66 protein-coding genes, 1 pseudogene and 1 other annotated feature (2 of these 68 only partly in view) are annotated in these 55,451 nt (G+C 36.3%); of the genes and pseudogenes, 21 read left to right on the forward strand and 46 right to left on the reverse strand.

The window, feature by feature from the left end; all coding sequences use genetic code 11:
- Positions 1-40, forward strand: the end of a protein-coding gene (locus M1D73_RS23640; RefSeq protein WP_000941475.1) for a DUF2785 domain-containing protein. Its footprint begins 788 nt before the window's first position; 40 of the gene's 828 nt are visible here — the last part of the coding sequence; its start codon lies beyond the left edge, outside the window; it ends in the stop codon at positions 38-40.
- A gap of 14 nt (positions 41-54) precedes the next feature.
- On the opposite strand, the gene M1D73_RS23645 is transcribed toward M1D73_RS23640, so the two are convergent.
- The 9 genes and pseudogenes from M1D73_RS23645 to M1D73_RS23685 form a co-directional block, all read right to left on the reverse strand.
- A complete protein-coding gene (locus tag M1D73_RS23645) occupies positions 55-261 on the reverse strand; it encodes a hypothetical protein (RefSeq protein ID WP_001248908.1) in 207 nt (68 codons plus the stop codon).
- Positions 262-324: 63 nt separating this feature from the next.
- Positions 325-486 (reverse strand): annotated as a pseudogene (locus tag M1D73_RS23650) (anti sigma factor C-terminal domain-containing protein); the annotation flags it as partial.
- Between the two features lie 167 nt (positions 487-653).
- Positions 654-1,109, reverse strand: a complete 456-nt coding sequence (locus tag M1D73_RS23655) for a GNAT family N-acetyltransferase (RefSeq protein ID WP_001222930.1) — start codon at positions 1,107-1,109, stop codon at positions 654-656.
- Positions 1,110-1,181: 72 nt separating this feature from the next.
- On the reverse strand, positions 1,182-1,526 hold the full coding sequence (locus tag M1D73_RS23660) for a DUF6176 family protein (RefSeq protein WP_481157968.1): 345 nt from the start codon (positions 1,524-1,526) through the stop codon (positions 1,182-1,184).
- The gene (locus tag M1D73_RS23665) at positions 1,523-2,317 is read right to left on the reverse strand and encodes a GNAT family N-acetyltransferase (RefSeq protein ID WP_000736743.1); all 795 of its coding nucleotides are present in this window, start codon (positions 2,315-2,317) and stop codon (positions 1,523-1,525) included. The genes M1D73_RS23660 and M1D73_RS23665 overlap by 4 nt, the downstream gene beginning before the upstream one ends.
- Positions 2,314-2,646, reverse strand: a complete 333-nt coding sequence (locus tag M1D73_RS23670) for a cupin domain-containing protein (protein ID WP_000450925.1) — start codon at positions 2,644-2,646, stop codon at positions 2,314-2,316. The genes M1D73_RS23665 and M1D73_RS23670 overlap by 4 nt, the downstream gene beginning before the upstream one ends.
- Before the next feature lie 44 nt (positions 2,647-2,690).
- On the reverse strand, positions 2,691-3,113 hold the full coding sequence (locus M1D73_RS23675; protein ID WP_000534945.1) for a hypothetical protein: 423 nt from the start codon (positions 3,111-3,113) through the stop codon (positions 2,691-2,693).
- 142 nt (positions 3,114-3,255) lie between these two features.
- Complete coding sequence (ald, locus tag M1D73_RS23680; RefSeq protein WP_001219403.1) at positions 3,256-4,389, reverse strand: alanine dehydrogenase; 1,134 nt, start codon at positions 4,387-4,389, stop codon at positions 3,256-3,258.
- A gap of 214 nt (positions 4,390-4,603) precedes the next feature.
- The gene (locus M1D73_RS23685; protein WP_002024902.1) at positions 4,604-5,395 is read right to left on the reverse strand and encodes an SDR family oxidoreductase; all 792 of its coding nucleotides are present in this window, start codon (positions 5,393-5,395) and stop codon (positions 4,604-4,606) included.
- Between the two features lie 147 nt (positions 5,396-5,542).
- On the opposite strand from M1D73_RS23685, the gene M1D73_RS23690 reads away from it, so the two are divergent.
- The gene (locus M1D73_RS23690) at positions 5,543-6,001 is read left to right on the forward strand and encodes a universal stress protein (RefSeq protein WP_001066673.1); all 459 of its coding nucleotides are present in this window, start codon (positions 5,543-5,545) and stop codon (positions 5,999-6,001) included.
- A gap of 41 nt (positions 6,002-6,042) precedes the next feature.
- On the opposite strand, the gene M1D73_RS23695 is transcribed toward M1D73_RS23690, so the two are convergent.
- Positions 6,043-6,738 (reverse strand): hypothetical protein, encoded by a 696-nt coding sequence (locus M1D73_RS23695; RefSeq protein WP_001252878.1) that lies wholly within the window; start codon positions 6,736-6,738, stop codon positions 6,043-6,045.
- A 95-nt stretch (positions 6,739-6,833) separates the two neighbouring features.
- Here M1D73_RS23695 and M1D73_RS23700 point away from each other — a divergent pair, with 95 nt between their 5' ends.
- Positions 6,834-7,013, forward strand: coding sequence for a hypothetical protein (locus M1D73_RS23700; protein WP_000342760.1), 180 nt, complete (start codon positions 6,834-6,836; stop codon positions 7,011-7,013).
- A gap of 43 nt (positions 7,014-7,056) precedes the next feature.
- Here the strand turns inward: M1D73_RS23700 and M1D73_RS23705 are convergent, their stop codons facing one another.
- The 3 genes from M1D73_RS23705 to M1D73_RS23715 all read right to left on the reverse strand — a co-directional run bounded on the left by M1D73_RS23705 (position 7,057) and on the right by M1D73_RS23715 (position 10,099).
- Positions 7,057-7,410 (reverse strand): DUF3139 domain-containing protein, encoded by a 354-nt coding sequence (locus tag M1D73_RS23705; protein ID WP_000725032.1) that lies wholly within the window; start codon positions 7,408-7,410, stop codon positions 7,057-7,059.
- A gap of 98 nt (positions 7,411-7,508) precedes the next feature.
- Positions 7,509-8,897 carry an argininosuccinate lyase gene (argH, locus tag M1D73_RS23710; protein WP_481157969.1) on the reverse strand — a complete coding sequence of 463 codons (1,389 nt, stop codon included), beginning with the start codon at positions 8,895-8,897 and terminating at the stop codon, positions 7,509-7,511.
- Entirely contained in the window at positions 8,894-10,099 is a 1,206-nt protein-coding gene (locus M1D73_RS23715) for an argininosuccinate synthase (protein ID WP_000412315.1), read from the reverse strand. Before M1D73_RS23715 ends, argH begins: the two co-directional genes overlap by 4 nt.
- 165 nt (positions 10,100-10,264) lie before the next feature.
- On the opposite strand from M1D73_RS23715, the gene M1D73_RS23720 reads away from it, so the two are divergent.
- Positions 10,265-10,582, forward strand: a complete 318-nt coding sequence (locus tag M1D73_RS23720) for a hypothetical protein (protein WP_000417206.1) — start codon at positions 10,265-10,267, stop codon at positions 10,580-10,582.
- A gap of 14 nt (positions 10,583-10,596) precedes the next feature.
- On the opposite strand, the gene M1D73_RS23725 is transcribed toward M1D73_RS23720, so the two are convergent.
- Complete coding sequence (locus M1D73_RS23725) at positions 10,597-10,806, reverse strand: hypothetical protein (RefSeq protein WP_000910274.1); 210 nt, start codon at positions 10,804-10,806, stop codon at positions 10,597-10,599.
- A gap of 853 nt (positions 10,807-11,659) precedes the next feature.
- On the opposite strand from M1D73_RS23725, the gene M1D73_RS23730 reads away from it, so the two are divergent.
- Entirely contained in the window at positions 11,660-12,322 is a 663-nt protein-coding gene (locus tag M1D73_RS23730; protein ID WP_001244515.1) for a YitT family protein, read from the forward strand.
- A 31-nt stretch (positions 12,323-12,353) separates the two neighbouring features.
- On the opposite strand, the gene M1D73_RS23735 is transcribed toward M1D73_RS23730, so the two are convergent.
- Positions 12,354-13,187, reverse strand: a complete 834-nt coding sequence (locus tag M1D73_RS23735; RefSeq protein ID WP_001256850.1) for an EcsC family protein — start codon at positions 13,185-13,187, stop codon at positions 12,354-12,356.
- Positions 13,188-13,324: 137 nt separating this feature from the next.
- On the opposite strand from M1D73_RS23735, the gene M1D73_RS23740 reads away from it, so the two are divergent.
- Positions 13,325-13,960, forward strand: a complete 636-nt coding sequence (locus M1D73_RS23740) for a DUF1796 family putative cysteine peptidase (protein WP_001053729.1) — start codon at positions 13,325-13,327, stop codon at positions 13,958-13,960.
- 70 nt (positions 13,961-14,030) lie between these two features.
- The gene (locus tag M1D73_RS23745; protein WP_000283500.1) at positions 14,031-14,465 is read left to right on the forward strand and encodes an NUDIX hydrolase; all 435 of its coding nucleotides are present in this window, start codon (positions 14,031-14,033) and stop codon (positions 14,463-14,465) included.
- 23 nt (positions 14,466-14,488) lie between these two features.
- Here the strand turns inward: M1D73_RS23745 and ackA are convergent, their stop codons facing one another.
- The 5 genes from ackA to M1D73_RS23770 all read right to left on the reverse strand — a co-directional run bounded on the left by ackA (position 14,489) and on the right by M1D73_RS23770 (position 18,848).
- Positions 14,489-15,682 carry an acetate kinase gene (gene ackA / locus M1D73_RS23750; protein ID WP_000034574.1) on the reverse strand — a complete coding sequence of 398 codons (1,194 nt, stop codon included), beginning with the start codon at positions 15,680-15,682 and terminating at the stop codon, positions 14,489-14,491.
- A 299-nt stretch (positions 15,683-15,981) separates the two neighbouring features.
- Positions 15,982-16,968, reverse strand: a complete 987-nt coding sequence (locus M1D73_RS23755) for a class I SAM-dependent methyltransferase (protein WP_000084367.1) — start codon at positions 16,966-16,968, stop codon at positions 15,982-15,984.
- 198 nt (positions 16,969-17,166) lie between these two features.
- Positions 17,167-17,667, reverse strand: a complete 501-nt coding sequence (tpx, locus tag M1D73_RS23760) for a thiol peroxidase (protein ID WP_000024526.1) — start codon at positions 17,665-17,667, stop codon at positions 17,167-17,169.
- A 134-nt stretch (positions 17,668-17,801) separates the two neighbouring features.
- On the reverse strand, positions 17,802-18,197 hold the full coding sequence (ytfJ, locus tag M1D73_RS23765) for a GerW family sporulation protein (RefSeq protein ID WP_000350003.1): 396 nt from the start codon (positions 18,195-18,197) through the stop codon (positions 17,802-17,804).
- 12 nt (positions 18,198-18,209) lie between these two features.
- Positions 18,210-18,848 carry a DUF2953 domain-containing protein gene (locus M1D73_RS23770; protein WP_002164419.1) on the reverse strand — a complete coding sequence of 213 codons (639 nt, stop codon included), beginning with the start codon at positions 18,846-18,848 and terminating at the stop codon, positions 18,210-18,212.
- A 205-nt stretch (positions 18,849-19,053) separates the two neighbouring features.
- Between M1D73_RS23770 and M1D73_RS23775 the strand changes: the two genes are divergently transcribed.
- Positions 19,054-19,857, forward strand: coding sequence for an NAD kinase (locus tag M1D73_RS23775; protein ID WP_000785177.1), 804 nt, complete (start codon positions 19,054-19,056; stop codon positions 19,855-19,857).
- Positions 19,858-20,009: 152 nt separating this feature from the next.
- Here the strand turns inward: M1D73_RS23775 and M1D73_RS23780 are convergent, their stop codons facing one another.
- The 8 genes from M1D73_RS23780 to M1D73_RS23815 all read right to left on the reverse strand — a co-directional run bounded on the left by M1D73_RS23780 (position 20,010) and on the right by M1D73_RS23815 (position 29,750).
- Positions 20,010-21,578 (reverse strand): amidohydrolase, encoded by a 1,569-nt coding sequence (locus M1D73_RS23780; RefSeq protein ID WP_121868106.1) that lies wholly within the window; start codon positions 21,576-21,578, stop codon positions 20,010-20,012.
- Positions 21,579-21,649: 71 nt separating this feature from the next.
- Entirely contained in the window at positions 21,650-22,081 is a 432-nt protein-coding gene (locus M1D73_RS23785) for a VOC family protein (RefSeq protein WP_000600350.1), read from the reverse strand.
- A gap of 102 nt (positions 22,082-22,183) precedes the next feature.
- Positions 22,184-23,770, reverse strand: coding sequence for an acyl-CoA synthetase MbcS (gene mbcS / locus M1D73_RS23790; protein ID WP_000817774.1), 1,587 nt, complete (start codon positions 23,768-23,770; stop codon positions 22,184-22,186).
- 196 nt (positions 23,771-23,966) lie between these two features.
- On the reverse strand, positions 23,967-24,164 hold the full coding sequence (locus M1D73_RS23795; protein ID WP_000091640.1) for an alpha/beta-type small acid-soluble spore protein: 198 nt from the start codon (positions 24,162-24,164) through the stop codon (positions 23,967-23,969).
- A gap of 80 nt (positions 24,165-24,244) precedes the next feature.
- On the reverse strand, positions 24,245-25,459 hold the full coding sequence (gene thiI, locus M1D73_RS23800; RefSeq protein WP_000922337.1) for a tRNA uracil 4-sulfurtransferase ThiI: 1,215 nt from the start codon (positions 25,457-25,459) through the stop codon (positions 24,245-24,247).
- 7 nt (positions 25,460-25,466) lie between these two features.
- Positions 25,467-26,609 carry a cysteine desulfurase family protein gene (locus M1D73_RS23805; protein ID WP_000638992.1) on the reverse strand — a complete coding sequence of 381 codons (1,143 nt, stop codon included), beginning with the start codon at positions 26,607-26,609 and terminating at the stop codon, positions 25,467-25,469.
- A gap of 378 nt (positions 26,610-26,987) precedes the next feature.
- Positions 26,988-28,700 carry a septation ring formation regulator EzrA gene (ezrA, locus tag M1D73_RS23810; RefSeq protein WP_000377303.1) on the reverse strand — a complete coding sequence of 571 codons (1,713 nt, stop codon included), beginning with the start codon at positions 28,698-28,700 and terminating at the stop codon, positions 26,988-26,990.
- A gap of 207 nt (positions 28,701-28,907) precedes the next feature.
- Positions 28,908-29,750 carry a LysR family transcriptional regulator gene (locus tag M1D73_RS23815; protein WP_071740844.1) on the reverse strand — a complete coding sequence of 281 codons (843 nt, stop codon included), beginning with the start codon at positions 29,748-29,750 and terminating at the stop codon, positions 28,908-28,910.
- Positions 29,751-29,874: 124 nt separating this feature from the next.
- Here M1D73_RS23815 and M1D73_RS23820 point away from each other — a divergent pair, with 124 nt between their 5' ends.
- Positions 29,875-30,819, forward strand: a complete 945-nt coding sequence (locus M1D73_RS23820; RefSeq protein WP_061457762.1) for a DMT family transporter — start codon at positions 29,875-29,877, stop codon at positions 30,817-30,819.
- A gap of 11 nt (positions 30,820-30,830) precedes the next feature.
- Here M1D73_RS23820 and refZ read toward each other — a convergent pair whose 3' ends face one another.
- Entirely contained in the window at positions 30,831-31,469 is a 639-nt protein-coding gene (gene refZ / locus M1D73_RS23825; protein ID WP_121868107.1) for a forespore capture DNA-binding protein RefZ, read from the reverse strand.
- A gap of 147 nt (positions 31,470-31,616) precedes the next feature.
- Here refZ and M1D73_RS23830 point away from each other — a divergent pair, with 147 nt between their 5' ends.
- Positions 31,617-32,096, forward strand: coding sequence for a GAF domain-containing protein (locus M1D73_RS23830; RefSeq protein WP_121868108.1), 480 nt, complete (start codon positions 31,617-31,619; stop codon positions 32,094-32,096).
- 62 nt (positions 32,097-32,158) lie between these two features.
- Here M1D73_RS23830 and megL read toward each other — a convergent pair whose 3' ends face one another.
- The gene (gene megL, locus M1D73_RS23835) at positions 32,159-33,334 is read right to left on the reverse strand and encodes a methionine gamma-lyase (RefSeq protein WP_000726616.1); all 1,176 of its coding nucleotides are present in this window, start codon (positions 33,332-33,334) and stop codon (positions 32,159-32,161) included.
- Between the two features lie 399 nt (positions 33,335-33,733).
- Between megL and rpsD the strand changes: the two genes are divergently transcribed.
- Complete coding sequence (rpsD, locus tag M1D73_RS23840; RefSeq protein WP_000135315.1) at positions 33,734-34,336, forward strand: 30S ribosomal protein S4; 603 nt, start codon at positions 33,734-33,736, stop codon at positions 34,334-34,336.
- 54 nt (positions 34,337-34,390) lie between these two features.
- On the opposite strand, the gene M1D73_RS23845 is transcribed toward rpsD, so the two are convergent.
- Entirely contained in the window at positions 34,391-34,519 is a 129-nt protein-coding gene (locus tag M1D73_RS23845) for a hypothetical protein (RefSeq protein WP_000050944.1), read from the reverse strand.
- 165 nt (positions 34,520-34,684) lie between these two features.
- Between M1D73_RS23845 and M1D73_RS23850 the strand changes: the two genes are divergently transcribed.
- Complete coding sequence (locus tag M1D73_RS23850) at positions 34,685-34,972, forward strand: YjdJ family protein (protein WP_002198228.1); 288 nt, start codon at positions 34,685-34,687, stop codon at positions 34,970-34,972.
- Positions 34,973-35,050: 78 nt separating this feature from the next.
- Here M1D73_RS23850 and tyrS read toward each other — a convergent pair whose 3' ends face one another.
- The 6 genes from tyrS to acsA all read right to left on the reverse strand — a co-directional run bounded on the left by tyrS (position 35,051) and on the right by acsA (position 40,321).
- Entirely contained in the window at positions 35,051-36,307 is a 1,257-nt protein-coding gene (gene tyrS / locus M1D73_RS23855; RefSeq protein WP_000512080.1) for a tyrosine--tRNA ligase, read from the reverse strand.
- A gap of 70 nt (positions 36,308-36,377) precedes the next feature.
- Positions 36,378-36,606 (reverse strand) — a binding site (T-box leader).
- A gap of 77 nt (positions 36,607-36,683) precedes the next feature.
- A complete protein-coding gene (locus tag M1D73_RS23860) occupies positions 36,684-36,929 on the reverse strand; it encodes a hypothetical protein (RefSeq protein WP_001293787.1) in 246 nt (81 codons plus the stop codon).
- Positions 36,910-37,455, reverse strand: a complete 546-nt coding sequence (locus tag M1D73_RS23865; RefSeq protein WP_481157970.1) for an RNA polymerase sigma factor — start codon at positions 37,453-37,455, stop codon at positions 36,910-36,912. Before M1D73_RS23865 ends, M1D73_RS23860 begins: the two co-directional genes overlap by 20 nt.
- Complete coding sequence (locus M1D73_RS23870; protein WP_078186239.1) at positions 37,436-37,891, reverse strand: hypothetical protein; 456 nt, start codon at positions 37,889-37,891, stop codon at positions 37,436-37,438. Before M1D73_RS23870 ends, M1D73_RS23865 begins: the two co-directional genes overlap by 20 nt.
- A gap of 66 nt (positions 37,892-37,957) precedes the next feature.
- Complete coding sequence (locus M1D73_RS23875; RefSeq protein WP_002026426.1) at positions 37,958-38,518, reverse strand: maltose acetyltransferase domain-containing protein; 561 nt, start codon at positions 38,516-38,518, stop codon at positions 37,958-37,960.
- Between the two features lie 84 nt (positions 38,519-38,602).
- Positions 38,603-40,321 (reverse strand): acetate--CoA ligase, encoded by a 1,719-nt coding sequence (gene acsA, locus M1D73_RS23880; protein ID WP_000862049.1) that lies wholly within the window; start codon positions 40,319-40,321, stop codon positions 38,603-38,605.
- 176 nt (positions 40,322-40,497) lie between these two features.
- Here acsA and acuA point away from each other — a divergent pair, with 176 nt between their 5' ends.
- The 4 genes from acuA (at position 40,498) to M1D73_RS23900 (ending at position 43,985) form a co-directional block, all read left to right on the forward strand.
- A complete protein-coding gene (acuA, locus tag M1D73_RS23885) occupies positions 40,498-41,130 on the forward strand; it encodes an acetoin utilization protein acetyltransferase AcuA (protein ID WP_000581388.1) in 633 nt (210 codons plus the stop codon).
- 17 nt (positions 41,131-41,147) lie between these two features.
- Complete coding sequence (locus M1D73_RS23890) at positions 41,148-41,792, forward strand: acetoin utilization AcuB family protein (RefSeq protein ID WP_000634583.1); 645 nt, start codon at positions 41,148-41,150, stop codon at positions 41,790-41,792.
- A complete protein-coding gene (gene acuC / locus M1D73_RS23895; protein WP_000092830.1) occupies positions 41,789-42,955 on the forward strand; it encodes an acetoin utilization protein AcuC in 1,167 nt (388 codons plus the stop codon). Before M1D73_RS23890 ends, acuC begins: the two co-directional genes overlap by 4 nt.
- Before the next feature lie 142 nt (positions 42,956-43,097).
- Positions 43,098-43,985 (forward strand): alpha/beta fold hydrolase, encoded by an 888-nt coding sequence (locus M1D73_RS23900; protein ID WP_002041890.1) that lies wholly within the window; start codon positions 43,098-43,100, stop codon positions 43,983-43,985.
- Between the two features lie 38 nt (positions 43,986-44,023).
- Here M1D73_RS23900 and M1D73_RS23905 read toward each other — a convergent pair whose 3' ends face one another.
- From M1D73_RS23905 to M1D73_RS23915, 3 genes are all read right to left on the reverse strand, one after another.
- The gene (locus tag M1D73_RS23905) at positions 44,024-44,314 is read right to left on the reverse strand and encodes a hypothetical protein (RefSeq protein ID WP_000900162.1); all 291 of its coding nucleotides are present in this window, start codon (positions 44,312-44,314) and stop codon (positions 44,024-44,026) included.
- A 120-nt stretch (positions 44,315-44,434) separates the two neighbouring features.
- The gene (locus tag M1D73_RS23910; RefSeq protein ID WP_002195828.1) at positions 44,435-45,124 is read right to left on the reverse strand and encodes a response regulator transcription factor; all 690 of its coding nucleotides are present in this window, start codon (positions 45,122-45,124) and stop codon (positions 44,435-44,437) included.
- Position 45,125: 1 nt separating this feature from the next.
- On the reverse strand, positions 45,126-46,580 hold the full coding sequence (locus M1D73_RS23915; RefSeq protein ID WP_000023865.1) for a sensor histidine kinase: 1,455 nt from the start codon (positions 46,578-46,580) through the stop codon (positions 45,126-45,128).
- A 149-nt stretch (positions 46,581-46,729) separates the two neighbouring features.
- Here M1D73_RS23915 and M1D73_RS23920 point away from each other — a divergent pair, with 149 nt between their 5' ends.
- The 3 genes from M1D73_RS23920 to mscL all read left to right on the forward strand — a co-directional run bounded on the left by M1D73_RS23920 (position 46,730) and on the right by mscL (position 48,943).
- Complete coding sequence (locus M1D73_RS23920) at positions 46,730-47,410, forward strand: ankyrin repeat domain-containing protein (protein ID WP_098212505.1); 681 nt, start codon at positions 46,730-46,732, stop codon at positions 47,408-47,410.
- Positions 47,411-47,489: 79 nt separating this feature from the next.
- The gene (locus M1D73_RS23925; protein WP_001039693.1) at positions 47,490-48,416 is read left to right on the forward strand and encodes a Gfo/Idh/MocA family protein; all 927 of its coding nucleotides are present in this window, start codon (positions 47,490-47,492) and stop codon (positions 48,414-48,416) included.
- 128 nt (positions 48,417-48,544) lie between these two features.
- Positions 48,545-48,943: a large conductance mechanosensitive channel protein MscL gene (mscL, locus tag M1D73_RS23930; RefSeq protein ID WP_000267011.1), complete on the forward strand. Its 399-nt coding sequence runs from the start codon at positions 48,545-48,547 to the stop codon at positions 48,941-48,943.
- A 49-nt stretch (positions 48,944-48,992) separates the two neighbouring features.
- Here mscL and M1D73_RS23935 read toward each other — a convergent pair whose 3' ends face one another.
- Positions 48,993-49,265 (reverse strand): DUF3917 domain-containing protein, encoded by a 273-nt coding sequence (locus M1D73_RS23935; protein ID WP_000636587.1) that lies wholly within the window; start codon positions 49,263-49,265, stop codon positions 48,993-48,995.
- Positions 49,266-49,417: 152 nt separating this feature from the next.
- On the opposite strand from M1D73_RS23935, the gene M1D73_RS23940 reads away from it, so the two are divergent.
- On the forward strand, positions 49,418-49,615 hold the full coding sequence (locus M1D73_RS23940; protein WP_002195827.1) for a hypothetical protein: 198 nt from the start codon (positions 49,418-49,420) through the stop codon (positions 49,613-49,615).
- Positions 49,616-49,649: 34 nt separating this feature from the next.
- Here the strand turns inward: M1D73_RS23940 and ccpA are convergent, their stop codons facing one another.
- The 5 genes from ccpA to M1D73_RS23965 form a co-directional block, all read right to left on the reverse strand.
- Positions 49,650-50,648, reverse strand: a complete 999-nt coding sequence (gene ccpA, locus M1D73_RS23945) for a catabolite control protein A (protein WP_001103297.1) — start codon at positions 50,646-50,648, stop codon at positions 49,650-49,652.
- Positions 50,649-51,140: 492 nt separating this feature from the next.
- Positions 51,141-52,214, reverse strand: coding sequence for a bifunctional 3-deoxy-7-phosphoheptulonate synthase/chorismate mutase (locus M1D73_RS23950; RefSeq protein WP_000168209.1), 1,074 nt, complete (start codon positions 52,212-52,214; stop codon positions 51,141-51,143).
- Positions 52,215-52,380: 166 nt separating this feature from the next.
- Positions 52,381-53,403: a CamS family sex pheromone protein gene (locus tag M1D73_RS23955; protein ID WP_000738025.1), complete on the reverse strand. Its 1,023-nt coding sequence runs from the start codon at positions 53,401-53,403 to the stop codon at positions 52,381-52,383.
- A gap of 118 nt (positions 53,404-53,521) precedes the next feature.
- Entirely contained in the window at positions 53,522-53,848 is a 327-nt protein-coding gene (gene ytxJ, locus M1D73_RS23960; RefSeq protein WP_001057469.1) for a bacillithiol system redox-active protein YtxJ, read from the reverse strand.
- Positions 53,848-54,360, reverse strand: a complete 513-nt coding sequence (locus M1D73_RS23965; RefSeq protein WP_098212503.1) for a DUF948 domain-containing protein — start codon at positions 54,358-54,360, stop codon at positions 53,848-53,850. The genes ytxJ and M1D73_RS23965 overlap by 1 nt, the downstream gene beginning before the upstream one ends.
- Positions 54,361-54,547: 187 nt before the next feature.
- Here M1D73_RS23965 and M1D73_RS23970 point away from each other — a divergent pair, with 187 nt between their 5' ends.
- On the forward strand, positions 54,548-55,451 hold the 5' portion of the coding sequence (locus M1D73_RS23970; RefSeq protein WP_000654729.1) for an aminopeptidase. It continues 212 nt past the right edge of the window; the window shows 904 of its 1,116 coding nt (coding positions 1-904); its start codon is at positions 54,548-54,550; its stop codon lies off the right edge, out of view.

Consider the following 55,451-nt stretch of genomic DNA (forward strand, 5'->3'; position numbering starts at 1 on the left):
AATTGAAAAATTGCTACAAGAACTTCCAAAATATTATTAAAAAAAGAAGGCCACTCAAAAAGTGCCTTCTTCTATTTCACTAATATTTAATTGAAATTTCACGATCCAAACTGAGAAAAGGTGGACAAGAAGCGCAAACGCCATACATGCTCCGCTTAAAAAAGTTAGTATAGGATGCGAATACACGTGCCCCAATCCATAGGATACCGCCACGAAAAACATTGTTATGTAAATATAAATTGCTCCATGTATTTGCCTCATATAAACCTCCTTTTCCCATATTATAACATAAATTTTCTGATTATTCACATTAATTGCTTGTAATCAATATTTCTCAACTGTTACACCTCTTACAGCAGCCTTAATATATGGTGCTCCTTGTAAACTTTGTAAATCCTCTGTTTTGCCTGTTACGACTACACCGTATATTGGTAGGTCTTTTGGTTTGGTGTTTTTTATTTCTTTATAGTTTGTCCTAAAAGATTCTTAATATCCCTTTTATTTTTACTTAAAGATATCCAAATACAGCTGTTCTACATTTTTATCATAATAAAAAGCACATCTATTTTGATGCGCCCTTCACATATATTTTATTAACATATAAATCACTTTTTTGAAACAAAAACTCTCACTCATCTCTCTCCATACTATCGTTATGACTTAGTTTCCATAATAATTGAACGAGGATAAAACCCCAGCTTTTCATAAAACGATACAGCTTCATTTCCGTACACTACTGTTAATTCAATTTCATCTATCTTCTTCGCTTTAAACCATTCCACTGCACTATTCATTAATTTCAAACCAAATCCGTTTCTTCGGTATCTTTCATCAACGAATAAAACTTCAATCTTTCCGTTTACACTTTTGCTATACGCTATACAACATCCTAATATATTATCTGTTTCCGCCTCAACTAATAATTCAATTCTATACTCTCCATACTTTGAATTTTGTTTATAAATTTCAATACGTTCCTCAAATGTCATTCTTGGATAGTCACCAGAAAAATGCCTTGATGTATTATTATGATATTCATGCAATTTATTTAAAGGTTCTCTTATTACTTCTATTTCATCGAGAGTGATATATTTATTACTAATTCTCATCCTACAGCATCTCCAATAATATATATTCCAACCAAAAAGATGACCATTTTACGGTTATAAAATACCAATCTATTATTTCATCGCGTCCTTCACAACATCTTGAATCATAACGACTTCTGTTTTCATATCAACAGAGGGTGCTTCTTCATCAATACACTCATACCAAAATTCCAAGTGCTTTTTATCAATTTCATAATGAGAATTTTCGACAAGAGCCCCACCTTCTCCTTGCACAGAATACCAATATAAGTACTCTTCTCCATCTCTTATTTGCCGGAAAATTGTCTCAACGTACATCTTTTCGTCGTTTAATGTCAAAAGTACTTCTTTCATATTGTCATTCAGAAGCTGCATCCATTCATTTACTCGATGACTCTTACCAGGCTTAACTTTAAATCTCGTTAATTCTACATTCATTTTTCTTCCCCCGTTTTCTTACGTACAAACAAACTGTATTCTATTGGATGATAAAAACTTAATTTACTAGCTAATTTTCGCGAAGGAATATTGTCTACATAACAATCCCAGCTCGGTATAATATCATTTTGCATGCAATGTTCAATGAACCGTGTTGCAACAGCTTGAGCTAATCCTTTCCCTTGATGCGCTTCATGTGTTGCAATATCTATTTCAGCATAACCATTCCCGCTAAATATCGAGACACATTCAGCTACAATTATCCCATCTTGTTCTATACAAAATCCAAAACCACTATTCAAAAACGTTTCTTTTGATCCCCAATATTCTTTGTAGTACTCCTCTTTAAATTCACTGCTTCGCTCTATATCTCTTCTATCAATACGCTTCACTTCATATGTATTTTTGTTAAAATCTCGTTTTCTCTCCTCAAAGGTTACTCTTTGAAATTTCATTCGCGGGATGTTCCGAAGTGTATTACTAAAACGCTCTTCTAACATCATTTCCCAATCTTCACTTGAAGTAAAGAGTGTAAATCTCTTCTCTGTTTTCTCAATAGCTGTTTTTAAATATGAAAATAACTCTTCGTTATAATTTTGATCATCAGTATCACCAAATAAATAATAGATACCGTTAGCTGTAATAATTAATCCTGCTGTTAATTTCTCGTTTGCAAAAACCTCACCATCTATCACTTGATCACATACCGCATAAGCAAACGTCGTCGTTTTTGTATGACTTTCTAAAATCGGAAGGATTTTTCTATACTCGGCTACGGATAATTTTTTCATAATTGCTCCACTTTAATCGTATCCGCCTCTATATGTTCAAAACAAAGATTTACAGTTCTCTTTAATGCTCTCGTTCTATGAATCTTACATGCTGGAATTAAGATTGAATCATTTGGCTTTAAAACCGCTGTTTCTCCATCTTCAAAATCAATAAGTAATTCTCCCTCTAACACAATAAATAATTCATCCGAATTAGAATGATAGTGCCAATCATATTCACCAGTAAATACAGCGATTCGTAAGCAATGACTGTTTATATTTGAAACGACGAAGTTTTTATGTTGATCTTTAATATCCTTTGTTAATTCTATTAAGTTCACAGTCTCCATCTTTCGTCCCATCCTTTCATTAGTCGTTCTTCTAAAAAACTAACTTAATCTCCACCACCTCCGCAATCTCCTCCACCATCACTTGAGCTACTACAGTCATTGCTACTGTAGTCACCGAATCCACTTGATGAGCTTGAAGCGTATGAAGATTTTTTGCTTCTTTTTCTATCTTTTTTACTTTCATGACTAGGCCATACTGTAGCAAAGAGTATAACGAATAAGGCTAATTCTATTACAACAAGTATAAATTCTAGAATGCTCTCAATAATATTGGGAGTTATCCCAAAACTGTAAAACACTCCAAATGAATACATACACAAAATTACATACAGAGCCATACAAATATACCGAAATGTTTTCTCTATCGTAATGACTACTTTTTGTGAAAAAGGTATGTTCTGTTCCTTTTTGTTCTTTATATACCTTTGTCTCTTTGCCTGTTTTTTCTTCCTCTTTTTGCTCCCCATCGAATCCCCTCTTTTTATTATATAATTCTAAATTATCATAATAAAAATCGATTTACACCAATAAATAACAATTATTCACATGTTATTTCTCCATATAAAAAAGACCCTCCTCACGAAAAGGAAGGTCTCAAATGTATTTCTATTATGATAAAGCAGGAGCTTTTTCAAGAAGCTCTTTTGCATCAGCGTATTGTAAGCCGTGAGCTTCCGCAACTGCTTCGAATGTTACATAACCATCTAATGTGTTAATACCTTTTAATAATGCAGTGTTGCCTAAGCAAGCTTCTTTGTAGCCCTTGTTAGCAATTTGTACTGCATATGGTACTGTTACGTTTGTTAACGCAAGAGTTGACGTACGTGGAACTGCACCTGGCATATTAGCAACTGCATAATGAACAACGCCATGTTTTTCGTAAGTTGGGTTGTCATGAGTTGTAATACGATCAGTTGTTTCAAAAATACCACCTTGGTCAATCGCGATATCTACAACGACAGAACCTGGTTCCATTGATTGAATCATTTCTTCAGTTACAAGTTTTGGCGCTTTTGCACCCGGAATTAATACTGCTCCAATAACAAGGTCAGATTCTTTAACAGCTTCTGCAATGTTGTATGGATTAGACATTAATGTTTTTACTTGGTTACCGAAAATATCATCTAATTGACGAAGACGTTCTGCACTTAAGTCAATGATTGTTACATCTGCACCTAAACCTACTGCAATCTTAGCTGCGTTTGTACCAGCTTGACCACCGCCGATGATTGTTACTTTGCCGCGTTTTACCCCTGGAACGCCTGCAAGTAAAATACCTTTACCGCCTTTGTTTTTCTCAAGGAATTGTGCACCGATTTGTGCAGACATACGACCAGCCACTTCACTCATAGGTGCAAGTAATGGTAAAGAACGATTGTCTAATTGTACTGTTTCGTATGCGATTGATGCAACTTTGTTATCGATTAATGCTTTCGTTAATTCTGGTTCTGGAGCTAAGTGTAAGTATGTGAATAAGATTAAGCCTTCACGGAAATAGCCGTATTCACTTGCTACTGGCTCTTTTACCTTCATAACCATATCTTGATTCCATGCTTCTTCAGCAGTTTCTACAAGTTTCGCACCAGCTTGTACGTATTCTTCATCTGTAAAGCCAGATCCTAAACCTGCTCCTTTTTGAACAAAAACTTCGTGACCATTTTGTACTAAATGTACTGCTCCCGCTGGCGTCATTGCCACACGGTTTTCATTGTTTTTAATTTCTGTTGGAATACCGATACGCATGATTAGTTCCCCCTTGAGTTATGAAATGACCCCTGAATCATTTTTTAAAGCGCTTTCTACGCTCTTATATTTTAACATAATATCTCAATATTTGACAAAAAAATAACACGAGTTTTCCGATAGATTTAATTTTATATTAAAGGACAGTATTATCCGCACCTCTCAGCACAATGGATAAACTGTCCAATTATTCGAAACTTCATCTTATTTTATTCTATCGATGTCTATGAATAACATCCACTGCACCAGTCACTTCAATAATTGTACCGGTAATCATATCGGAATCGTCCTCACATAAAAACGAAATGGTTCTTGCAATATCTTCACCTGTTCCAGATCTACCAATCGGTGTGTTATGCTCTTTCAGCTGACGTGCTTCTTGAATAGTTGCCTCTTTCATATCGCCAATAATATCACCAGGACATACCATGTTCGCAGTGATACCATACTCCGCTTCTTCATAAGCAACTGTTTTCGTTAATGAAACAAGTCCTACTTTCGCTGCGGCAAAAGCTGAACGATAAATCCATCCCGGTGCACTATCCGCCCCTTGAAATCCGTAATTAATAATACGGCCAAAGTTCTGTTTTCTCATGACCGGAACGACAAGTTTTAATAAATGAAATACCGCTGTTAAATTTCCCTGAATCATTTCATTCCATTCATCTTCTTCATAATCAACTAACTTTTTTCGTTCAAATACATATGGACCAGCATTATTAATTAAAAAGTCAATTTTGCCAAAACGGCTCATCGCTTCTTCTACTATTTTATGTAAATCTTCCTTTTTCGTGACATCCGCTTGCACGAATTGTAGACGCTCTTCCACATCTTTATATGTTTCTTTCATCGTTTCCATAGCCGTGATATCGCTATGGTACGTTACTGTTACTGAATAGCCTTTAGCCAATAACTTTTCTGTTACTTGCTTTCCTAAACCTTTCGTACCGGCTGTAATGAGCGCATGTCTCACAAAACTGCCCCCTTTTAAATTGCTATACTTCATATGTAACAAGTTCTCGCTCCAATTACAACTAAAATGAATTGAAACAGAGTTTTCAAAATTCTGTAACGTTTCTGGCAAGCACGTTACCAAAATTTGTTTTATAATTAAGTTGTAAACAGTTATAAAACAGATTGGGAGGAATTTACTATGAATAATACATATACAAATATTTTAATCGCGGTGGATGGTTCTAAAGAAGCAGAAAAAGCCTTTAAAAAAGCAATTCAAGTCGCAAAGCGCAACAATGCAACATTAACAATTGCTCATATCGTTGATGTAAAAGCATACTCAGCAGTAGAAGCTTATAGCCGTGCAATTGCGGAACGTGCAAATCTATTTGCAGAAGACCTATTAGAAGACTACAAAAAAACTGCGCTTGAAGCTGGTCTTGAAAAAATTGAAACTGTATTAGAATTCGGTAATCCTAAATCAAAAATTTCAAAAGAAATCGCTCCAAACCATAAAGTAGATTTAATTATGTGTGGTGCGACTGGTTTAAATGCTGTTGAGCGTTTCCTAATTGGTAGCGTCTCTGAACATATTATTCGCTATGCGAAATGCGATGTCCTTGTTGTTCGTGGTGATGAAGAGCAAGGTGAGCTTTAATTTATAGATAAAACACCAAGTCCACATAGGCTTGGTGTTTTTCATTTTATAAACTTCACTATAAACAAAAGACATGCTACGACAACAACGGTAATTGCCAACACATAAGGCGGAAGAAACTTCAAAGACCATAATGCCATCATAATCGTCGCAACCGTTAAGTACGTTCGCCTTGCACCTTCTGTCATTTTTTTACGAAATAAGAAAACATACAAATAACCAATTGGCGGCGTAATAAAGCAAAGAACGTATATGATTTTTGATTTTAAATACCACTTTTGTTCTCCAAGTTTCTTTATATCCCCTTCTATTCTCTTATGCTCTTGTTCTTTCTCTTCTTCTACAAGCGGATTTTCCTCTTCTCCTCGCTTTTCTTTCATATAAGGAAGAAAGTGCATAAAAAAATAGTATGCGAATACGAATGCTCCAAATCCAATATTTACTCTTTCTAATGGAATATGTTCACTAAAAAAAGCAGCAGTAAGCACTAAAGACAAACAGTATGTCATCATCCAAAAGGAACGTTTTCTCTTTTTCCGTTCCATTTCTTTTTTGCCTTGTATATCTTTTCTTTTCGAAAGCCATATAGAAATAAAGCAATCTACTACAAATAGAGCAAAAATAAATATCGCAACGTGTACTGTTTCTAAATCCTCAAATGAAAAGATATTTGGGAATGCAACATGTAATACAATGAATGTGTACAAAATTAGCCCTATAAAATAAATACGTCTCATTTTCCATCCCTTTCTTATTTCCTAACATTACGTTAACATACATTTTTTAGAAATAGACGGACAAAATATATATGTGTAAAAAAGGAGGATGCTATATGGATGATTCTGAACGCATTATTTTAGATGTGAACGGCAAAGAAATTGAAATGCTAGATACGATTCGCACTCATTTTAAAGAGAAGCACGGCGTTGAACTAAGTAATGGTGCATTACTTCGTGATTTGATGGATATTGAGTATATTCGAATTACGGAAGATCGACATAAGTATGATTAAAAGAAAACGACTGCAGGCGAATGCCATCAGTCGTTTTCTTTCTTTATTTAAGCTCTTGATGTTTCCCGCCCATACCACCAGACTCATTGCTATCTTGGTGTACAGTTAGTTTATTTGTTTTCGCATCTTTTAAAACTCTATATGTATATGATTCATTTGGTTCATCTTTAAACTGTACATTCATACCATAAGAATCCATTTTGCTATAAAAGGCCGGTTTTATATATAAAATATCACTTTCTTTATATCCTTTATCTTGTAAATGCCACATCGTTGCGATAACCGCTTCTTCTCGCTTTTCTTTTTCACCAACATACATATATTTGTCCAAAAGAAACACTTTAGCATTTGCAATTAAGCTAATTAACAGTACAATGATCAACACTATTTTTTTCATAGACTTCCCCTAAATTGTTATTTTTTACTACATTGTAACTTAAATGCTAGTAAAAAATAAAGTACGCCAGACTTTACTAGACTGGCGTACTTCCCAACTCAATTCTTAATAACTTCTTTCGTTAACCCCTTCGCCTTCTCCAAAGCGTTTTTGATTTGTTCAAACCCAGTCCCGCCAACACTGTTACGACGCTTTACAGCTGCATATGGTGACAGCACTTCATACAAATCTTCTTCAAATAAGGAGCTCATTTCTTTATATGTTTCAAGAGAGACATCTAATAAATAAATTCCTTTTTGTGTGCAATATAGCACTAACTTTCCAACAATTTCATGAGCTTGACGGAATGGTAGTCCTTTGTTCGCTAAATAGTCAGCAATTTCTGTTGCGTTGGAGAAATCTTGCGTCACAGCTTGCCCCATTTTTTCTTTGTTTACAGTCATCGTTTCAAGCATGCCCGCCATAATATGAAGGCATCCTTCTACTGTTTTAACTGTATCAAACATTCCTTCTTTATCTTCTTGTAAGTCTTTATTGTAAGCGAGCGGTAATCCTTTCATTACTGTGAGTAAACTGAATAAATTACCGTATACTCTGCCTGTTTTACCACGGATTAGTTCCGCCATATCCGGGTTTTTCTTTTGCGGCATAATGCTGCTTCCCGTTGCATATTGATCGCTCATTTCAATAAATTGAAACTCTTGGCTACTCCATAAAATAAGTTCTTCGCAAAAGCGTGATAAGTGCATCATAAGCATAGAGGAGTTACTTAGGAACTCCAGTATGAAATCACGATCGCTTACTGCATCTAAACTATTTTCATAGATTCCATTAAATCCAAGAAGCTCCGCACTATACTCTCGGTCAATGGGGAATGTCGTTCCAGCTAACGCTCCTGCTCCTAATGGCGAAATGTTAATACGTTTTAACGAATCTTCATAACGATTCACATCACGCTCTAACATCCAAAAGTAAGCGAGAATATGATGAGCAAATGAAATCGGCTGGGCACGCTGCAAGTGCGTATAGCCCGGCATAATGGTTTCAATATTATTTTCTGCTTGTTGAACAAGAACAGTTTGCAATTGCTTTGTAGCTTTTATAATATGTTCTACCTTTTCTTTTAAATACAAATGCATATCTGTCGCTACTTGATCATTACGACTTCGGCCAGTGTGAAGTTTTCCTCCTACTTCGCCAATTTGTTCAATTAACATTTTTTCGATGTTTAAATGAATATCTTCTGCTTCTACTGAAAATTGTAGCTTATTCTCTTTTGCTTCTTTCAATAAATATTGAAGACCTATCTTTATTTTCTCTGCTTCTTCTTGCGTAACGATGCCTTGCTTTGCTAGCATCGTTACGTGTGCCATACTCCCATTTATATCTTGATTTACTAATTGTTGATCGAAGGAGATGGATGCTCCGAACTCTTCAACCCATGCTTCCGCTTCTTCTGTAAAACGTCCGCCCCAAAGTTTGCTCACGCTTCCACCTTCTTTTGATTCACTTGGCTGTATACTTTCGTCGGTAAACCGAATAATGAAATGAATCCAACTGCTGCATCATGATTAAATTCGTCCTGAGCAGTATATGTTGCTAATTTTTCATCGTATAAAGAGTATTCAGATTTACGTCCTTCTACAATCGCATGACCTTTAAATAATTTCACACGCACTGTACCTGTTACATTCTTTTGCGTTTCTTGTAAAAATGCATGAAGCGCTTGTTTTAAAGGCGAGAACCATAAACCATTATAAATAAGTTCTGTTATTTTCTGTTCAATCACTGGTTTAAAATGTGCTACTTCTTTTACGTGTGTTAAATCTTCCAACTCTTTATGCGCAGTGATTAACGTCATTGCTGCTGGGCATTCGTATACTTCACGAGATTTAATACCGACAAGACGATTTTCTACGTGATCAATACGTCCAACGCCGTGTTTTCCAGCAAGCGCATTTAACGTTTTAATTAATTCTGCAAGTGAATATGCAGTGCCATTTAAAGTAGTCGGTACGCCTGCTTCAAATCCGATTTCTACAAACTCTGGTTTATTCGGTGTATCTTCTAATGCCAATGTCATCTCATATGCATCTTCTGGCGGCGCTGCCCATGGATCTTCTAAAATTCCACATTCGTTGCTGCGTCCCCATAAGTTTTGATCGATTGAAAACGGGCTATCTAAATTAATCGGAATTGGTACATCGTTTTCTTTTGCATAGGCAATTTCTTCTTCACGTGACCACTTCCATTCACGTACAGGTGCAATCACTTCTAAGTAAGGATTTAATGCTTGGATAGAAACTTCAAAACGAACTTGGTCATTTCCTTTCCCTGTACATCCGTGTGCAACTGCAGTTGCGCCTTCTTGTTCTGCGATTTCTACTAATTTCTTCGCAATAAGCGGACGAGATAATGCAGAGACAAGAGGGTATTTCCCTTCGTATAATGTGTGTGCTTGCATCGCCATCAATGCATATTCATTCGCGAATTCTTCTTGAACATCAATCATATATGATTTAATTGCACCTACTGAAAGTGCCTTTTCTTTTACAAATGCTAAGTCTTTACCTTCCCCTAAGTCTAAACAAAGCGCGATAATATCATAATTCTTCTCTTGTAACCATTTAATTGCAACGGAAGTATCAAGACCTCCGGAATATGCTAATACAACTTTTTTCTTCTCCATTTTGCATCCCCCTAAGAATAAATATTCATTTTCTTTTATAATAATTCACACTTTACCACCTTTCACAAAATGTATCAAGAGTCATTTTCAAATTTTTTCAAACAATTTCGTCGAACTTCTTTCTGTTTTTCTGTACAATATAAGCAGGACAACGGGGGTGAACTTATGGAAAAGTATTTCTTATACGATGATCATCTAGGAATTGAAATTCCTCATTTACAAGAAGATTGGGAAGATATCCCCGAAAAAATGCAGCATGCTATTTTACTAAAATGGGAACAAGTTCGCGGGAAAATTCCTGATCGTATAAAAGAACTTGAGCACTATATTAATACAAAACAACATTATTTAAATAACGAAGAAGACTTCGAAGTTTCTTGTAAACTAAATTCAGAAATTGCCGATCTTGCTTCAATCATTAATGACCTTTGGCTTTGGTATCGACTCACTCAAAATGTATCTGAGGGGAAAGCACACCAATGAAAAAAGCATGCCCCTCAATAACTTTGGGTCATGCTTTTTTTGTCATAACATGATTTACAATATATTTCTTGTGCTGTTTTCGCCAAACATACATCGAATGGACCAACTAATATACTTCTTTCTTTCGGCAACTTTACAAAAGCAACAAGCTCTTCTTCATATTGAATTTTTTTCTGACATGAAATGCATATTAATTCTTTTCTTTTGAACATGTCTTTTAGCATACCTTCACTCTCCCCTTCATCTATCTATATTAATATACTCTCATAATAGTTAAGACTTGTAAAAAAATGACACATTCTGAATCGAATGATTCATATACTATGTACAAAAGGAGGTTTAAAAATTATGCGTGCTTTCGTTATTATCACTTTAACTTTTTTAAGTGTGATTAGTTGGGATGCGTTTTTTAAAGATAAAAGTGATGAAAAGAACACAACGGAATAAAACCCTTTTTTCTTACTTATTGGACAAACCGTTATAAACTGGCCAATCCTCCGAAATAACTTAGGCTTTTCTACAAAAATATTTAAACATAACATTTTTTGTAGATTCCCTCCGTTTATTGTCGGTTTCCATCCGCATACATTTTTTAAAAGTATGATATAATAGTATAAATCTTGAAGGAAGGGATTTTGATATCATGATCGCTCGAAGGAGCATGTGGCATCGTATTGACGAATCATACACGTAGCGTATTTTTTAGCTCAGATACTTTAGTCTAGCGAAAAAAATACGAGAGTGGGGAAATTATGATTGCCCGAAGGATAATTTGGCAAAAAAAAGACTCTTCTTACACATAGCGTTTTGTTTAGGACTTAATTGTTACTAACTAAACAAAACAAAGAAGAGCAGGATTGCTAAATGACGAATCCTACTCCACGTTTTGTTTAGTCGTTTTAAGACTTAAACTAAAACGAAGGTAGGGAGAATTGATGGACGAGAGGATTATTCGTTATTTCTTCAGCGACATATAGCGTAGTTAGTTTTTTCGTAAACTAACTGAAAGCTACATGTGAGCTCGTAGTTAGTTTACAACACAAAAAGGACTACTAACTACGGAAAGAAGGAATAACGATGAGGAACATCCAAAGTCGGCAAATTATTAAAGAAATTTTTATGGTTTTAATCGGTTCATTTATTTTAGCAGCAGCGCTATATCACATTCACTTCCAAAACCACTTAACAGAAGGTGGATTTGTAGGAATTGCACTATTCATTCAAAACTTTTATGATATTTCACCATCTATTTCAACTGTATTAATGGATATCCCAATTATTTTACTGTGCGCTTCATTTTTAGGTAGAAAAATGGTTGGTTATTCATTCCTAGGTTCAATTTCATTCGGAGTATTTTATTCCTTTATGGAAAATTATTCTCCATTTACGGTAGATTTATCAAATAACTTATTTATAGCTGCAGTAGTTGGCGGTGCGTTAGCTGGTATTGGACTCGGTTTTATATTACGATTTGGCGGTGCAACCGGTGGAGACGATATTTTAACAATTGTATTAAGTAAACGAACTCGTTTTACAATTGGGCAAATTTTCTTCGTCTTTGACGCGATTGTTCTTGCGCTTTCATTATATTATTTAAATTGGACAGAAATTGCTTTTACTATTCTTTCGATTGCCGTACAGGCAAAAACATTGGATTTAATTTATTATCCAAAAACAGAAAAAACAGCAGAAAAGCAGCCAGTATCTGTTCCAATGTCCAAAAAACATGCAACGAATTAAAAAAGCGAAAGGCTTCGGCCTCTCGCTTTTTTTATGCTCTTTTTTCTTTCTCGACTATATGGCGCACTTGATAAAATCTATTTGCAAATTCAGTAACGTTTCTTGTTAAACGATAATTCACTGTAGATCCAATTGCCATTCCAATTACCGGTATACCTTGGAATAATTTACGACGAAGAGCATAAATCGAAAATGTCTTCAAAATTTGTTTTAACACAACCTCAGTAGAAGCTGTTTGTAGCACTGCTTCGTCTCCTTCGTAAAAGAACGAATCTTCTTGCTCCAGCTCTTGCAATAAATTGTACCATGCATATTGCTGAAGTCTTCCTGGTAGTAATGACGCATGAAACACCTTTAACGCAAGCATCATTTCATACGGCTTGTTCACATCATGTCCAAATGATGTTGCAATAAGTTGGACTGCCTTCACATTTAACGCGATCATAACCGGAAAATCCGCCGTTAATAATAATAAACCTCCAGCACCTGTTGCCCCACCTTGTACAAATGAATATAGACGATGACGTGCTGTTTGCTGCTCTGCTATGTATGTTAATTGATCAATAGATAATGCTTTCAAATCTTCAAGCTGTTCAATCGATTCATCAAATAACCTTGATGTTCCTAAAATCCGATTACGTGCATCTAACTGTGCTTGTGAACTTTGAATAAATGCATGCAAATGAAAGAGCCATCCATCTGCTTTCGTGAAGAATTCTTTTCGCTTTTTCTCAGGTAATTTCGCAACTGTAGCATGTAACCATTTATCAAACACTTTTTGAAAATCGGTCGCTTCTTGCTCAACTAATTGCGCTTCCCATTCTTTTATATTGTCTAAAATGGCTTGTTCTCGCTTCGATCGCATCGTAACAACCACCTCGTTCGATTTTTTTCTATTGTAACATATTTCTGCTTATTCTTTGCAAATATGCTTGTCTATCTTTATTCACATACCATTTTTGAATGGCATAAAATATTAACAAAAAGGATGAGATAAATCACATGAATCTATCCGATATAAAAAAAGAATATAATGCGGTATTCAGCTTAGGACAAAACTGCTGGCCCGCTTGGGCATTATATCAATTAGAATTATCACCATTTTTTGGCGTTATTGATTTTATGCTAAGTCCCTCATTAGAAAAAGTGAATGTATTATTACAAAATCGATTTGACCGCTTTTTAAATTTCGAAAATTTATCCTTCATCTCATTTTGGGATGATGATGCAAAATTAAGATTAAGGGACAACCTTTATGAAATTGACTCCTGTCATGACTTTAAAACAGATGTAAACACACCAACTTCTTGGCCTTCTTATACAGAAATTAAGTTAAACTATGAACATCGTATTAATCGTTTTCTAGCTACAATTGAAACGGCAGAATCCATATTATTTATTCGAACTGGAGGAACATATGAAGAAGCATGTTCCCTAGAACAAATTTTATCTCAAATCGTTACACATACATTCTCTGTCCTGTTACTAATTCCTGCCGATATACCAACTATCACCCAAGAAGATTGGGGATTACAACGTATTTGCGTTATGAAATGTCCTATTATGGATGTATACCAATACAATGAAGCATTTTGGAAAGACTTATTTGATGGAATTACAGTTAGACCGCACACTTAAATACACGATACTTTTATCACACCATACATTATAATCGTCCTTATACAAAACAAATAAGGAGTGATTCTATATGTATCCACGTGCAAAAGCTTTCGGTCTTGCTGTACATCAAGATCGCCTTCTCGTACAAGAATATTATACAGAAGGCGAAATATATTATCGTCCTCTTGGCGGTTCAATTGAACTTGGCGAAAAATCAGCACATACTGTTATTCGGGAGTTTAAAGAAGAGCTTCATACGGAGATAGAAATCACCAATTATTTAGGGTGTTTAGAAAATGTCTTTCATCTCGATGGAGACATTGGTCATGAAATCATTCAACTATATTCTTTGCGTTTATTAGACACGTCACTATATGAAATGAAAATATTAAATATACAAGATGAAGAAACAGTAGCGTATGCGAAATGGATTCCTATTACGGCATTCATTCAGAAAGAAAAAATATTATATCCAGATGGAGTTTTAAAATACATCCAAAAGAAAAAAGACGAAATCCTATAGGATCTCGTCTTTCTTTTCATATATTAACCAATATCTCCAAGACGTAGTACGTCACGAGCAATCATAACTTCTTCGTCAGTTGGAATTACGATAATTTTTACTGGAGAGTGTGGGAAGTTGATGAATGCTTCTTCACCGAATACGTTATTACGTTTTGCATCGAAGTATACGCCCATGTACTCAAGGCCTTCTAATACGCGCTCACGAATAATCGCACTGTTTTCACCTACACCAGCTGTGAAGATGATTGCGTCTACACCTTTCATACGAGCAGTGTAAGAACCGATGTATTTGTGGATACGGCTTACGAATACATCAAGTGCTACTTTCGCACGGTGGTCGCCTTCTTCTTCTTTCGCAATGATGTCACGTAGGTCACTAGAGTAACCAGTAAGACCTAACATACCACTCTTCTTGTTTAATACGTTAACTACTTCTTCTACTGTTTGGCCTGTTTTTTCCATGATGTATGGAATTAACGCAGGGTCAAGGTTACCAGAACGTGTACCCATTGTTACACCAGCAAGTGGTGTGAAGCCCATAGAAGTATCGATAGATTTACCGCCTTCTACTGCTGCGATACTTGCACCGTTACCTAAGTGACAAGAAAGTAAGCTTAAGCTTTCAATTGGACGACCTAATAATTCAGCCGCACGCTCAGTTACATATTTATGAGAAGTTCCGTGGAAACCGTATTTACGGATGCCGAATTTTTCATAGTACTCATATGGTAAGCTGTATAGGAATGCAGATTCCGGCATTGTTTGGTGGAATGCTGTATCGAATACTGCTACCGCTGGTACGTTTGGTAATACTTCTTGGAATGCTTTAATACCAACAACGTTTGCTGGGTTATGAAGTGGTGCTAAATCGCTTAATTCTTCGATATCAGCTAATACTTCATCAGTAATTAAAACAGAGTCAGCAAATTTTTCGCCGCCGTGAACAACACGGTGACCGATACCGCCAATCTCATCTAGAGATTTAACGATTCCGTTTTCAGTTAACTTTTTAAGAAGCATATTAACTGCTACTGCGTGATCTGGAATGTTTGTAATTTCTTTTTGTTTTTCGCCATCTACAGTAATAGTGAAGATACTATCTTCTAAACCGATACGTTCTACTAAACCTTTTGTTAATACTGTTTCACTTGGCATTTCAAATAATTGGAATTTTAAGGAAGAGCTTCCTGCGTTAATCGCGATGATTTTTGACATCTAGTCTTTCGCCCCTTTTTCTCTTGGTAGTTGTGTGGATGTTTCCACAAACCGCTCGATTTTATCTGATCAAATTCACCAAATATGAAAACGTTTCATCATTAGCAAATTTTATACTCACGATTTTAATTTAAACATCGTCCGACATATATTTCAAGTGAAAAAATTGTAACACCAAGAAAAAATATATATTACAGATTTCAAAAAAATTCAGTTAAATCTTGTATATATTTAAAAATATGACATATTATATAAAACTGTACTACATGAATCACTAATGCTGTTACATATACCCAGCTTTATTTATGTGTTGCAAACCAAGTATTTAATTGATCCATAATGTCTTCCATCGCCTTCATGTTAGAGAATTTAGGCAACTCCACTAATAATGCCTGTTTTGGCATTGTTACATTAGCGCCTTTCTTTTGGAGAACAAATATACTTTTTGCATTTTTCTCGTTTTTAAACATGGAAACAGGAAGCTGTAATAACCCTTGAATAAAGCATGTTTCTTTAATAAATGCATGTAATTTTGGTGCCTGGTCACTTTCAAAAATGAAGTTTGGTACTAAGAAGAATAAGTAACCGCCCTCTTTCGTATGTTTCACACTTTGTTCAATAAATAAGTGATGGGCATACGACATTCCTTCATCTGCTTTTAATTTATATTCACTTGCACCGATTTCGTTTGGATAATAACCAACCGGTAAGTCTGAAACGACTGCATCAACTGGATCGATATAAAGTGGTGCTAGTCCATCTTGATGGAAGAATTCGATTGCATGCTTTTGTAAATTTGCATTTACTAAAGCAAGTTTAATTAGCACTTCATCCACTTCTACACCAAATCCACTCATTGTTAGTCCTTCTTTGGCGCTATTAAACACTGTAGTCATTAAATTACCTGTTCCAATTGCAGGATCTAAAACTGTGATCTCGTTTTGACCTTGCATAAATTTATGGAATAAGTAACTCATGAACATTCCAACTGCATCAGGCGTCATTTCATGATTCGCTTGTACGCCTTCTTTCATTCCTTTTAAGATGGCTAACTGAAATGCTTTACGAATTTCTTCACCTTTATATGTTTCTTCATTAAACGTACTATATTCACGATTCAGCCTTTCAATTGCTGATTCGGATAATTCCTCTTGTAAAATCGCTCCCTCAAACAAGTTATCACCTGTTTCTACAAGCGCCTCTAAATATGTTACATCTAATTCTTTACGTAAAACTACCGCAGAAGAATCAAAAATAGAAAATAATGTTTCTACTGTCTGACTCACGTACATTCCTCCTTCTCTCTTTTACACATAACTTATATCATACCACAAAGTGATTTTTTCCAAAAAGAAAAAGCGACCTCCTGTAAAGAGCTCCCCTTTAGTTATATATGATATAACGTTTTTTCTCATATATCGATGCTGTTACAGAGCAATATATGAGAAAAAACGACCTCTTTATAAGAGGTCATTCTCTTCACATTACTTCGCAGATTTAGCTGCTTCTAATGCTTCTTCATAGTTTGGATGGCTTGTACCTTCGCTTACGTATTCTGCGTAAACTACTTTGTCATTGCTATCTACTACGAATACTGCACGAGCAAGTAAACGAAGCTCTTTCATTACTAAGCCATAAGCTTCACCGAATGAAAGGTCGCGGTGGTCAGAAAGTGTAACAACATTTTCTAAACCGTTTGCTGCACACCAGCGTTTTTGAGCGAATGGTAAATCAGCGCTAATTGTTAATACTTTCGCGTTTTCAATACCTGCTGCATCTTGGTTAAAACGACGTGTTTGTGCATCACACACACCTGTGTCGATTGAAGGTACAACACTAATTAATTTCACTTCGCCTTTGTATGTTTCTAAACTTACTGGAGATAAGTCGTTTGCTAATACTTGGAAGTTTGGCGCTTGATCGCCAACTTTAACTTCTGTTCCAACTAAAGTCATTGGATTACCTTTAAAAGTTACGTTTGCCACTTGAAAATCCTCCCTTATTTAAACAAAATATGTACAATGTAAATGATAGTTTGTCCCTATCGATAATGCAAATAAAATCGCTTTATTTACAAAAAAATTAAAGAAGCTAACCTATTGATTAGCTTCTTTATTCGTTAAATTTGAAATTCAGGATCATCTTCTTTTCGTTTATCCATCATTTCTTTCACTTTATCAACAGCTTGTGGCGCTAATTCAATTATTTTATCGATGACGTGTGTTTGTTTATCTAAGTGCAATACTTTCACACCATCTCCATTTATAACAAGAAAGGCAACAGGATTAATAGAAACTCCTCCACCACTTCCCCCGCCAAATGGATGACGGCCTGAATGTTCTACTTTACCAAATTCACTTCCACCAGCAGCAAATCCGAAACTTACTTTCGAAACTGTAAGAATTACGCTTCCATCTGCCGCTTTAATTGGGTCACCAACAATTGTATTTACATCAGTCATTTGTTTTAAATGCTGCATTGCTGTTGTCATTAAACCTTGGATTGGATGGTCCATTCTATATCCCCCCTATGCTTGAACAGATTTTTCTGTCATACCAGATCTTTGTCTTCTCATAAATACGAGTAATTTGACGCCAGTTTTTATAGCGCGGAATATACGAAAAGATGCTGTTAACTCGCATCTTGATGCAAATCCTTTCCCTTGAAAAACTGGGGTAATTTCAAATTCTGGTACGTCGACAATATGCATATATTGTCCGACAACTCCAGCAGCCATACCTTTTGTCCCCCATGCATATCCAGTGACAATTCCAGTACTAGCTGCATCGCCTGCTCCAATTTGTGTATGCCATTTCCAACCATTGATTTTCACTCGTTTGAGAAAATCTTTAACAATAGTATGAACTTCTTGAAGCTTTTTTATCAGTTCACCAATGCTGTCAAGTTGCGCCATAATTTTATTATCGAGTCCGCCGTCCTCTTCAGCTTTTTCGATTTTCTGTCCTGTCTTTTTCTGCTGTTTTTCAATTCTTTCCAACACATCAAATGTATATCGAATCATCCATATTTTCACTTGAAGCAAACATTGCTTTTCCATTTCTGAATATAAAAATGTCACCTTAAGCTTTATTTTCGACAATAGTATAAACAAAATAAAAAGAAGAAGAATTATTATTCCAATTACGAGCCACTTCATACGTATCATCCTTTCACTCCGTACCCATTATCGACAAGTTTATTCATCGTTAAACAGAGTTTTATAAGATTGAATATAAAAATTTTTCTAAAAATAAAAAGGTATTTTGACAATTTATATCGAAATATATTATTTGAACATATCATCAGGGAACGGACTCTAATGATATGTAGCACGAAAAACAGAAAATTTAACTGCAGTGGAGGGATACATAATGGCAGATCGTCGCAATTTATTTTTCTTTTATGGTGATGACAAAGCAACGCTCGTTGAAAAAATGAAACCAATCTATCGTATTTTAGAAGAGAATGGATTTACCATATTAGATCATCCAAAAAATGCAAACGCTATCGTCAGTGTTGGAGATGATGCAACCTTCTTACAAGCCGTTCGTAAAACTGGTTTTAGGGAAGATTGCTTATATGCAGGGATTTCTACGAAAGATGAAATTTCGTTCTACTGCGATTTCCATATTGATCACGTTGATACAGCCCTTCAAGAAATTACAAAAAATGAAATTGAAGTGCGAAAATATCCAACAATTCAGGTAGATGTAGATGGCAGTACATCTTTCCATTGTTTAAATGAGTTCTCATTACGTTCTAGCATTATTAAAACATTCGTTGTAGATGTTCATGTTGATGATTTATATTTCGAAACATTTAGAGGGGACGGTTTAGTTGTTTCTACCCCAACAGGAAGTACTGCTTACAATAAATCATTGCATGGTGCAGTTGTTGACCCGCTTATCCCATGTTTCCAAGTAAGCGAACTAGCATCTTTAAACAACAACACTTACCGTACGCTCGGTTCACCTTTCATTTTAAATCACGAACGTACATTAACTTTAAAACTAAGACCAGACGGTAACGATTATCCTGTTATCGGCATGGATAACGAAGCGCTTAGCATTAAACAAGTGGAAAAAGCTGTTGTACGCTTAAGCGATAAACAAATTAAAACAGTTAAATTAAAAAACAATTCTTTCTGGGAAAAAGTACAGAGAACGTTTTTATAAGATTAAAATAACCGCAGAATTATGAAATTCCATAATTCTGCGGTTATTTATTTCCCCCGATTGACGCGAACAATACTCTCTTACTATCCGGCCGTTATTCTTGTCAGTTTTTGTCGGTAATTCGATATATTCCGAAAACCGCTCATATATTTTTACGCATCTTTTCTATAGACAACTTGGCCATCTATTACGGTCATTTCTGCTTGTACTTCTTTTATTTCTTCTGCCTCAATTTCAAAAATATTGCGGTCTAATATTGTAAAATCTGCTTCATATCCTTTTGTAATTTGCCCTCGCTTCGCTTCTTCTCCGATTGCATAGGCACTTCCTGTTGTAAATAAAGAAACAGCCTCATATACCGTTAATCTTTCCTCAGGCATATAGCATATACCGTCAATAAAACTTCTACGTGTAACAGCGCTATATATGCCTAGAAACGGATTTACTTGTTCAATGGGAGCATCTGAGCCACCGTTGCAGTGTAATCCTGCCTCCAGTAACGTCTTCCAAGCGTACGCATAACGAAGACGGTGCTCGCCTAGTTTTTCAATGACTGACGGAAAATCTGATGAAAGAAAGACTGGCTGTATATCGATAATGGCTTGCAAGTTTTTCATTCTTTCTATCAACTCTTCACGAGCAAGCTGACAATGAATAATGCGGTCACGCACCCCTTCTGCTGGTGGATATAATTCGAGTGCATCAATGACATATTCAAGCGATAAGTCACCGATAGTATGAATCGCAACTGGCATATGTAGATCTCGTGCTTTCTTTACTAATTCCGCAAGTTCTTCACGTGAGAAAATCGCAACTCCATTTGTTTCCTTCGCATCTTCATACGGTTCACTTAATAATGCTGTTCTTCCGCCAAAAGAACCGTCAGAGAAAATTTTCATTGCTCCAAATTCAATACAATGTTCATTTTCATATTCTTTTCGTTCATGTGCTACTTCATGGTGAACGAGCAAATGGGCTTTAAATGGCATTTCTTTTATAACGTGAGAAAACGCATTATATGTTTTTCTAAAACCACCATAATAATTTAAATCTTCCGTATGCCCGCCAACAAGTCCGTATTTCCAGCAATCTTTAATCGCTGTTTGCAGAGCTCTTTGTAAATAAGCTTCATCAATTTCTGGCTGAACATGTTTAATTAATTCTTGCCCTTGTTCATATAAAAGCCCTGTTAACTTATTTGATGAATCCCTACCAATTTTCCCGCCTTTTGGATCTTCTGTCGCTGCTGTTATATTCGCTTCTTGCAGTATGTATGCATTCACCCATGTAACGTGACGACAAACTCTCTTTAGTAAAATGGGATGTTCTTTCGAAATTTCATCTAAATCACGCGCGTGAACATCTTTTGTATCTGTAAAGTTATTTTCATTCCATCCTTCTCCAATAATCCAAGAGCCCTTTGGAGCTTCTTCCACTCGCTTCTGAACAAGAGTAAGCACTTCGCCATAAGATGTGCAATTTGATAAATCTAAACGAAGCAATCTCTCCCCATGCCCAATAAGGTGCATGTGGCTATCAACGAGACCTGGAATCATCGTTTTGCCTTTTAAATCGTGCAATGTAACCGCGGCATATTGGTTTTCTAACTCTTCTTTACTTCCAACATCAACGATCGTACCGTTTTCAATGTAAACAGCGTCCACTTTTTCATTTTCTTCTCTCACTGTGTAAATGGTGCCGCCATACCAAATTTCTCCCATATATCCCATCTCCTTTATTTTTTATTGTATAAAAAAAAGCACCATTTCAAAACATGGTGCTTTTCTAAAAATTACTTTTGTTCAGTAGTAGATGTTGTAACTTGCCATTCAATATTAAATTTATCTTTTACTTGTCCGTATGCTGGGCTCCAGAATGTTTCTTGAAGTGGCATGATAACTTCTCCACCTTCTTGTAACTTATCGAATACTTCTTTTGCTTTTTCTGCATTACTAATTTGAATTGCGATTGTTACTTGAGATCCGATTGCATGCCCTTGACCTGGGAATGTATCAGAAATCATAAGATCCGTATTACCAACTTTTAAAGTAGCGTGTAAAACGCGCTCTTTCGCTTCAGCTGGAATCGGGTATTCTGGATTTTCAGGCATGTCACCAAAAGTTTGCATAACTTCTACTTTTGCATCTAAAGCCTCTTTATAAAACTGTACAGCTTCTTGCCCACTACCATCTAAAACTAAGTACGGATTAATACCTAAAATCATACGGACACCTCTTTTTTAAGTTTATAAAATCGAACTTGTGTTCGTTTTTATATTATCATTGTTTTGCATTTCATTCAACTATTTACTTCACTGTTTTCAAAATTATTTTGACGGAATCTCCATCTCTTGTTTTCTAAGTTCAATACGGCGAATTTTTCCAGAAATCGTTTTTGGTAGTTCATCTACAAATTCAATTTTGCGAGGGTATTTATATGGTGCAGTGAGTTCTTTGACGTGTTGTTGGAGTGTTGGAATTAATGTTTCTTCGTTCTTTTCTATATTCTCTCTTAATACGATAAATGCCTTCACGACACTTCCACGAATTTCATCAGGACTTGCGACAACTGCACATTCTCTTACGTACGGATGTTTTACAAGAGCATCCTCTACTTCAAACGGCCCGATTGTATAACCAGAACTAATAATGATATCATCACCGCGCCCTTCAAACCAGAAGTAGCCGTCTTCATCTTTCTTCGCTTTATCCCCTGTAATATAATAATCACCGCGGAATTGCATCGCTGTACGTTCATCGTCTTTGTAATATTGTTTAAAGAGGGCTGGCGTTTCAATGTGAACTGCAATATCACCAACCTCGCCTACTTTAACTGGAGTACCTTCCTCATTTACGATATCGACGTGGTTACCTGGCGTTGGTTTCCCCATTGATCCTGGTCTAATATCCATCCCTTTCATTACACCAACAAGTAATGTATTTTCCGTTTGCCCATAGCCGTCTCTTACTGTAATATGAAAGTGCTTTTGGAATGTTTCAATGACTTCTCTATTTAACGGTTCTCCTGCGGATACAGCGCTATGTAATGCCTCTAAATTGTACTGACTTAAATCTTCTACCTTTGCCATTAATCTATACTCAGTCGGTGTACAACAAAGCACATTCACCTTATTATCGTCTAATAAATTCAGGTACGTTTTCGGTTCAAACTTACCGTGATATACAAACCCTGTTGCCCCTGATCCTAAAGTTGCTAAAAACGGGCTCCAAATCCACTTTTGCCAGCCTGGACTAGCTGTTGCCCATACAATATCATTCTCTTCAATTCCGAGCCAATTTGGAGCGCTCGTACGTAAATGAGCGTATGCCCACGCATGTGTATGAACGACACCTTTTGGATTTCCTGTCGTTCCTGACGTGTAAGATAAAAAGACCATATCTTCTTTATCTGTCTTCGCCATTTCTAACATGTCACTCTCTGTTTCTAACGCTGTTTTTAAATTAACCCATCCATCTACTGACTGCTCGCTCAGGACAAATTTTCGAAGAGATTCCATCGCTTCTATATCATCAAACTGCCTAATATACGGCTCATAGCTTACTATCGCTTTTACTTCTCCATGTCCAATTCGATATTCTATATCTTTTTTACGTAACATTTCCGAGCTTGGAATTACGACAAATCCTGCTTTAATAGCAGCAATATACGTCATGTACGCTTCAATTAAACGCGGCATCATAATGAGAAGCTTGTCCCCTTTTTGCAAACCACTTTTTATAAAAGCGTTTCCAATTTTATTCGCACCTTGCATTAATTCAGCGTATGTAACTTCCCTTCGATTCCCTTTATCATCTTGCCAAATTAAAGCTAACTTCCCTTTATCACCTGTATATTTCTCTATTTCAGAAACTAAATTATAAGACGGTGGCGCCAACAATTCTTCTCGCTTCATAAAATATCCTCCCTTTTCTTTATGCCTCCTTTATATAATAAAGAATTTTCAGTTAATTTTGAACCCTCTTCTTTTGACAAATTTTTCAGTTCTGTCGAATTAGTAAACGAAATTACATCGACTTACCGACAAATAGCGACACAACACAAAAAAGAAAGAGCGGGAGAACCCGCTCTTTCTAAGCCATCATATGGGATTATTTTTGGTAACCGCCTAATTGTTGCTCAGCTAGTGAAACTAGACGTTTAGTGATTTCACCACCAACAGAACCGTTAGCGCGAGCTGTTGCATCAGCTCCAAGTTGAACACCAAACTCTTGAGCGATTTCGTATTTCATTTGGTCTAATGCTGATTCAGCACCAGGAACCGCTAATTTATTTGTGCTACGTGACATGTTATATCACCTCCTTGTGAGTATAGAGTGTGATAAATAACATGACTTCATACACGTTTTAGATATGGTAATTTATGGTTTTAGAAAAGTTCTTCAAATTTTTCTTCTTCCGCCACTACTTCTACCGTTTGTAACACCATTGTTTCTTTGTTCGCTACAGCTTCATCGATTAATGGTGTGAAATCGTATTTCGCTTCAAAACGATTTGCTTTTTCACGTTTCGGCTTCGTCGCTGGGCTTGCTGGTGTGAATACAGTACAGCAATCTTCATATGGACGAATTGAAATATCATACGTGCCGATTTCTTCAGCGATTTTAATAATCTCTAATTTATCCATCGTAATAAGCGGACGAATAACTGGGTAGTTTGTTACTTCGTTAATCGTATGCATACTATCTAACGTTTGGCTTGCTACTTGTCCAAGACTTTCACCAGTCGTAATTGCAAGTGCGTTACGCTCCTCAGCAATACGTTCTGTAATACGCATCATCATACGGCGCATAACCGTCATTGAATAGCTAGATGGGATTTCTTTATTAATCGTTTTTTGCACTTCTGTAAACGGAACAAGGTGAAGCGTTACTCGTTTACAATACTTCGTTAACTCTTGCGCTAAATCGATTACTTTTTGTTTTGCACGCTCACTTGTGAAAGGTGGACTATGGAAGTGAACTGCTTCCACAGATACGCCGCGTTTCATCGTTAAGTAAGCTGCTACTGGGCTATCAATACCACCAGAAAGAAGTACCATTACTTTTCCGCCAACGCCAACTGGTAAACCGCCAGCTCCCATACGCTCATCGCACATGATATAGCTATAGCCACTGCGGATCTCTACACGTACATTTACATCTGGATTATGAACATCTACTGTAATATCTTCTGTATTTTCTAGAATGTGTCCGCCAATCTCAGGTAATAATTCCATCGTTCTCATTGGGAAATGCTTATAAGAACGGTGTACAGTAATTTTAAATGTTTTCACATCACCTTTTACTTGTAAGAAAGCTGCTAACGCACCTTCTTTAATGTCTTCTAATTCTGATGGTACTTTCATCGCTAAGTTAAATTTATGAATACCGAATACATCCTTCAATCTTTCAGAGACTGCTTCATGATCTTCACCATTTAACTGGATGTACATACGATCATGTGTTGCATCGATTTTAATATTTGGGAATTTTTTCAGTTTGAACTTCACGTTATCTTTTAATGTGCTTACAAACTTAGAACGGTTCTTACCTTTTGTCGTCATTTCTCCGTAACGCACTAAAATATATTCATATTTCAACATAATTTCTTTACCTCATCACTTCATATAATTTTGGCATCGTCTCTTTTACAATACCTTCAAATTGTTTTACTTCTTCCATTGTGTTTTCTGGTGCCAAACTAATACGAATAGCGCTTGCAGCTGCTGCATGCGGCACTCCCATTGACACTAACACTCTGCTCACTTCATTTGCTTTTGAAGAACAAGCAGATTTCGTTGACACATATACACCGTGTTCTTCTAAAGCATGAACGACTACTTCTGGTTTTAAACCAACAAATGATACATTTAAAATGTGCGGTGCTGCATATGCAAGCGACGTGTTAATCGTTACATCTTCCATCTCTTTAAAGAAACGAACAAGCTCTGCTTGTAAACTTTGCAAATGAGCTACCTTTTCTTTCACTTGTTCCATTGTCATGCGAAGTGCTTTCACCATCGCTACAATGCCAGGTAAATTCTCTGTACCAGAGCGATACTTAAGCTCTTGTTGACCACCTGATAAAATCGGATCTAATCTTACGCCATCGCGTACATAAAGAAGACCCGTTCCTTTTACACTGTGGAATTTATGTCCAGATATTGAGCAAAGATCAATATGAGAAGCATATAAATCAAGCGGTACTTTCCCTATCCCTTGTACATGATCTACATGGAATCTTATTTTCGGATGATTCGATAATAACGTTCCAATTTCAGCAACGGGCTGAATTGCTCCAGTTTCGTTGTTCACATGAATAATTGACACAAGAATCGTATCTTCACGAAGTGCTCGTTTCACATCTTCTACCGACACAACACCATGCTCGTTAACCGGTAAATATGTTACATCAAACCCGAGTTCTTCTAATTGCTTATATGCCTCAAACACAGACGCGTGTTCAATATTTGTTGTAATGATATGTTTGCCGCGCGAACGATTCCTCATCGCTATCCCTTTAATCGCAAGGTTATTCCCTTCTGTTCCACCTGATGTGAAAATAATTTCAGAAGGTTTAACACGAAGAAGCTGCGCTGCAATCGTTCTTGATTGTGTTAATAGACGCTCTGCCTCTCCTCCAAGCGAATGAATAGAAGAAGGATTACCAAAATATTTCCCAGCAACCGTCACGTACGATTGAAGAGCTTCTGGATACGGCTTCGTCGTCGCACTATTATCAAAATAGATCATCGTTCTTCCCCTTTCAGCGCTATCACATCGTATAATCATATCATAAATACGTGTCATTACGCTAAGACTACGCAAAGGTTCCGTTTTATCTCGATTGGTGAAGGCTAATAATTGTCGAGGATGCCCTCCTATTACAGTTTCACTTTATCCCGCATGAACGGGCAATAAGACTCTCACCTCAAAATCCAGTTAGAGCAAAGAAGTTAGGTAGGAGTCGGGCTGTCCGTAAATGCCCGATTGGTGATGGCTAGTAATCAATGGGGATGAATCCTCCTACTGATTACAGTTTCACTTTATTTTGAAACGAATAACCTTGCTGTATTCCGCTATTCATTATAGCAACATCGTCTGCAAAATTACACAAAAAAACAAACCCTTTTATGAAAGGGTTTGTTCATTGTCTACATATTCAGCTATTTTTTGAACAACGCCAGGTTCAAGTTGCTCTAATACTGAAGCCGCTTGTTCTAAAGCTGCATCATATTGATATTCACGGAATAATTTCTCAGCATAATTTAAACTTTCTGCTAGGTTTTCATCATGACTACGGTAACGGTTACCGTACTGAATTAATTTTTCCACTAAATATGCTTGTCCAATTAACTCTTCTGTCATTTCAGCCACACCGTTCACAGTTGTGTATGCTTCTTCTAAACTGCTATTTACAGCGTTCATATTTAACGGCTTCACTTCTAATTGTTCATATACAGCTTGCATTGCCATTTGCCCTCTTTTTAAATCTTCCATAATACTCTCTGGAAGACCTGGCAAATTCGACTTTTGCATAAAGCGTTTCGTTTCGAAAATAGTATTTCGCATTTCTTGTAACTTCTCACGTGCTTCAAATTCTTCTTTGCGCATCGCTTGCAGCATTTCTTTATATTCTGCATGAAGTACTTTTAACGTTTCACATTGCTCATAAACCTCTTCTAGTTCCTCACGAATAATAGAGAAGGCAATATCTTGTTCTGCAACGCGTAATTGTAGCATTTCAAAACGTTTCGTTAAAATGTGCATTTGCTTTTCAATTACTTTTTGAGACTCAATGTCTTTATCTTGTAACTGATAGCTTTGTTTTACAAGTTGTGTTTCTGTTTTCGTTTCAATCGTTTCGATACGCATTTCTTCTAAGTCATCGTAAACAGAAAGTGTTTTTTGCTCCACATAATGTCTCGCATGTACTTCTTGTTCCAATTGATCGTAGAAGCCATCTAAACGTGTTTTTAAATTTTCTACTTTTTCAGCCGCTTCTGTTATATGAAGCTCCTGTATATCCATTAAACATGTTTGTAGTTGTTTCGTCATATCGCGAACTTCTTTAGGGACTTCCAAATAATCTAATACATAACCTTGTCTTACCATATCATTATGTCCGTGTAATAAATCTTCCAGCTGAACTGGTAACGTCGCTTGACACTCTACCAATAAATCTGGAATTTGGTGAATAATGATTTCTAAATCTGCTAAACCTTCTTCCAAACTAATAACAATTTCTCTCGCTTTTAAATAGTCGCCATTGTTTGTTGCTTCTTCAAAGGTTTTAAATTTCTCAGATTCAGCGTCTAGCATCTCTTCGATTTTCTGCTCTGCTGCTCCATACATATGTCTATGAGCAAGAACACTCTTTTTCATACTACGATATGTATCACGTAACCCTTCAATTTCCGAGCTATTTTTCTCATGGCTTTCTAACAATTGCTGTAATTCATTTAAAATGTCCGTAATACGATTATCAGCGTCATCTAAACCACTTATGGATTCGTTCATCGCATGCTTTGCTTTTCGGAAGGAGAATTGCGAGGCGAATTTTCGCGCTTGCGCTAAATCTTTGTCAGCTTTCGGAAGGGTTGTTGATACAATTTCATCCCATTCTTCACGCCATTTACCAAACAGTTCTTCTGTTTGACCCGTCATGTTTAAATCTTTTACCCGTTTTAGTTCATCTGCCACAGGTTTATCTTTTATCTCTTGTTTCCACTGCTCCAGTGCTTCAATATCTTTATATGAACGATTTCTTATCACAAGCTCTATCATGAGCAGCACTAGAATAGAGCTTACTACAATGATAACGATCGTCAGGATAGAATCCATGCAAAAAAGCCTCCTAGTTATATCTCTTTTTTTGTCCGTTCCGTTTATGAAATGGAAGGCATTATGTATAAAAAGGGAATTCCCCTATATTTAACAACTAACAATGTACTAATCATACCATGTAATGGTTTGTTTTTGACCTAGTTTTTTTTAAAATTTCATGTTTCTTTCAATGTGATTGTAATCTTTCTCAATATTCCGCCTACCTCACTCCCTATCCTCAAATGATTGTAATAACAAACAATCTTTCGTATGGGATACGAAATAAATTTTCCGCATGAGTGGTGGTTCAACAGAAATTACATGTACATTTCCTTGCCTTACAGACTGCTCTACTGCCCTTTCTGGAAGTAACGTGATACCAAGGCCAGCTTTTACCATTGCAAGCATCGGTTCTGCGTAAGATGTTTCCACAGCTATAGTTGGTTTTACACCTATTTCATGAAACATGTTCATAATCATTTTCCTTACATCACATATTTCTGGATATACAATTAATTTTTCATTGTGCAGCTCTTCTATTTGAATGACTATCTTCTCTTTGTACGGATGATTATTTGAAACGGCACAAACAATTTTCTCTTGTTGCACTTCTTTTATATACGTAGCACCTTCTACTACTGAATCGATGAACATCGCGTCAATCTCCCGCGCTTTAAATAAATCTCTTAATACTTCCGTATGCCCGATTTGCCATTCCACTTCGAACTCATCACCTAATATATTTTTACATTCTGATATGTAATGCTCCGCTAAACTCGGTAGTATACCAATTGAAAACTTCCGGTTCTCTTGATACCCCCTCATTTCTGTTTTCACTTCATTTATTTGCTCCAAAATCGGTAACATTCTTTTTATAAATAACTCTCCTGCCTCCGTTAACTCTACTCCTTGCGCAGAACGTTTAAGTAAAGTAACCTCTAAATCCGCTTCTAACTTTTGAATTTGTTTACTAAGCGCTGGTTGCGATATATGTAAAATCTTACTTGCCTTTGATAAACTTCGCGTATGCTTCACTTCAATAAACGATCGTACTGCCTCCAAATCCATCGTACACACCTCTAACAAAAAGTTATAACCGTTATAAGAAATCGATATTTCCTCCTATAAACAATTACTCTTTATACTTATTTCATCAACTTACTATAACGAAATGTAAAGGGGAAAGATACTCTTGAACAAAAAACAAATGCTACTCGGATCCTTTCTATGCTTACTCGCCGTCACTGCCTGGGGATTTATGTTTCCTGTAATGGCAAGTGCTCTGCAATTTATCGATCCATTCTTCTTCACAACGCTTCGCTATGGATCAGCAGCTATTATTTTTCTTATTTTGCTATTAATTACTGAAGGAAAGACTTCACTCCGCTTAGAAAAAAGAACACTTTCTCTATTCTTTTACGGGACAGTCGGTTTCGCGGGGTATGGTTTTCTCGTTTTCTACGGACAGCAACTTGCCGGACCTTCCGGAGCAATCCATGCAGCTATGATTCAATCCCTTATGCCACTGATTGCCTTATCACTGCAATGGATAACCCAAAATCGCCGCCCACAAAACTATACATTCCTTTGTATGTTCGTTGCATTACTTGGCGTTATGCTTGTCATTTCAAAAGGAAATATTGAATTACTATTTGGAGCTGCAAGCCACTTATCAACAAATATATTGATGCTATGCGGCGTTACTTGCTGGGTCATTTATACAAACGGGGGTGCTCGTTTTCAATCTTGGTCACCACTTAGGTACACGACATTAACTTGTTTATTTGGCTCCATTTCACTCATCGTTATTGTTACTTTCTTAACGTACACAAATATAGTTACTATGCCGTCACTGCGTACAGTTGTGAGCGTTCGTTTTGAGCTCTTTTATATGTCGATTATCGCAGGCGTTATCGCTGTATTTTGCTGGAATATGGGAAATCGCTATATTTCATCTATTAACGGCATATTATTTATGAATTTAGTTCCTATCCTTGCACTGATCGGTTCTATCTTTCGAGGTTATACAGTCGATAAAATTGAAATCGCTGGAGCTGCATTAACAATTATAGCGCTATTATGTAACAATTTATGGCAAAGAAAAGTAAACATAAAAATCCCCACCTCAGTTCGTTAGGTGGGGATTCTTCACATATGAACAGCTCTTGGCCATTCATGGTACATATTCGCCTTACATAATGCTTGTCCCATCCATTGCTCAATCTCTTTCGTGTACATTTCTATGAAAAATGTCTCAGACGGGAAAGAATGCAGTACTTCTGATATATATTGTGGATATAAAAACGGCATATTTATCATACCTTTTAATTGCGTCATAAACATTGTAAATGATACTTTCTGAAATTCTTTTTTCATTTGTCCTTGTCTAATCATTTGTTCTATATAATATCTTTCTTTAGAAAAATAAACGGTCATCACTTCACGAATTAATGTCGTATCAAGCGAAAGCTCTCGGTAGAAGAAACGTGTTAGTTCTCTATTTTCAAATTGATATCGTAAAATCCCGCGCACCATTTGCACCATCACATCTTTAGCCGACAAATACTCTCTCTGTTCAAACGACATTTCAATCACATGAATATATCCTTCTAAAAAATCAGTAATAAGCTGTTCTAATAAACCTTGCTTCCCAGCAAAATAATATGAAATATTCGCTACATTCACATCCGCTCGCTTTGCAATGTCTCGCACCGATGTTCCATCATACCCTTTCGTATTAAACAACGATATTGCCGCATCAATTACTTTTTGTTTCGTCTGCTTCATGCGCTCACTTCCCCTCACTGAACAGCTATAGTTTAAATTTCTTGACTTTTAAGACAAATTCCTTTAATTTTCTATCGACAAAGTCATGTGAAATACATCGTATTTTGCTAATATTTTACACATCTCGATAAAAAAGGAGCTGTTTCCATGTTTACTAAAGAAAGTTATGCAGGATCTCGCGTGCAGCAATATGAGACAGTAATTAAACAACTGGATGCGTTATTAACTGGCGAATCAAACGTAGTCGCAAACTTATCAAATGCGTCCGCATTATTAAACCAATTTTTAGATCGCGTTAATTGGGTTGGCTTTTACCTAACAGAAGGAAATCAGCTTGTCCTTGGACCGTTCCAAGGAATGCCTGCTTGCGTACGCATTCCATTTGGACGAGGCGTTTGCGGCGTAGCAGCTGAAACGAAAACAACACAGCTTGTAGCAGACGTTCACCAATTCCCAGGTCACATCGCTTGCGATAGTGCTTCTAATTCAGAAATCGTTGTACCGATTGTGAAAGAAGGAGCTGTCATTGGTGTACTTGACATTGATAGTCCTGAAAAGAATCGTTTTGATGAAGTAGATCAGCGCTATTTAGAAAAGTTTGTGGAAACACTCCTAAAACATATGTAAAAAGAAAAGAGCGAGTTATCGATTTAGTACGCCCTGTACAAAACCGATAGCTCACTCTTTTTTCATTGATTTACAGTAGATATTTTCTTTAATGCCTGCTCTAAATCAGAAACGATATCCTCCCACGATTCTAAACCGACTGATAAGCGTATTAAATTATCGAAAATGCCCATTTCTTTTCTTAGTTCAGCTGGAATCGCAGCGTGCGTCATCGTTGCTGGATGCTGAATTAACGTTTCTGTATCTCCTAAACTCACCGCAATTGTAATAAAGTGAAGATCATTAATAAACGCTTGCGTCTCTTCTTTTCCGCCTTTTACTGAAAAAGAAATAACACCGCCCCCGCGTTTCATTTGACGAGATGCTAACTCCCCTTCTGGATACCAAACACCTTCTACCGCATCATGTTTTCTTAGGAACGATACAATTTTTTCTGCATTATCACAATGACGATCCATTCTTACTGCTAACGTCTTTAACCCGCGTAATAATAACCACGCATCAAACGGTGCCATAATACCGCCGATATCCTTTCGCATCGGGCGAATCTTTTCAGCTAATGCTTTCGTTTTACAAATTGTTACGCCTGCTACAACGTCACCGTGACCACCAATATATTTTGTCGCACTATGCACAACAGCGTCACAGCCAAGCTCAAGCGGTCTTTGTAAATAAGGTGAACAAAATGTATTATCAACAATAACAAGTAAGCCATTTCGCTTTGCAACCCGAATCACTTGTTTTAAATCAATTAATTTCATTGTCGGATTAATCGGTGTTTCAACGAAAATAAGCTTTGTATTTGGGCGAATTTTATTTTCAATATCAACCTCTGTCTCCATATCACAAAACGAATGCGTAATCATAAATTTTTCTTCTAACACTTCTAAAAAACCGTACGTGCATCCATATAATCCATTTGAACAAATAATATGATCTCCAGCTTTTAGAAAACCGATTAACGTTGCTGAAATAGCTGCCATACCAGATCCGAAGGCAAGTGCTTCTTCTCCTCCTTCTAACACCGCCATACGTTCTTCAAATAATTTCACAGTTGGATTTCCAAGCCGTGAGTAAATATAAGATGGATCCACTCCCGCAAAACTCGCCTCTCCTTGCTGCGCAGTCTCAAATGTAAATGTAGAAGTTTGAAATAAAGGTGGTGTTAAACTTCCTTTATGTTCCTCAGGTGTATAACCGTAATGAATTAACGCTGTCTCCATATGCTTCTTTTTCATAAAAACATCCCCCTTATGTTTTTATTGCCGCATATTCATCCATAAAAATTTGATGAACGTTTTCCTTCATTTCATGTAAGCGTTTTATTTGTGTTTCTATCTCTTCTTCTATATTGTTTTAAATTCCTTCTTATATTAATTTCCAAAATTTATATGCATAAAACAAAAACGTACTCGCTTGACGAAACTCTGGGTAAAAGATATAATAGCGTTTGTGTAAAATAAAAAGGCAGCCTTGTAATGTGAGTTTATCGTTTGTATTTTGTTCCTCTACGGAGGTGTATCTCGTAACTCCCTGCTGCTGGAGCGAAGGTACATGAAAACAAAATGCCCGTAAATATCGATTACGTCTGTTTTTATTTTACGTAAATAAAAACATTTTTAAAGGAGGAGTCAACTATGGCTCGTTATACAGGTCCAGCTTGGAAACTGTCTCGTCGTCTTGGAATCTCTCTAAGCGGCACAGGAAAAGAATTAGAAAAACGCCCTTACGCACCAGGTCCTCACGGTCCTAACCAACGTAAGAAACTTTCAGAATACGGTTTACAATTACAAGAGAAACAAAAACTTCGTCACATGTACGGCATGACTGAGCGTCAATTCCGTCGCACATTTGACCAAGCAGGTAAAATGCCTGGTAAGCACGGCGAAAACTTCATGATCCTTCTTGAAGCTCGTCTTGACAACTTAGTTTACCGTATGGGCTTAGCTCGCACTCGTCGTGCAGCTCGCCAATTAGTAAACCACGGTCACATCATGGTTGATGGCGCTCGCGTAGATATCCCATCTTACCGTGTAAAACCTGGTCAAACTATCAGCGTTCGCGAAAAATCTAACAGCCTTGTTGTTGTTAAAGAAGCGATCGAAGTTAACAACTTCGTACCAGAATACTTAACTTTCGATGCTGACAAATTAGAAGCTACTTACACTCGTCACGCTGAGCGTGCTGAGTTACCAGCTGAAATCAACGAAGCATTAATCGTAGAGTTCTACTCTCGTTAATGACAAAAAGCCAATCCTGTGGATTGGCTTTTTTCGTTTATATATAAAATAAAATTATTTATTTTCCTCTTTTTGAACATATACATAAGCATCTTTCTGCTCTTTATGTACATCCACCTTCGAATTCTCTGCAAGCTGACCCGCATTTAGCAAAGAAAAAATAATGAGCGCTTCTAGTGACATTTTGTTTTACCACTCCTTTCTATTTGTTATACATTTATCATACCGCTTACATGTGATTTCCGTATGAACTCGAAAAGGAGATTACAACAAAAAGGTTACAGGCCTATGAATGCACGCTATAATAACCATTAAATAGGAGGTGGATTCTTTTTGACAATAAACCAAATGGTTCAACTCGGAAGTTCATTTATGCTATTTATTACTTCAGCACTGATGAGTTGGTATCAAGGGAGTAATTTAATAGATAATCCTGATGAATGGAAATATAGCGCTAAGTTTACGAATTACTTCAAAGGCACCGTTTCAAATTACCAAGATATTTATCAAATCGATTTCTTTATATATGCAGCAAAATTTTATCCAACAGCATTTATCGTTATGCTAGTTAGTTTACTTTATATGCTCATATTAATTCTTTATATTCTATTTTCAAAAAAAGATCCGGCGATTTAAATCCATACATAAAAAACCCCGAATCATAAACTTTTCAGCCTATAATTCGGGGTATTATTTGTTTATATTCGTTTCTAATTAGTAACGAATTAAGAAATATTTCTTTTTACCGCGGCGAATGATTGTGAATTTACCCTCGATGCGGTCGTTTTCTGTTACAACGTAGTCTAACGCTTGTATACGCTCACCGTTTACGTAGATTGCGCCGTTCGTTACATCTTCACGTGCTTGACGTTTTGATGGAGAGATTTTACTTTCTACAAGTAAGTCGATTAATACTGTATCTTCTGCAGTACGTTCTACAGATGGTACGTCTTTGAATCCTTGTTCGATTTCGCTTGCAGTTAGTTCTGCTACAGAACCGCTGAATAATGCAGCTGAAATTTTGATTGCTTGCTCTAATGCTTCTTCACCGTGAACAAGTTTTGTCATTTCAGAACCTAATGCTTTTTGTGCTGCACGTTTTTCTGGCGCTTCAGCTACTTGCTTTTCAAGCTCAAGAATTTCTTCATGAGATAAGAATGTGAAGTATTTTAAGTATTTAACAACATCGCGGTCATCTGTGTTAATCCAGAATTGGTAGAACTCGTAAGGAGTTGTTTTCTCTGGGTCTAACCAAATTGCGCCACCTTCTGTTTTACCAAACTTCGTACCGTCAGATTTAGTAACAAGTGGAATTGTTAAACCGAATGCTTTCGCATCTTCTTCTGATTTACGGATTAATTCAAGACCCGCTGTAATGTTACCCCATTGGTCACTACCACCGATTTGTAGGCGACAATTATGGTGTTGGTATAAGTTTAAGAAGTCGTATGATTGTAAAATCATGTAACTGAACTCAGTGAATGAAATACCAGTTTCTAAACGAGATGCTACTGTATCTTTTGCTAACATATAGTTTAAACCGAAGTTTTTACCGATATCGCGTAAGAATGAAATTACATCTAAGTTACCAAGCCAATCATAGTTGTTAGCCATTGTTGCTGGGTTGTCCACGTTTTCAAACTCTAAGAAGTTTGAAAGTTGGTTTTTAATGCTTTCTGTGTAGTAAGCAACTGTATCTTTCGTATTTAATGTACGCTCTGCTTTTTTACCACTTGGGTCACCGATCATACCAGTGCCACCGCCAACAAGTGCAATTGGTTGGTGACCAGCTAATTGGAAACGACGTAACATTAATACTGGTAACATATGACCAATGTGTAAGCTATCTGCTGTCGGATCGAAACCACAGTATAATTTAACGCTTTCTTTTTCTAATAATTGCTCAAGTCCCTCAGCATCTGTTTGCTGATTAATTAGACCGCGAAATTCAAGATCTTGTAAAATACCCATATCCTACATACTCTCCTTTAAGTTCATTACTGGCGTGAAGGTTGAAAACATAAAAAAATCGCCCCTTCAAATAAGGGACGATTTTGATTATCGCGTTACCACCCTAGTTGCAGGCAAAAAAAGCCTACCACCTTATTTACATAACGGCTTAGCACCGTCTTTTCCCTTTTGAATACAATTCAATCGAAAAAAGATGCTCTAGGGGCGTAATTCGCGATCATCTATGTGCTGATTTTCACCGGCCATCAGCTCTCTAAAACAGGGAAATGATCACTACTTCTCCCTTTCCACGCTCAATTATTCATATACTTTTCTTTATACCATCATTTATATAGGCATGTCAAATAGAGGTCAGGTTTCCCTTCTTGTCAATCCTTTACAACACCATAAAGAGTATCGTAATAAGAGAAAGAATTGGAACCCCAACTAATAACGATACATGAAACACAATCGATAAATCATTCCCAATGGTCGCCTCCACAGGATCTTTCGTTGGGGAACCAAGAAACCCGATTAATCGATCGAATCGACTTACCGTTTTTGGAAAGTCTGGTATTTCTACATGATCACTATCTAAATGTTGCTTTAACTTATATTCACTCTTAAAGGGATTTTCGCTCAATTTCGTCCACCTCCAGCAATTGTTTCAATTTCTTTATCCCGTTATGAAGTCTCGATTTCACCGTTCCAATCGGAATGTTTAATATCTCTGCAATTTCTTTTTGCTGCATGTCATGATAATAAGAAAGGATTAGGACCGCTCTTTGCTCTTCTGGAACTTTCAAAATTGCTTCTCTTACTGTGAGCCGATCTTCGTGAGAAAATTCTTTTTCCGGAATCGGCACTAAAAATGGCAAAAGCGTACGCCACTTTTTTCTCCTATTTAATTTATTAATCATAAGACGATAACCAATTTGAAATAAATACGTTTTTATTTTACCTTTTTCAAGTTCATACATATTTTTCTTACGCTCTAGCGTCAAAAACGTATCTTGCACAAGATCGATACTTAATTGTTCATCTCGGTTAAATCGATATAAAAATGTGTATAGCGCTGGTTTGATTAAAACATATAGTCTTTCTCCCGCTTGTTTATCTCCACTTTGATACGCAAGCATGAGCTCCTCCTCAATCCCAATCTGCGCCATGATTTTTGATCTCCTTTATTCCTTTTAACGTTAATGAAATACGGGAAATTAAATATGCAATCGCAATAAAAATCCACAATTGTGATTGATTTGTAAAAAATTGCACATATGGGTTTTGAATCGTAAATCCCATTGCAACTAAAGTATTTAACGCTTGCACACATATGCATGCATACAACGCAAGGCAGACAGAAATAGTGTCAAATACATTCCAGCGAAAATACACTTTTGTTTTTGTAAAATCAATTTTATATCCATTTTTCCGTACTATATGTTTTCTATCAAATGGAATAATGATTGAAAACAGAACACTCATTATAACTCCAGCTGTAAGCATTGATACTCTATATCCAATTGGTATCGGTAAGAAAAGACCACAAGAAAATACGACTATAATTCCAAGTAAAGCAAAAGCAAGAAGTAATTTATTAGACATATAAAAGCCTCCCTCATCTATTCTTTCATAAATGTATACAGACGAGGAAGGCACTTCGTTCAAATATTATTTTAGTTTTTTTATAATCTTTGCAGGATTCCCGCCAACTACTACATTATTAGGCACATCTTTCGTTACGACAGCACCAGATGCGATTACCGCATTGTCTCCAATTGTTACACCTGGATTAATAATTGCTCTTCCGCCAATCCATACGTTATCGCCAATTGTAACTGGTTTTCCGTATTCTGATCCGCTTATACGCTCTACCGGATCAAGTGGGTGCGTTGCTGTATAAATGTGAACACCTGGAGCTAACATACAGTTCACTCCGATTGTTACCGGGCATACGTCTAAAATCGTACAGTCAAAGTTCGCGTAAAAATTTTCACCGACATGAATGTTATAGCCGTAATCACATCTAAAAGAAGATTCAAGATGAATATTATCTCCTGTCGTTCCGAATAATTCTTTTACGATTTCGCTACGCTCTTTCAATTGCTCTTCTGGCGTATCATTTAATTTTCTCGTTAATATACGTGCTTGCTCTCTTTCTTGTACTAAAACTGGATCAGCCGGTATGTACATTTCTCCTAGTATCATCTTTTCCTTTTCTGTTTTCATCATACTATCCCCTTTAACTTATATATACAAGTTCATGATATCATAAAAAAGAAAGGCCTGAACATTTTTCGTTCAGACCTTTCCCTCTTAATCTTCCATCGTTGATAAGTCACCTGTTGGTAAATTCAGCTCCCACGCTTTTAATACGCGGCGCATAATTTTACCACTTCTCGTTTTCGGTAATTTATCTCTAAATTCAATTTGTCGTGGCGCTGCATGAGCTGCTAGGCCTTTCTTTACAAATTGACGAATTTCTTCTTTTAATTCATCAGATGGTTCGTATCCTGCTCGAAGTGCGATAAATGCTTTAATAATTTCGCCGCGCACCGGATCAGGAATACCAATTACACCAGCTTCTGCAACAGCAGCATGCTCGATTAATTTACTTTCTACTTCAAACGGACCAACGCGCTCACCTGACGTCATAATTACATCGTCAATACGTCCTTGGAACCAGAAGTATCCATCTTCATCCATATAAGCAGAGTCACCTGATACGTACCAATCTCCCGGCATGAAATAAGATTCATATTTTTGCTGGTTATTCCAGATCCCGCGCATCATAGATGGCCAACCTTTCGCAATTGCTAAGTTACCCATTGTGTAAGGAGGCACTTCATTTCCTTCATTATCAACAATCGCTGCTTTCACACCTGGAATTGGTTTACCCATTGAACCTGGACGGATTTCCATACAAGGGTAGTTACAAATTACTTGTCCACCTGTTTCTGTCATCCACCACGTATCATGAATACGAAGTCCAAATGCATTCATACCCCAGCGAATTACTTCTGGATTTAACGGCTCACCAACGCTTAATACGTGACGAACTTGTGATAAGTCATATTTTTTAATTGCGTCTTGTCCAGCTCCCATTAACATACGGAATGCTGTTGGTGCGCTGTACCAAACCGTCACACCGTAATCTTGCAGTGCTTCATACCAAGCTTCTGGACTAAAGCGTCCACCTAAAATAACATTTGACGCTCCAACTAACCACGGTGCGAAAATACCGTAAGCTGTTCCAGTTACCCAGCCCGGGTCAGCAGTACACCAATATACATCGTCTTCTTTTAAATCTAATACCCACTTCGCCGTTTGATAGTGCTGAACCATTGCGTTTTGCGCATGAAGCACACCTTTTGGCTTACCAGTAGAACCAGACGTGTAATGTAGAATCAAACCGTCTTCACGGCCTAACCATTCAATATGTAATTCTTTTGAAGCTTGTTCAAATAACGGATTGAACGCTACCGTTTTACCGCCTTCTTCTACATTATCTCCAACAAGGAAAACTGTTTTTAAAGCCGGTAAATCATTTAATGGTACGCGCTCTAATAATTCAGGCGTTGTAATTAACACCTTTGCTTCGCTATCTTCTAAGCGATCGCGAACTGCGCCTTCCATAAATGCTTCAAATAGCGGTCCAACAATTGCTCCTAATTTCACTGCACCTAAAAGTGCGAAATATAACTCTGGAGAACGTGGCATAAAAATAAAAACGCGATCGCCTTTTTCTACATCGCCATAATTCTTAAGGACGTTTCCTGCTTTATTAGAAAAATCCTTCATTTCCTTAAATGTATATTTCTCTTTTCGCGATCCATCTTGATAATAAAGAGCTACTTTATTCTTTCGATCGGATTTCGCATGCTTATCAATTGCCTCATACGCCATATTTACTCGGCCTGTTTCATTCCAAGTAAAGTTTTTATTAACCTCTTCCCAGTTAAAATTCGCGTATGCCTCATCATAATTCGGCAAATTATTTTCTCCTTTAATGACAGGAAGCGTTTCTACTTTCATACTTTACATCCCCCTCCTATGTATTCTATTATCTATTATAATGACATTATTTAAAATTTTCAGTATATTTGTTGATTTTTAGACAAATTTTTAATGACAAATTTCGATTCACATCGCATATATTATAAAGTACGATATTAATAGATTCACAAACCCTCAAGGTGGTGAGCAATACATTGATTCATAAAAAAATATATAATGCTAGAAACTTAAAAACAGCGAAAGGCACTTTAATTATTGAAGGTCCTGTCTCTACACATAACTTAGAAATGTATGAGTTTCATCCAGACTTAATTGCGTTTCGTCCTGCCGAGCAACAATATAAAGCAATTGTCGAAATTTCTAAATTACCAGAAGCTCGTCTCATTATTGCTAGACATGACCAAACAATTGTTGGATATGTTACATACTTGTATCCTGATCCACTTGAACGATGGTCAGAAGGAAAAATGGAAAACTTAATTGAGCTTGGGGCAATTGAAGTAGTCCCAGCCTTCCGCGGGAGTTCTGTCGGAAAGAACTTACTAGAGGTTTCTATGATGGACGATTATATGGAAGATTACATTATATTGACGACTGAATATTATTGGCACTGGGATTTGAAACAAACAGGATTGAATGTGTGGGAATACCGAAAAGTAATGGAGAAAATGATGAATGCTGGCGGGTTACAATGGATGGCTACAGACGATCCTGAAATTTGTTCACATCCTGCCAACTGTTTAATGGTCCGCATCGGTAAACGCGTTGATACGGATTCTATTCAAGCTTTTGATCGTCTACGTTTTCACAATCGTTTTATGTATTAATAAAGGGGGCAACTGGAATGATTGTAGAAGAAATTATGAATCAAAATGTAGTTACATTACATCCAAACGATACAATCGAAACAGCAATCCGAACGATACGCACGAAAGGCATTCGGCACATTCCAATTGTCGATCAAAATAATCACGTCGTAGGCATTATTTCTGATCGGGATGTAAGAGATGCAAGTCCGTCTATTCTAGATGAACAAGTTTCACTCGATATGCTACAGCAACCGCTCGAACTTATTATGAAACATCCTGTTATGACTTGCCATCCTCTCGATTTCGTTGAGGAAATTGCTACTTTATTTTTTGAAAATAAAATTGGCTGTCTTCCTGTTACAAAGGCCGGGAAGTTAGTTGGAATCATTTCTGAATCTACAGTATTACACACGTTAGTAAAATTAACAGGAGCACATCAACCAAGTTCGCAAATTGAAATTCAAGTAAAAAACGAACCTGGTATTCTTGGAAAAGTCGTTGCTATTTTTAGTGATTTACAAATAAATATCGTGAGCGTTCTCGTCTATCCAGCAAAAGATGAGAATGATAAAGTACTCGTTTTCCGCATTCAAACGATGAATCCTCTAAAAGTGATTGATGCACTTGAAGCAGAAGGCTACCGCGTATTATGGCCAAACATCATGGGGATGCAGGCATGAGTAGCGCGTTTATTTATTCGGATGACTTCCGGGGCTATTCATTTAGCCCTGATCATCCTTTTAACCAACTGCGCGTCACACTTACGTATGATTTATTACAAAAGGGCGGTTTCATCTCTCCCTCTCAAATCATCTCACCACGGACGGCTACAGATGAAGAAATCGCCTACGTTCATACAGAGGAGTACATAAATGCGGTAAAACGTGCTGGAGAAGGAAAGTTAGAAAAATCAATTGCAATGTCCTATGGACTCGGAACAGAAGATACACCGATGTTCCCAAATATGCACGAAGCAAGCGCATTGCTCGTTGGTGGTACATTAACAGCTGTCGATGCTGTTCTTTCTGGGAAAGTAAAGCACGCACTTAATTTGGGCGGCGGCTTACATCACGGCTTTCGCGGCAAAGCATCTGGCTTTTGTATTTATAACGACAGTTCTATCGCAATGAAATATATTCAAAAGAAATACGGTTTACGCGTCTTATATATTGATACAGATGCTCATCACGGTGATGGCGTACAGTGGTCGTTTTATGATGACCCTAACGTATGCACAATTTCATTACATGAAACTGGTCGCTATTTATTTCCTGGAACTGGCGCTGTAAATGAACGCGGACAAGGTAATGGCTATAGTTATTCTTTTAACGTTCCACTCGATGCTTTTACAGAAGATGAATCGTTCTTAAAATCATATCGAACTGTTGTAAAAGAAGTTGCAGCGTACTTTAAACCGGATATTATTTTAACGCAAAATGGTGCTGACGCACATTATTATGACCCACTTACACATCTTTGTGCGACAATGAATATTTACCGTGAAATACCGAAGCTCGCTCGTGAAATTGCAAATGAATATTGCGACGGTCGCTGGATCGCTGTCGGTGGCGGTGGCTATGATCACTGGCGCGTCGTTCCAAGAGCTTGGGCACTCATTTGGCTCGAAATGAACAACATCCAAAACATCTCAGGTTATCTCCCTCCAGAATGGATTGAAGCTTGGAAAGGACAAGCAGAAACAGAACTTCCCCTCACATGGGAAGATCCAGACAACATGTATAAACCTATCCCCCGTAAACCAGAAATTGAAGAAAAAAACGCATTAACTGTAGCGAAATCCCTTGAAATTATTCGGAATAATATGACAAAATCTTTGTACTAAACGAAAAGGAGGCTCGTTTTTGAATAGCCTCCTTTTATTTATTGTCGGTTTCTGTCGGTAAGTCGATATATTTTAATAATCGCTGATATATTTCGAAATGCGCCGATATATTTTCATTTCATAACAGCCTGGCCCAACTTTTATGAGAAAAGGTAGTGATATTATGTGGAAACGACAAATGATCCACACGAAACGTGGTACATTTGAACTCTTTACAAAAGGAGATGGCGAATCGCTTTGTATTACACATCACTATTCACAATTTAATGAAACTGGTGATTACTTTGCGGATGTTTTTACTGCTACGCATCGTGTATTTCTCATTAATTTACGAGACGCTGGTAACTCGTTAAAAGCCAATTCAGAAAAAGAATTAAGCATGATTGAAACAATCCACGACTTGGAAGCCATACGAGAAGCATTACAACTTCCAACATGGCATTTCGCTGGCCATTCAACAGGTGGTATGCTTGGACTTTTATATGCAATTACATATCCACATTCCTTACAATCATTAGTCGTAGCAGGAGCTGCAGCAAGTAACTATACCGAAACACCATTCTGCATTTATCACCCAGCACATCCACAGTTTCATTATATGCAAAAACTCATCGAAAACTTAAAAAGCCCTCACCTTACAAATGAAGAACGGAAAGAACTATCTACTAAGAGAACAAAATTATCATTGTATAAACCAGAAAACTACAACTCTTATTTTTGTAAACCAATCAATAAAACAATGTCCATTAGCCGGATGAATGCTTTCGCCAATGAATATCCTTCATTTGATTTAAGAGAGAATTTACCTTCCATCCAAACAAAGACACTTATTATATGCGGAAGATATGATGTACAGTGCCCAATTCAATATTCTATCGAGATACATGATGGGATACGTAATTCTATCTTCATTCCATTCGAAAACAGCAACCATTATCCTTTTTTAGAAGAAGCTGCTCAGTTTACTTCTACTACTCAAACATTTTATAAATCGTTATTACCATTATTATCAATAAAAACTAAACACTGACAAAAAGCTCATAGCCTCTATACGACTATGAGCTTTTTTCAAATGAAATATTTCACACTAAAAACAACTAAAAAAACAAAAGAAATAACAACTAAACCCACATCAAGTAATACCGACTTTTTATCTCTATCTTTTAAACTTACCTTAGAGCTAGAAATGCTTTTAATTACCCAAAAGATCGCAAAAAAGAACCAACCGAAATGATCATTCGTAGAATCTTCATCATAAAACATTTGTATTGCACCAATAATCAATAAGATAAGTACGATATTAGTTCCAATCTTTAAAGTCTTATTTGATTTATTATCTTTTAATATATCCCCCAACATATAGCTCGCTCCCTATGCTCTCCTCTGTTTTGTTTCTCTTTACATTTTAACACAAATTACCTATTTCTTCCTTTTCGTTCGAATAACATACAAAAACCTGCCAATTACTCGGCAGGTATATTACACGTTAAAACGATAACCAGCTCCCCATACCGTTTCAATATATTGCGGGTGAGCTGGATCTCTTTCAATTTTTTCACGTAGCTTTCTAATATGAACGACAACAGTTGCTAAATCACCAGCAGAGTCTAATCCCCAAATGCGTTCAAATAGCTGTTCTTTATTTAATACTTGATTTGGGTTTGTGACAAAGAATGTTAATAAATCAAATTCCTTCGTTGTAAATGCCACTTCTTCATTGTTTATAAAAACTTTCCTCGCTCGTTGATCGATAGAAATTCCGTGAATATATAACGTATCGCGTTGCTTACTTACATTTCCTAATAATCTTTCATAACGAGAAATATGTGCTTTTACTCTTGCGACTAATTCACTCGGGCTAAACGGCTTCGTTATATAATCATCCGCTCCTAATCCGAGTCCGCGAATTTTATCTATATCTTCTTTTTTTGCTGAAACAAGTAGAATCGGAATATCTTTTACAGCACGTATTTGTTTACAAATTTCGAATCCGTTCATTTTCGGAAGCATAATATCTAAAATAATTAAATCATAGTCTTCTTGCAGGGCTATTTGTAAACCTGTTTCTCCTGAATGCTCTACATCAACTTGGAAATCATTAATTTCTAAATAATCTCGCTGTAATTCTGCAATACTTACTTCATCTTCTATTAATAAAATTCTTTTCAATTTACTCACCACATTCCTCTACTTTTTCCAATGAGAAGAAAATGCTTGTGCCTTTACCAAGCTCGCTTTCCGCCCAAATTTCCCCGCCATGTTCTTCAACAATTTGCTTCGCTATTGCTAAACCAAGTCCACTTCCACCTGTGCTAGAATTCCGCGATTGTTCTGCACGATAAAAACGTTCAAAGATATAAGGTAGCGTATCAGATTCTATACCTGATCCATTGTCCATCACTTTCACAATAACTTTATTATTATTACTCGATACTGTTACAGTAATTTTCTTCTCTTCTTTATCCATGTATTTCACACTATTATGAATTAAATTTGATATAACTCTATTTATCTTTTCGCAATCAGCCGTTACATATAGTGGTGATGTATGTAATTGCAAGTTAACTTCTATACCTTCTTTACTTAAATCCATTTGCATCTCTTCGATTAACTCTTGCATAAACGTATTCAATTCAACCGTTTCAAACTGAAAGGGAACTCGATTCAAATCGAGCTTTGAGAATAAAAATAATTCATCAATAAGTGTATCCATATGTCTTGCTTTCGTATGGATAGTTGTTAAATACTTATCCATTTTTTCTGGCGTATTTGCTACTCCGTCCTTTATTCCTTCTACATATCCGATAATTGATGTAATCGGTGTTTTTAAATCATGAGAGATGTTTGAAATAAGCTCTTTTCGATTTTCTTCATACTGCGTTTGCATCTCTATCGATTCTTTTAATCTCTTCCTCATTTCCTCAAATCCTTGATTTAATTGCCCTATTTCATCGTGTGATGTAACTGGTATTTGAAAATCTAAATTTCCTTCTTTAATTTTCTCCGTTGCGCCTTTCAATACAAAAATTGGTTTTATTACACTTCTTGAAACGAGGTAACTTAATAATCCAATGAGTAAAATGGCTAGTAGTAAGAGCGCTACGAATAAGATTGGAAATAATTTTTGTGTAAGATCTACAAATGAACTTTGCTTTTTTAATACAAATATACTTCCCTCTTCTTCCTGAGGAAAATAAAAATCAAACTTTACATATCGATAAAATGTATCGCCTAGTTCCGTTGTACCACGACTATTAATATTTGCTGATTCAAATTTCGGAAGGGCTTCTTTTAAAGATACACTTTCAAATACGTTTGAAGCATATGAAAGTGTTTCTCCTTTTCTTACTACTATTTTCACACCCTCTTTTTCTATTGCTGAGACAAACGACTCATCTAACAATTGAGATTGATGCTGTTTAGCTGCTGACTTCAACTCAAGATAGGCATTCTCTTCTTCTGGTGTAAGCGGCTTTTGAATGTAAGAACTTTTATAGAAATTTTTCACTGCTTCCAAGTCACCTGTTATCGAAAAAACGATTAAAAATCCCGCGACTAATATAAGCGTAATGGAAACGAGGATAACAGCAATATAAGAAAATAAAAACCTTGTTTTAATAGACATATCTTAAATCCTCACTTTATCAAACCTTATTATTTATAAGCATAAAAATATATGTTCAATTACTCAAGCGATTTTATAGTAATTTTAGCGTCAGTTTATAAAAATTTAATGTTCCTATTTTACAGTTGAAATTAGGAGGTTGAAATTCCATGTTCAAAAAAACATTCAGTATGATATGTTGGGTAATTTTTTTACAAGGATGCTCGCAAGAACAAGAAGTAAAAAAGGAGATGGCAAACATGGAGACTGCACTACTAGCAGCTACTGAAAAAAATGAAACGAATACTGTTATATCTTTACTAAAACAAGGCGCAAATATAAATGCGACGGATAGTCAAGGACGCACTCCGCTTATGATTGCTACATACAAAAATGATGTAAAAACCGCAAAGGCGCTTATCAAAGCCGGTGCTGACGTAAATATTCAAGATGACATGAAAAATAATCCCTTTCTATACGCCGGTGCGGAAGGTTACTTAGACATTTTAAAACTAACAATTGATGCTGGTGCAGATCCTACGATTACAAATCGTTACGGCGGAACAGCTCTTATCCCAGCTTCAGAACATGGCTATATTGGCGTCATAAAAGAACTCCTCACTCGAACAAATATTGATGTAAATCATGTAAATAACCTGGGATGGACAGCTTTAATGGAAGCCATCGTACTAAGTAACGGAAACGAAACACAGCAACAAGTCATTCGCCTTCTTATTGAGCACGGTGCAGATGTAAATATTCCAGACAATGATGGTGTTACCCCGCTAGAGCATGCTCGCGCTCATCACTTTGAGGAGATAGAGAAGATTTTGTTAGAAGGCCGTAAGTAAAAAGCTAATTTTTGCCTTCCTCCCCCACCCTATGCTACATTTAAGCCGTTACATTAATATTAATAGGGTGGGAATAAACATGAACAAACCTAAAATTGGGATGATTGGACTTGGAAGTATTGCGCAAAAGGCCTATCTTCCAACACTTACAAAAGAAACTGATTGGAATTTTGTAGGGGCGTTTACACCTAACGCAGAGAAAAGAAAACAAGTTTGCCAGCAATACCGAATTCAAGACTTTCATTCTATTGAAATGTTAGCTTCGGAATGCGATGCAATCTTCGTTCATAGTTCAACTGCATCGCATTATGAAATCGTTTCTGAACTTCTAAAAAAAGGGATCGACGTTTATGTTGATAAACCGCTAGCAGCTACAGTGGAACAAGCTGAGCAACTAGTCGAGTTAAGCGAGAAGTATAACCGAAAATTAATGGTCGGATTTAATCGCAGATTCGTTCCTATGTATGTCGCTGCCAAAGAACAGGCTAATGATATTTCATGGATTCGAATTGAAAAGCATCGTACAAATAAAGTCGGGCCATATACGTACGACTTCACTATGTTAGATGATTATTTACACATTGTAGATACCGCTCGCTGGTTAGCTAATGATGACCTTAACGCCGTTCACAATATGATGCAAATCAATGAAAAGAATGAACTTCTTTACGGACATCATACATATACAACTCCAAGTGGACTGTTACTTTCTACTGCAATGCATCGCCACGCCGGTACAAATTTAGAACAAATTGAACTTGTAACGCCAGGGAAAATCATTCGCGTAAAAAATATGAATACATTTGAAATTGAACAGGAAAACTCAGTTTCACAAAGTGGTTCCCCATCATGGGATACGACGTTAAAACAACGTGGTTTTGAAGATGCTGTTCATCATTTTATTGAGTGTGTACAAGGCGATACAAAGCCTGTTGTAGATGGATTAGAAGGATTAAAAACGCAGCAAATGCTACAATCTTTACTAGATGATGTAAACAAAAATTAAAACGGATACATTTTTCAGAATTTACTTTCATTCCCATTCCCTCTTTATTTCTCTCGTAAATTTCTATAGAATATGTTGATAGGAATTATAAATTTCATAATGAATCGTGGAAAGGATGGGATTAACACATGTGGAACGAGTTTAAAAAATTCGCTTTCAAAGGGAATGTCGTTGATTTAGCTGTCGGGGTTGTAATCGGTGCTGCATTCGGTAAAATCGTTAGTTCTTTAGTAAAAGATATCATCACACCATTACTTGGTATGGTATTAGGTGGCGTTGACTTTACAAGTTTACACTTTGGATACGGTAAATCTGCTGTTATGTATGGTAACTTCATCCAAACAATTTTTGACTTCTTAATTATCGCAGCTTCTATCTTTATGTTTGTTAAAGTTTTCAACAAACTAACATCTAAAAAAGAAGAAGAAAAAGAGGAAGAAATTCCAGAACCAACAAAAGAAGAAGAACTTCTTGGCGAAATTCGCGACTTACTAAAACAGCAAAACTCTTCTAAAGATAGAGCATAATTGAACGGATAAAAAGGCATGTCCCCTCGGGACATGCCTTTTCTATATGCTATAACGTTTCCGAATTCATATGAATAAATAAAATAATACCAGCAACCATAAGTACCATAATGCTACCTGCAAATAGTGTAATACCAATAAACATTAAATTTGTGCTCATATCTACTGATACACTTTCAATAAAAATAGAAATTACATACGTGATAAGGGCAATTCCTGCAAGAATACTTCCTGGAACAAATCGCTTTAAACCATTTTGTTTTAACGTCATATATGCAAAAATAGCAGTCATACAAAGCGTAATTATCCAAAGAACGATCATCTCTTTTCCCCCCTCACAAGCCTTTTCTTTCTATTATACATGACATTGCCCTATAATAGTTAAATTTGCACTTATGTGACATATAACAAGGAATAGCCCCATCTATAGCGAAGGCATTATAACATACACTTATACAATAAGGAGGCTTTCATTTGGAATATACTACTACATATAAATTAGAGCTATCCGAACGATTCGATTATGTTACGATTGACTTAGACAAACAGTTTTTTTACATCGAAGTTGTAAATTTACAAAGTAATATAACTGTACTAAAAATATCAATTAACTTGCAAAAAGACGAAATGGTAAATGCAGTCGTACAAAAATACTATCCTGAATACGAATAAAAGCTCACAGCAATCGCTGTGAGCTTTTTTATACTTACTTCGTTGAATCTCTAAATTGGATACGGTGAGGTAAGATAACAGTGTGATCTTCCACTTTTTCTTTGTTCATATACTTTGTTAATAGACGCATTGCTACTGCACCGATATCATACATCGGTTGAACAACTGTTGAAAGCTGCGGACGAACCATTAATGCAAGGCGTGTATTATCGAAACCAAGTACTTCTACGTCAGTTGGTACGTTTAATCCAGCGTCTTGTGCTGCATGGATTACACCTAGTGCCATTTCATCAGAAGATACGAAGATTGCTGTTGGCTTTTCATCATTGCTCCAAAGCTTTTCGAATGCTTCGATACCTGAGTCATATGTGTAATCTCCATCGATTACAAGATTTTCATCATATGAAATACCTGCTTCTTCTAAAGCTTTTTTATAACCTTGTAACTTCTTCGCGCTTCCCGCTTTATCAATGAAAGGACCAGAGACGAAACCGATACGTTTATGTCCTTGCTCGATAAAGTGCTTCATTGCATCATAAGCTGCTTGTGTATAATCAATATTTACTGATGGCGTTTCATTTTGCTCATCAAATGATGCTGCTAATACAATTGGTACTGGAGATTTTTTAAATTCTTCAATGTGAATGTCTGTAATATCTTCACCCATGAAAACAATTCCGTCCACTTGTTTTCCAAGCATCGTATTTAATAAATGGAACTCTTTCTCTTTGTTTTGGTCAGAGTTACTTAAAATGATGTTATATTTGTACATTGTTGCGATATCTTCAATTCCACGAGCTAGTTCTGCATAAAACGTATTTGAGATATCAGGAATAATAACACCTACTGTAGTTGTCTTCTTACTTGCTAGTCCACGTGCTACCGCATTTGGGCGGTATCCTAAACGATCAATTGCTTCTAATACTTTCTTTCTTGTTGTAGGCTTTACATTTGGGTTACCGTTCACAACGCGTGATACGGTAGCCATTGAAACGTTCGCTTCACGCGCTACATCATATATTGTTACGTTCATCTCATCGCACACTCCTTCTATTTTTGTTATCTATTTTTATGTATCGGTTACTTGAATGAAAAAAAGACATCAACTCTATTTGCAGATGCCACCAATCGTCCCGAGTTCTTCCTTTTACTAATGATACGATAAAAACGCAGGCTCATACAATATTTTCCCGCAAAAGTTTCGAAAAAATTCGCTTCTTTTCTCGTATTTTCGTATTTTTTATGAAAAAAGGGCATTTTTTGTAAAAAAATAGATGTTTCCTTAGTAGAAATCTTATTTTAAGCAGTACGATAGTAAATGAAATTTATATCGGCGATTTTTCGAATATATCGACTGTAACTCGAAATATATCAGCGATTTTCCAAATATATCGACCGCAACTCTAATTATATCAGCGATTTTTTAAATATATCAACTTACCAACAAAAATCGACAATGACAGTCGCTATACAATAGGAGAAAGCTGTTCCAAAATGCCTTTTTGGAACAGCTCATTAAAAGTTTTTATAATTTACTTCCAAATGATTTTAATTCATTCATAAAATCATTGAACTGCGGTATATTCATTTGTTGCGCTGCATCAGATAAAGCTACAGCTGGATCGGGATGTACTTCAGCCATAATTGCGTCTGCACCAATTGCCATCGCTGCTTTTGCAGTTGGTAAGAGAAGGTCACGTCGCCCTGTAGAATGCGTTACATCGACAACGACAGGTAAATGTGTTTCTTTCTTTAAAATCGGCACAGCGGAAATATCAAGCGTATTACGCGTCGCTCTTTCATACGTGCGAATACCTCGTTCACATAAAATAATGTTCCCATTTCCCTTTGCCATAATATATTCTGCCGCATTAATGAATTCTTCAATCGTTGCTGATAGACCACGTTTTAATAATACTGGTTTATTCACAGCACCAGCTGCCCTTAGCAAATCAAAGTTTTGCATATTGCGAGCGCCAATTTGAATAACATCAACGTAATCTAATGACATCTCAATATCATTCGGATTTAAAATTTCACTAATAACAGCCAAATCATATTCATCTGCTACCTGGCGCAAAATTTGTAATCCCTCTAATCCAAGACCTTGAAAATCATACGGTGAAGTACGTGGTTTAAACGCACCACCACGCATTAATTTCAGACCTTGCCCTTTCATTGCTTCAGCAACTTGACGTACTTGTTCATAACTTTCCACTGCACACGGTCCCATAATAAAATGCTGATTTCCGTCACCAATTTTTTCACCATTAATTTCAACAATCGTATCTTCTGTTTTTTTCTTACGAGAAACAAGTAATGCTTTACGATGATCGTCTTCTTGTAATTCTAAACCAGCTTGAAAAATTTGTTTGAAAATATGTTGTAAAGTCGAAGTTTCAAATGGACCATTATTATTCTCTGCAATTAAATCCAGCATATTTCTTTCACGTACAGGATCAAAACGTTTCACACCTTGTACTTCTTTTAAATTACCAACTTCTTGTACGAGACGACCTCTTTCGTTTAGTAACTCTAATATTTGTAAATTAAGTTGATCAATTTCAGAACGTAAACGACCTAATTGTTGTGATGCCATAAGAAAGCCACCTCTTTCAAATTCCTATATGTTACTTTTTTAAGATAATTTATTATAGCTGATACATATACGATTGTCACACGATATACAGCAAGGAATTACTATCAAAAAACATTATATATTTTCATTTAAAATAAAAAAAAGACAGTTTACATACTGTCTTTTTTTACAAGAAGGAAACAAACGGTTTATCACTGTTTTTCTCTTTTATAATAACGGCCTCAATTTTACTCTCGGACTTGATCTGTAATTGTACTTTCGCATCTTTAGGCAATTTGTCTAACATGCCTTGAGCAGCCAATTGGGTAAGAGCCATTAATTCTGTTTTACCGTTATATTTAATAACAATATTCATATTTAATGTATCCATTTGATCTTTCTTATAAGAAACTTTAGCGTTGACTGGAATAAAATCTCCATTAGAAAAACCTTTTATTTCCTTAGCAAAGTTATTTATTTTTGTATTATCTTCTCCATGTGCTTGTGTAAATTCATCAGAAGGATATGAATACGACTTTTCATCGATCGTACTCCAATTTCCAAGGTTCGTATCATTCTTTTGAACAGTAGCACTAGCAATATACGTACCATTTTTTAAAGAACTTGTACTTTCTTGCTTAAAGATAGCAAACGTAATTGGAGATTTGTTATATTTATCATTTTTGTTAATAGCTTCAATAAGTTGTTTAGCAACTTCAGTCCCTTTAGACATAGCCTCTTCATTCGATACACTTGAAGACATAGCTAAGCCAATCATCACACCAGATAAACTTAATTCATTTGAATTCTGTTTTCCGAAATAATCTTGTTCTATAATATTTGTCAAAACTGGCGCTTCTACTTTCGCAACTAGTTCATCAATTAGTTTCTCTGGAATATACTGGTTTAATTGCAGTACGTGACTCTCTGTATCAAATTGCTGCGTTGCAATATTTATTAAACCATTTTCATACTCTGCTAAATCTAATTTAGAATTTGTTTTTATATTAGCTGTATTAATAACCTTTTGTTCTTTTAAAGGAATAACAGTTCTATAATAATCTTTAGAAACAGCAGTTCTCGGAATCATACTTTTTTCTTTTGTATCTTTTTGTATAACTTCATCCTTCTTACTAATCGTATTACTATTGTTACTACAAGCTCCCAGTAATAAACTTACGACTGCGAAGGATAATGCCATTTTCTTCATTACTTAAAACCTACTTTCAACAATCTAGTTATTTAGTTTGAACTATTAATAGTGTACCACTAAATATATTTCAACAAAAACAAAAAAAAAGAAGCAAGCACCTTTAGCTTGCTTCTTTTTACTTTATATTCTCTTCTAAAGCATCTTTTTTAATATTCCAATGAGATGTATTCCATACTACCATCCCATCTTTTATGTATAACACTTGCGGTGATTCATGTCTAATACTGTATTGTTCTGCAACACGATTTGACACATCTCTCGCATCTTGTACGTATAAGTAATACGCTGGTACTTCTCTTTCTTCGCTGCAATACGCTTGAAATTCTGTGTATGCACCGTGACTAATTGGGCATGTCGTACTGTGTTTAAAAAGAACATACGGCTCGTTCTTTTCTACTAAGACTTCAAGCTCTTCAATTGTTTCAAGTTTTGTCATATTCATCACGATTCACCTCTCATACGAAATCTAGAGCGTTTCTCTTTCTTTTCAGCTTTTTTCTCAATTCTTTCTAATTTACGCTCTTCTTTTTCAACCTTCTTCTCTTGTCTCGACGCACGGTAATGATTGTATACTTCAATCGCCGCACTGCTCCACTGTACAACTTGCGCTACTTTATCAGCGTTATTTTCAATTTCGTCCGTTACAGAGTCTGATACATTACGAAGCTTCGTATTTAAAGATTGGATTGTCGTTCCAATCCCATCTACACCCGCTACCACTTTATTTAATGACTGTGACTTCTGTTGAATATCATCAGCTAACGAATTCGTTTTATGTAATAATTGCTCTGTCTCTACGCTAATTCCTTGCATTTGTTTTTCTAAACCTTCTAACGTGCTTGCAACGTTTTCTAACGTCTTCTGAACCGATAACAACGTTCTACATACATACACTACTAATACTGCGAAAGCAACCGCGATAATAGCCGCACTTACATATAAAAGAACTTGCATTTCATCACTTCCTTTATCTTTTTCATACTTTCCCCTATTATACAATCATTTTCCGTTTCATTCTAATCCCTATCTCATCATTAGAATTTTCATACTTATTCGTTAACTGTAACATAAATCATTCAACAAATTCCACTAAGTAGGTTACAATAGGAGAGGATACATAATTAGTAGGGAGGCTTTACATATGAAAGATCCACGTATTGAAAAGTTAGCATACAATTTAATTAACTACTCTATCCGCTTACAAAAAGGTGAAAAAGTATTAATTGAAAACTTTGGCTTACAAAAAGAACTTGTAACTGCACTTGTAAAAGAAGCATATGCAGCTGGTGGTTTCCCATTCGTCTCTTTAAAAGATCATCAAGTAGATCGCTCTTTATTAATGGGTGCTACTGAAGAACATTTCGAACAAATCGCTGCATATGAAGCAAGCGTAATGAAAGACATGGACGCTTATATCGGCCTTCGCTCTGGCGATAATATTAATGAACAAGCTGACGTTCCAAGTGAGCGTATGAAAGTTCATGGCCAAACAGTTGGTAAAAAAGTTCATAGAGACATTCGCGTTCCAAAAACACGCTGGGTTGTTCTTCGCTACCCAAATGCTTCTATGGCACAGCTTGCTAAAATGAGTACAGAAGCTTTCGAAGACTTCTACTTTGAAGTATGTAACTTAGACTACGGTAAAATGGATAAGGCGATGGACAGCCTTGTTACATTAATGAATAAAACAGATAAAGTTCGTTTAACTGGTCCTGGAACTGACTTAACATTCTCTATTAAAGACATTCCAGCAATTAAATGCTCCGGTCATTTAAACATTCCAGACGGTGAAGTATACTCTGCACCAGTTCGTGATTCTGTTAACGGTACAGTTTCTTACAACACACCATCTCCTTACAACGGTTATACATTTGAAAATGTACAACTTAAGTTCGAGAACGGCCAAATCGTTGAAGCAACTGCAAACGATTCAGAACGCATTAACAAAATCTTCGATACAGACGAAGGCGCACGCTACGTTGGTGAGTTCGCAATCGGCGTAAACCCATACATCTTACATCCAATGGGAGACATCCTATTCGATG

This window comes from Bacillus sp. PK3-067 (genome assembly GCF_056738645.1).

What these genes read in the sequence shown, in the direction of transcription:
- M1D73_RS23675 (WP_000534945.1), bottom strand. Translation starts at nt 3,113, where the DNA reads ATGGGGAGCAAAAAGAGGAAGAAAAAACAGGCAAAGAGACAAAGGTAT.
- M1D73_RS23660 (WP_481157968.1), bottom strand. Translation starts at nt 1,526, where the DNA reads ATGAATGTAGAATTAACGAGATTTAAAGTTAAGCCTGGTAAGAGTCAT.
- refZ (WP_121868107.1), bottom strand. Translation starts at nt 31,469, where the DNA reads ATGAAGCAGACGAAACAAAAAGTAATTGATGCGGCAATATCGTTGTTT.
- M1D73_RS23775 (WP_000785177.1), top strand. Translation starts at nt 19,054, where the DNA reads ATGGCAGATCGTCGCAATTTATTTTTCTTTTATGGTGATGACAAAGCA.
- M1D73_RS23725 (WP_000910274.1), bottom strand. Translation starts at nt 10,806, where the DNA reads ATGCTAAAAGACATGTTCAAAAGAAAAGAATTAATATGCATTTCATGT.
- M1D73_RS23690 (WP_001066673.1), top strand. Translation starts at nt 5,543, where the DNA reads ATGAATAATACATATACAAATATTTTAATCGCGGTGGATGGTTCTAAA.
- thiI (WP_000922337.1), bottom strand. Translation starts at nt 25,459, where the DNA reads ATGTTGAAATATGAATATATTTTAGTGCGTTACGGAGAAATGACGACA.
- M1D73_RS23745 (WP_000283500.1), top strand. Translation starts at nt 14,031, where the DNA reads ATGTATCCACGTGCAAAAGCTTTCGGTCTTGCTGTACATCAAGATCGC.
- M1D73_RS23875 (WP_002026426.1), bottom strand. Translation starts at nt 38,518, where the DNA reads ATGATGAAAACAGAAAAGGAAAAGATGATACTAGGAGAAATGTACATA.
- M1D73_RS23850 (WP_002198228.1), top strand. Translation starts at nt 34,685, where the DNA reads ATGGTTCAACTCGGAAGTTCATTTATGCTATTTATTACTTCAGCACTG.
- M1D73_RS23670 (WP_000450925.1), bottom strand. Translation starts at nt 2,646, where the DNA reads ATGGAGACTGTGAACTTAATAGAATTAACAAAGGATATTAAAGATCAA.
- tyrS (WP_000512080.1), bottom strand. Translation starts at nt 36,307, where the DNA reads ATGGGTATTTTACAAGATCTTGAATTTCGCGGTCTAATTAATCAGCAA.
- M1D73_RS23900 (WP_002041890.1), top strand. Translation starts at nt 43,098, where the DNA reads ATGAGAAAAGGTAGTGATATTATGTGGAAACGACAAATGATCCACACG.
- ytfJ (WP_000350003.1), bottom strand. Translation starts at nt 18,197, where the DNA reads ATGGACCATCCAATCCAAGGTTTAATGACAACAGCAATGCAGCATTTA.
- M1D73_RS23815 (WP_071740844.1), bottom strand. Translation starts at nt 29,750, where the DNA reads ATGGATTTGGAGGCAGTACGATCGTTTATTGAAGTGAAGCATACGCGA.
- ccpA (WP_001103297.1), bottom strand. Translation starts at nt 50,648, where the DNA reads ATGAACGTAACAATATATGATGTAGCGCGTGAAGCGAACGTTTCAATG.
- M1D73_RS23870 (WP_078186239.1), bottom strand. Translation starts at nt 37,891, where the DNA reads ATGTCTAATAAATTACTTCTTGCTTTTGCTTTACTTGGAATTATAGTC.
- mbcS (WP_000817774.1), bottom strand. Translation starts at nt 23,770, where the DNA reads ATGAAGCGAGAAGAATTGTTGGCGCCACCGTCTTATAATTTAGTTTCT.
- M1D73_RS23730 (WP_001244515.1), top strand. Translation starts at nt 11,660, where the DNA reads ATGAGGAACATCCAAAGTCGGCAAATTATTAAAGAAATTTTTATGGTT.
- M1D73_RS23890 (WP_000634583.1), top strand. Translation starts at nt 41,148, where the DNA reads ATGATTGTAGAAGAAATTATGAATCAAAATGTAGTTACATTACATCCA.
- ytxJ (WP_001057469.1), bottom strand. Translation starts at nt 53,848, where the DNA reads ATGAATATGACAAAACTTGAAACAATTGAAGAGCTTGAAGTCTTAGTA.
- M1D73_RS23655 (WP_001222930.1), bottom strand. Translation starts at nt 1,109, where the DNA reads ATGAGAATTAGTAATAAATATATCACTCTCGATGAAATAGAAGTAATA.
- ackA (WP_000034574.1), bottom strand. Translation starts at nt 15,682, where the DNA reads ATGTCAAAAATCATCGCGATTAACGCAGGAAGCTCTTCCTTAAAATTC.
- M1D73_RS23685 (WP_002024902.1), bottom strand. Translation starts at nt 5,395, where the DNA reads ATGAAGTATAGCAATTTAAAAGGGGGCAGTTTTGTGAGACATGCGCTC.
- ald (WP_001219403.1), bottom strand. Translation starts at nt 4,389, where the DNA reads ATGCGTATCGGTATTCCAACAGAAATTAAAAACAATGAAAACCGTGTG.
- M1D73_RS23695 (WP_001252878.1), bottom strand. Translation starts at nt 6,738, where the DNA reads ATGAGACGTATTTATTTTATAGGGCTAATTTTGTACACATTCATTGTA.
- M1D73_RS23665 (WP_000736743.1), bottom strand. Translation starts at nt 2,317, where the DNA reads ATGAAAAAATTATCCGTAGCCGAGTATAGAAAAATCCTTCCGATTTTA.
- M1D73_RS23780 (WP_121868106.1), bottom strand. Translation starts at nt 21,578, where the DNA reads ATGGGAGAAATTTGGTATGGCGGCACCATTTACACAGTGAGAGAAGAA.
- M1D73_RS23805 (WP_000638992.1), bottom strand. Translation starts at nt 26,609, where the DNA reads ATGATCTATTTTGATAATAGTGCGACGACGAAGCCGTATCCAGAAGCT.
- M1D73_RS23700 (WP_000342760.1), top strand. Translation starts at nt 6,834, where the DNA reads ATGGATGATTCTGAACGCATTATTTTAGATGTGAACGGCAAAGAAATT.
- M1D73_RS23950 (WP_000168209.1), bottom strand. Translation starts at nt 52,214, where the DNA reads ATGGCATCACAACAATTAGGTCGTTTACGTTCTGAAATTGATCAACTT.
- ezrA (WP_000377303.1), bottom strand. Translation starts at nt 28,700, where the DNA reads ATGGATTCTATCCTGACGATCGTTATCATTGTAGTAAGCTCTATTCTA.
- M1D73_RS23795 (WP_000091640.1), bottom strand. Translation starts at nt 24,164, where the DNA reads ATGTCACGTAGCACAAATAAATTAGCGGTTCCTGGTGCTGAATCAGCA.
- megL (WP_000726616.1), bottom strand. Translation starts at nt 33,334, where the DNA reads ATGAAAAAGAAGCATATGGAGACAGCGTTAATTCATTACGGTTATACA.
- acuC (WP_000092830.1), top strand. Translation starts at nt 41,789, where the DNA reads ATGAGTAGCGCGTTTATTTATTCGGATGACTTCCGGGGCTATTCATTT.
- rpsD (WP_000135315.1), top strand. Translation starts at nt 33,734, where the DNA reads ATGGCTCGTTATACAGGTCCAGCTTGGAAACTGTCTCGTCGTCTTGGA.
- M1D73_RS23915 (WP_000023865.1), bottom strand. Translation starts at nt 46,580, where the DNA reads ATGTCTATTAAAACAAGGTTTTTATTTTCTTATATTGCTGTTATCCTC.
- M1D73_RS23705 (WP_000725032.1), bottom strand. Translation starts at nt 7,410, where the DNA reads ATGAAAAAAATAGTGTTGATCATTGTACTGTTAATTAGCTTAATTGCA.
- M1D73_RS23735 (WP_001256850.1), bottom strand. Translation starts at nt 13,187, where the DNA reads ATGCGATCGAAGCGAGAACAAGCCATTTTAGACAATATAAAAGAATGG.
- M1D73_RS23845 (WP_000050944.1), bottom strand. Translation starts at nt 34,519, where the DNA reads ATGTCACTAGAAGCGCTCATTATTTTTTCTTTGCTAAATGCGGGTCAG.
- M1D73_RS23785 (WP_000600350.1), bottom strand. Translation starts at nt 22,081, where the DNA reads ATGATTTTAGGTATTAATCCGTACTTAGTTTTAGATGGTAGTGGGCAA.
- M1D73_RS23925 (WP_001039693.1), top strand. Translation starts at nt 47,490, where the DNA reads ATGAACAAACCTAAAATTGGGATGATTGGACTTGGAAGTATTGCGCAA.
- acsA (WP_000862049.1), bottom strand. Translation starts at nt 40,321, where the DNA reads ATGAAAGTAGAAACGCTTCCTGTCATTAAAGGAGAAAATAATTTGCCG.
- M1D73_RS23645 (WP_001248908.1), bottom strand. Translation starts at nt 261, where the DNA reads ATGAGGCAAATACATGGAGCAATTTATATTTACATAACAATGTTTTTC.
- M1D73_RS23955 (WP_000738025.1), bottom strand. Translation starts at nt 53,403, where the DNA reads ATGAAGAAAATGGCATTATCCTTCGCAGTCGTAAGTTTATTACTGGGA.
- M1D73_RS23715 (WP_000412315.1), bottom strand. Translation starts at nt 10,099, where the DNA reads ATGGAGAAGAAAAAAGTTGTATTAGCATATTCCGGAGGTCTTGATACT.
- M1D73_RS23905 (WP_000900162.1), bottom strand. Translation starts at nt 44,314, where the DNA reads ATGTTGGGGGATATATTAAAAGATAATAAATCAAATAAGACTTTAAAG.
- M1D73_RS23865 (WP_481157970.1), bottom strand. Translation starts at nt 37,455, where the DNA reads ATGGCGCAGATTGGGATTGAGGAGGAGCTCATGCTTGCGTATCAAAGT.
- M1D73_RS23720 (WP_000417206.1), top strand. Translation starts at nt 10,265, where the DNA reads ATGGAAAAGTATTTCTTATACGATGATCATCTAGGAATTGAAATTCCT.
- M1D73_RS23965 (WP_098212503.1), bottom strand. Translation starts at nt 54,360, where the DNA reads ATGCAAGTTCTTTTATATGTAAGTGCGGCTATTATCGCGGTTGCTTTC.
- M1D73_RS23920 (WP_098212505.1), top strand. Translation starts at nt 46,730, where the DNA reads ATGTTCAAAAAAACATTCAGTATGATATGTTGGGTAATTTTTTTACAA.
- mscL (WP_000267011.1), top strand. Translation starts at nt 48,545, where the DNA reads ATGTGGAACGAGTTTAAAAAATTCGCTTTCAAAGGGAATGTCGTTGAT.
- M1D73_RS23740 (WP_001053729.1), top strand. Translation starts at nt 13,325, where the DNA reads ATGAATCTATCCGATATAAAAAAAGAATATAATGCGGTATTCAGCTTA.
- M1D73_RS23770 (WP_002164419.1), bottom strand. Translation starts at nt 18,848, where the DNA reads ATGATACGTATGAAGTGGCTCGTAATTGGAATAATAATTCTTCTTCTT.
- M1D73_RS23935 (WP_000636587.1), bottom strand. Translation starts at nt 49,265, where the DNA reads ATGATCGTTCTTTGGATAATTACGCTTTGTATGACTGCTATTTTTGCA.
- M1D73_RS23830 (WP_121868108.1), top strand. Translation starts at nt 31,617, where the DNA reads ATGTTTACTAAAGAAAGTTATGCAGGATCTCGCGTGCAGCAATATGAG.